The following is a 48,168-nucleotide window of genomic DNA, read 5'->3' on the forward strand; positions in this document are numbered from 1 at the left end:
ACCGCAACCTTGAGCATAAACACCTCATCGTTAACGACCATGGCCGGCAAGGCAGCGGTGTAAACGAGAACCGCTCGCAAGCCAGGGCGTCATCTACCAGGGCGATAGACATCGAGTGGTTGTTCTGAGTCAGACGAAGTAGGACAATTGCCGGCTTCACGTCACCATCAGCGACCTTGAATGGCCTTCCTTGCACTCGGTATTAACCACAAGACTGCTTCAGTAGACGTCCGCGAGCGCGTGGCCTTTACCCCTGAGCAGCTGGTTGAGGCCTTGCAGCAGCTCTGCCGACTCACCGACAGCCGCGAAGCTGCGATCCTCTCCACCTGCAATCGCAGTGAACTCTATATAGAACAGGATCACCTTTCGGCTGACATCGTGCTGCGCTGGCTGGCCGATTATCACCATTTGAGCCTCGACGAACTGCGCGCGAGCAGTTATGTGCACGAAGATGATGCGGCAGTTCGTCACATGATGCGGGTCGCTTCCGGGCTCGACTCGCTGGTACTGGGCGAACCGCAGATCCTCGGCCAGATGAAATCGGCCTACGCGGTGGCGCGTGAAGCCGGCACCATCGGCCCGCTGCTCGGGCGTCTGTTCCAGGCGACGTTCAACGCCGCCAAGCAGGTGCGTACCGACACCGCGATTGGCGAAAACCCGGTGTCCGTGGCGTTTGCCGCGGTCAGCCTGGCGAAACAGATTTTCAGCGACTTGCAGCGCAGCCAGGCCTTGTTGATCGGCGCTGGCGAAACCATCACCCTGGTCGCCCGCCATCTGCACGAGTTGGGCGTGAAACGCATCGTCGTCGCCAACCGCACGCTGGAACGCGCGAGCATGCTCGCCGAGCAGTTCGGTGCCCATGCCGTGTTGCTGTCGGACATCCCCGCCGAACTGGTGCGCAGCGACATCGTCATCAGTTCCACCGCCAGCCAGTTGCCGATCCTCGGCAAGGGCGCGGTGGAAAGTGCCTTGAAGCTGCGCAAGCACAAGCCGATCTTCATGGTGGACATCGCCGTTCCACGGGATATCGAGCCCGAGGTCGGCGAGCTGGACGACGTTTACCTCTACAGCGTCGACGATCTCCACGAAGTGGTCGCCGAGAACCTCAAGAGCCGCCAGGGCGCTGCCCAAGCGGCGGAGGAGATGGTCTCGGTCGGCGCCGAGGACTTCATGGTCCGCCTGCGCGAACTGGCGGCGGTGGATGTGCTCAAGGCCTATCGTCAACAAAGCGAGCGCATGCGTGACGAAGAATTGCAGAAGGCCCAGCGGATGCTGGCCAACGGCAGCAGCGCCGAAGACGTGCTGGCGCAACTGGCGCGCGGCCTGACCAATAAACTCTTGCACGCGCCCAGCGTTCAATTGAAAAAGCTCTCTGCCGAAGGTCGCCTCGACGCACTGGCCATGGCCCAGGAACTCTTTGCCCTCGGTGAGGGCTCATCGGATAGCTTTTCGGATAAAAAACCGCAATGAAAGCGTCACTGCTCAATAAGCTGGACATCCTCCAGGATCGTTTCGAGGAATTGACCGCCTTGCTTGGCGACGGCGAGGTCATTTCCGATCAGAACAAATTCCGCGCCTACTCCAAGGAGTACGCGGAAGTCGAGCCGATCGTCGACACCTATAAACAGTTGCTCAAGGTGCAAAGCGACCTCGAAGGCGCCCAGGCCCTGCTCAAGGACAGCGACCCGGACATGCGCGAAATGGCCGTGGAAGAAGTCCGCGAAGCCAAGGAGCAACTGATCGAAATCGAAGCCAGCCTGCAACGGCTGTTGCTGCCGAAGGACCCGAATGACGGGCGCAACGTGTTTCTGGAAATCCGCGCCGGCACCGGTGGCGACGAGGCGGCGATCTTCTCCGGCGACCTGTTCCGCATGTATTCGCGCTACGCCGAGCGTCGCGGCTGGCGAGTGGAAATCCTCTCGGAGAACATCGGCGAGCACGGCGGCTATAAAGAAGTCATCGCCCGGGTCGAGGGCGACAACGTCTACGGCAAGCTCAAATTCGAATCCGGCGCGCACCGCGTGCAACGGGTTCCGGCCACGGAATCCCAGGGCCGCATCCACACCTCGGCCTGCACCGTGGCGGTATTGCCCGAGCCGGACGAGCAGGAAGCGATCGAGATCAACCCCGCAGATTTGCGCATCGACACCTATCGTTCATCCGGTGCGGGTGGTCAGCACGTCAACAAGACCGACTCGGCAATCCGCATCACGCACTTGCCGTCCGGTATCGTCGTCGAGTGCCAGGAAGAACGCTCGCAGCACAAGAACCGCGCGCGGGCGATGTCCTGGCTGTCGGCCAAGCTCAACGACCAGCAAACCAGTGCTGCGGCCAATGCCATCGCCAGCGAGCGTAAGTTGCTGGTGGGGTCGGGTGATCGCTCCGAGCGCATCCGCACCTACAACTTTGCCCAGGGTCGGGTCACCGATCACCGGGTCAACCTGACCCTGTATTCCCTCGACGAAATCCTCGCCGGCGGTGTCGATGCCGTGATCGAGCCGTTGCTGGCCGAATATCAAGCTGACCAACTGGCGGCCATCGAATGACGATCATTGCCAGTGTTTTGCGCGCCGCTGATTTGCCCGACTCGCCGACGGCGCGCCTGGACGCCGAATTGCTGCTGGCCGCGGCATTGGGCAAGTCCCGCAGTTTCCTGCACACCTGGCCGGAGCGCATTGTCCCGAGCGACGCCGCACTGAAGTTCGGCGAGTACCTGCAACGCCGTCGTGGCGGTGAACCGGTGGCCTATATTCTCGGCCAGCAAGGTTTCTGGAAGCTCGACCTGGAAGTTGCGCCGCACACGCTGATCCCGCGCCCGGACACGGAATTGCTGGTGGAAGCCGCGCTGGAATTATTGCCAGCCACGCCGGCGAAGGTCCTCGATCTCGGCACCGGCAGCGGCGCTATCGCCCTGGCCCTGGCCAGCGAGCGCCCGGCGTGGAACGTGACAGCGGTGGATCGCGTGATCGAAGCCGTGGCCCTGGCCGAGCGCAATCGCCAACGCCTGCACCTGCATAACGCCAGCGTGCTGAACAGCCACTGGTTCAGCGCACTGGAAGGTCAGCGTTTTCAGTTGATCATCAGCAACCCGCCTTACATTGCATCGGCCGATCCGCATCTGGCGGAAGGCGATGTGCGCTTCGAGCCGGTCAGCGCGCTGGTGGCCGGTGTCGATGGGCTTGACGATTTGCGCCTGATCGTCGCCCAGGCCCCGGATCACCTTGAAGCGGGCGGCTGGCTGATGCTGGAACACGGTTACGACCAGGCCGCGGCCGTGCGCGATTTGCTGCAGGCCCGCGGCTTTGATGACGTCCACAGTCGCACCGATCTGGGCGGCCACCAACGGATCAGCCTGGGGCGCCTGCCGTGCTGAGTGATCAGGAATTATTGCGCTACAGTCGGCAGATTCTGTTGCAGCACGTCGACATCGACGGTCAGTTGCGACTCAAAGACAGCCGCGTGCTGATCGTCGGCCTCGGCGGGCTCGGTTCACCGGTTGCGCTGTATCTCGCTGCCGCAGGTGTGGGCGAGTTGCATCTGGCGGACTTCGACACCGTCGACCTGACCAACCTGCAACGTCAGATCGTCCACGACACCGACAGCGTTGGCCTGGGCAAAGTCGATTCGGCGATTCGTCGTCTGAGCGCAATCAATCCTGATATCCAATTGATCGCCCATCGCACCGCGCTGGATGAAGATTCCCTGGCCGCTGCAGTGGCGGCGGTGGACCTGGTCCTCGACTGCTCGGACAATTTCTCCACCCGTGAAGCGGTCAACGCCGCGTGCGTAGCCGCCGTTAAACCGCTGGTCAGCGGCGCGGCGATTCGCCTCGAAGGGCAATTGTCGGTGTTCGACCCGCGTCGCCCGGAAAGCCCCTGTTACCACTGTTTATACGGGCACGGCAGTGAAGCCGAACTGACGTGCAGTGAGGCCGGCGTGATCGGGCCGCTGGTGGGATTGGTCGGCAGCCTTCAGGCACTGGAAGCGATGAAAGTGCTGGTGGGCTTCGGCGAGCCGCTGGTGGGGCGCTTGTTGTTGATCGACGCCCTGGGCTCGCGCTTTCGTGAACTGCGGGTCAAGCGCGATCCGGGTTGCAGCGTGTGTGGGTCGAAACATGCGTGAAGCGCCGATTGGCGTATTCGACTCCGGCGTGGGTGGGCTGTCGGTGCTGGCCGAGATCCAGCGATTGTTGCCCAACGAAACGCTGTTGTACGTCGCCGACTGCGGCCATGTTCCCTACGGCGAGAAAACTCCGGAATTCATTCGGGATCGTTGCAGCGTGATGGCCGGATTTTTCCAGCTGCAGGGCGCCAAGGCACTCGTGCTGGCCTGCAACACGGCGACGGTGGCGGGTGTCGCTGACTTGCGTCGTGATTATCCGCAATGGCCCATCGTTGGCATGGAGCCGGCCGTCAAGCCGGCTGCGGCCGCCACCCGCAGCGGCGTCGTTGGTGTGCTCGCCACCACCGGCACCTTGCAGAGTGCCAGGTTCGCCGCGCTGCTCGATCGTTTCGCCACCGATGTGCGGGTCATCACTCAACCATGCCCCGGGCTGGTGGAGCTGATCGAGAATGGCGATTTGCACAGTCCCGTGCTGCGCGAGTTACTGGCCAGCTACGTCCGGCCGCTGCTCGCCGCCGGTTGCGACACGATAATTCTCGGCTGCACGCATTACCCCTTCCTAAAGCCGTTGCTTAAGCAGATGATCCCGGAGGACATCAGCCTGATCGACACCGGCGCCGCGGTAGCACGACAATTGCAACGTCTGTTGGCCGAGCGCGAATTGCTCGCTGATGGTCCCCCTCGTCCCGCGCGATTCTGGACGAGTGCCGATCCGGATCATTTCAAAAATGTGTTGCCCGTCCTATGGAATTCGACGGGTATTGTGCAAAGCTTCAACTTGTAAAAAAAATGTGAAATTGGGGATTTAACGCTGAACTTCTGAATCAGCGCTGACTTCTATAGCTTTGACGGTTGAGCTTCAAAAAAAACTTAACGAAATGATCGGAAAAGGATGTTTCTAGTGAAGAGACTATTCTGCTTGGCTGCGATTGCGGCCGCACTACTGGGGCACAGTTTTACCGCACAGGCGGCAGGCGTGGAGTTCGGGGTCGGTCAGACCAGCGATTCGACCATGACCTATCGGCTGGGCATGCAATTCGACTGGGACAAGAGCTGGTTGCAAAGTGACGTCGGTCGACTGACCGGTTACTGGAGTGGTGCCTACACCTATTGGGAAGGCGACAAGACCTCCAGCAACAACAGCCTGTCGTTCTCGCCGGTGTTCGTTTATGAGTTTGCCGGTCAGAACATCAAGCCCTATGTCGAAGCGGGGATTGGCGTAGCGTTTTTCTCTAACACTAAACTTGAAGACAACAACATCGGCCAGTCCTTTCAGTTCGAGGACCGTATTGGTTTTGGTCTGCGCTTCGCCGGCGGACATGAAGTCGGCATTCGCGCGACGCACTATTCCAATGCCGGTCTGAGCAGTAACAACGACGGTGTGGAGAGTTACGCGCTGCACTACACGATGCCGTTGTAAGAACGCTGCAAGAACCCTGTGGGAGCGGGCTTGCTCGCGAAGGCGGACGGTCATTCAACATCGGCGTTGAGTGTTCAGCCGCTTTCGCGAGCAAGCCCGCTCCCACATTGGTATTTGGGTAGCCCAAAGATCAGCGATACGCCGTGCTGATCCCCTGGCGCTCTTCAATGCACTCCGGCGCCCCCATCTCGAATTCCCGGCAGATCAGCGGGCGTTGCTCGTAGATCGTGCACAGCATGCTGTTACGATCCAGCGCGGCGCACCAGCCGTCGTCCAGCCGCAGCATGACTTCCCCACCCCAATCATCGGTATCGATAAAGCGTTCGGGCACGCCCGTGTCGGTGATCAGCATGACTTCGAGCTGGCAACAGCAAGCTGCGCAGGTCGAGCAAGTGACCGCCGGCTCGGCGATTTGCGTGTGGGGAATGGTTTTCATGGCGCGCAGTGTAGGCCAGTCGGCGCTTGCCGTGTGAAAGGTCTGACAGACGTTCAGCGGCGAGGGGTGGGCGTCGCCAGTCGCTGGGCCATGAAGTGCAGCGTGGGAAACAGCAGGGTCCAGAGTAAGCCAATCCCAATCAGCGTCGGCCACTGGCCGTAGGGAAATTGCACCCCGGCCAATTGTCCTCCGGCGTAATACGACAAGGGACCGCCGATGGCGCCGAGCAGGCTGCCCAGCCACCAGGGATGGGCGGTCCATTGCAGGCAATGGCGCAACGTCGTCGCCAACAGCGCCCACAACACCATCAGCCACAGTGGAATCAACGGTGCGACATCGTTGAAGTCGAACACCCCCAGCCAGCGCAATGAACTGTCGACCGTGGTGCCCAGCAGCACCACGCTAAGGATCAGTCGGCCTTCATCCGCCCAGCGACTTATCCACAGCAGGTGAATCACCAGTGCGCCCAACGCCACCAGCAGCCACAGACTGTTACCGCCGATGACGCAGGCAAACCAGCCGAGCTGGAACAGTGCGGCGTTGGCCAGGCGTTCAAGCATCGAAACGGCCGAGCAGCGGCGCGGTGATTGCTGCCGGTTTCGCCAGCAGCAACTGCGCGGTGCCGATGGTGCGCTCCAGGAACCCGCCTTCGCAGTAGCACAGGTAAAACTCCCACAGCCGGAGGAAATAGTCGTCGTAGCCCAGTTCACTCAAGCGACCCTGGGCACGACGAAAATTCTCATGCCACAGGCGCAAGGTTCGCGCGTAGTGCAGGCCGAAATCCTCCATGTGCAGCAGGTTCATGTCGGTGTCGCGGCTGACGATTTCCAGCATTTTCTGCACGCAGGGCAGGGCGCCGCCGGGAAAGATGTAGCGCTGGATGAAATCGACGCTGCGCTTGGCCTGCTCGTAACGCTGTTCGCGGATAGTGATGGCCTGCAACAGCATCAGGCCGTTGCTCTTGAGCAACTGCGCGCACTGCTTGAAATAGGTTGGCAGGAAACGATGACCCACGGCTTCGATCATCTCGATCGATACCAGTTTGTCGTACTGGCCGGTGAGGTCGCGGTAATCCTTGAGCAGCAGCGTCACCTGGTCTTGCAGTCCGAGGGCTTCGATCCGTTGCTCGGTGTACGCGTACTGTTCCCTGGAGAGCGTGGTGGTGGTGACTTTGCAGCCATAATGCTGCGCCGCGTAGAGCGCCATGCTGCCCCAGCCCGTGCCGATTTCCAGCAGGTGGTCGCTGGGTTTCAGGTCGAGTTTCTGGCAGATCCGCGCCAGTTTGTTCAACTGCGCCTGCTCGAGACTGTCCTCGGCGCTCAGGAATTGCGCGGCCGAATACATCATGGTCGGGTCGAGGAACTGTTCAAACAGGTCATTGCCCAGGTCGTAGTGGGCGGCGATATTTTTCTGTGAGCCTTTGCGCGTATTGCGGTTGAGCCAGTGTAGGCCCTGAACCAATGGCCGACCGAGTCTGGCCAGGCCACCTTCCAGTGCATCCAGTACGTCGAGGTTGCTGACGAACACCCGGACCACCGCCGTCAGGTCCGGTGAACTCCAGTAGCCGTGGATAAACGCCTCGCCCGCGCCAATCGAACCGTTGCTCGCCACCAATCCCCAGGCGGCGGCGTCGAGGATATGGATTTCCCCCAGCAAATGGTCGCCAACGGTACCGAAAACATGTCGCTCGCCGTCTTCGACGACCACCAATTGGCCGTGTTTGAGGTGCGCGAGTTGGCGCAGCACACCGCGGCGCAGCAGTGACCCGCTCAGGCCGTTGGTGCTGAACAGGGTGGCTTTGGCCGAAACACTAGAGGATTTCATGGCGGCGATCCTTGGGTGGAACGATGGCGGTCTGGAAGCTGCCATCGGCAGCCTGATGAGCAAAGATCGGTACGCGCTTGAGCAGCAGGCGCAGGGCTTGCCAGTAAATCGCCAGGCCCGTTTTCGCGGTCATCCATGGAAAGCGCCGCAAGTAACGATGCAGACTGGTGCGGTCCAGCGCTTCGCGTTTCAGGTTCAGCGTGGCGTCGAACAGCTTCAGCTCGCCCTGCCAGTCGGCCATGTGCACACCGAGCTTGTTTGCGACCGGACTGAAGCTCATCCGATGTTCGAGATCGCGGGGCAGAAACGGCGACACGTGGAACGCCTTGGCCACAGCGAAATGCTGGTGGAAGTCGCGCAGATTCTCCGGCGCCTTGGCCGGTAATACGTAGTGATAGCGCTCACGCCAGGGCGTGTTGGTGACCTCGGCCAGAATCGCCGCCAATTGCCCATCAGCTTCGTAGCAGTAGAAAAAACTCACCGGGTTGAACGCCAGGCCCCAACTGCGAGGCTGGGTCAGCAGGCAGATCGAACCTTGCGGTGCATGGCCAATGGCTTGGCACACCTGTTCGCGCACGGCATCGATCAGGCGCATGCCGGTACTGGTGAAGGTCTTGAGGTAATCGCCTTCGCGGAACGCAAACGGCGAGAAACGGCCATGGCCCGACAGCGGCGACAACCCGAGCACGGCGTCCTGTTCGTCGAGATCGAGATAAAGCAGGCCGATCCGATAACGGAATTCATGCTGCTTGGGGGCGAACCGCCGATGGCTGATCCAGCCACTGTAGAGGGCGCTGTTCACAATGTTTCCCCAAACGATTGAGCCACGCGCAGTGCGCTGACCACGCCATCTTCATGAAAACCGTTGGCCCAGTAGGCGCCGCAATAAAAGGTGTGTTGCGCGCCGTTCAATTCCTCCCAGCGTGCCTGCGCGGCCACCGCCGTCAGGCTGTATTGCGGATGGGCGTAGGTGAATTTGCGCAGCACTTTCGACGGGCTGATGCCGGCGCTCTGGTTGAGGCTGACGCAGAACGTGGTGTCGCTCTGCAGGCCTTGCAGAATGTTCATGTCGTAGGTCACCGCGGCGCGCGTATTGCCGGCGGCGCCGAGGCGGTAATTCCAGCTGGCCCAGGCCAGTGTTCGCGAAGGCAGCAGGCGCGTGTCGGTGTGCAGCACCACTTCGTTGTCGGCGTAGGGCAGGGCGGCGAGGATCGATTGTTCGGCGGCGCTCGGGTCGGCCAGCAGCTTCAGCGCCTGATCGCTGTGGCAGGCAAATATCACTTTGTCGAAGCGTTCACGGCCGGCGGCGCTGTGGATGACCACGCCATCCTTCTCGCGCTCGACCCGCATCACGGGGCAATCAAGGCGGATCCTCTCTTTGAAGCTCGCCGTCAGCGGTGCGATGTAGGCACCGGACCCCCCCTCGATCACGCACCATTGCGGCCGATTGCTCACCGACAACAAACCGTGGTTCTTGAAGAAGCGCACGAAGAACTGCAGCGGGAAACCGAGCATGTCGGCCATGGACATCGACCAGATTGCCGCGCCCATCGGCACGATGTAATGCAGGATGAACCGTTCGCCGTAACCGCCGGCCTTCAAGTAGTCGTCCAGGGTCATGTCGGCGGCAATCCGCCCTTCGGACAGGTCAAGCGGCGCCTCTTTGTTGAAGCGCAGAATGTCCCGCAACATGCCCCAGAACCCCGGTGACAACAGATTGCGGCGCTGGGCGAACAGACTGTTGAGATTGTTGCCGTTGTACTCGACGCCGCTGTCCGGGTCGGTGACCGAGAAGCTCATTTCAGTCGGCTTGAAGCCCACGCCAATCTGGCCCAGCAGGCGAATGAAGTTCGGGTAGGTCCAGTCGTTGAACACAATGAACCCGGTGTCCACGGTGTATCGCCGGCCGTCGACGGTCACGTCCACGGTATGGGTGTGGCCACCGACGCGATCGTCGGCCTCGAACAGGGTGATCTCATGGTGTCGATTCAGCAGGTAAGCGCTGGTCAGCCCCGAGATCCCGCTGCCAATGATGGCGATGTTCACTGTCGATCCTTGATCGGTGGGCTGCTGCGCGACATGCGTTTACCGATGGCGAGCTTCACCCGGTTGGGCATTTTCGACAGCGGCCAGAGTGCGGCCATGAACAGCGCCGGGAACGCGATCTCCAGTGGGCGATCTTTCAATTTGGCAAAGATGTGTCGCGCGGCTTTGCCCACCGGCCAGCTGAGCGGCATCGGGAAATCGTTTTTCGCGGTCAGCGGCGTGTCGACGAATCCGGGGCTGACCACGGTGACCTCGATGCCTTCCGGCGCCAGGTCGATGCGCAGGGATTCGAACAGGTAACGCAGCCCGGCTTTCGAGGCGCCATAGGCTTCGGCGCGAGGCAGCGGTATATAGGTTACCGAACTGGCCACGCCCACCAGATGCGGCGCCAGACCTTTGCGTAACAGCGGCAGGGCGGCTTCGATGCAATAACTGCTGGCCAACAGATTGGTGCGTACCACGTGCTCGACGATCGATGCGTCGAACTGCTGGGCGTCAACGTATTCGCAGGTCCCGGCGTTGAGAATCACCGTGTCCAGCGAGCCCCAGAGGTCCGCGATTTGCTCGCCGATTTCGCGCACGGTCTGGCTGTTGGTCAGGTCGCCGTCCACCACCAGCACTTGCCCGGGATAGCGTTGCGACAAGACTTTCAGCGGTGCCACCGAACGCGCGCTGACGGCCAGATGGGCACCGGTTTTCAATATTTCTTCAGCCAGTGCGGCGCCAATGCCGCTGCTGGCGCCGGTCAACCAATATCGTCGTGGAGGTGTAAAACTCATCCCATTCTCCTTTTCAACCAGGCAATCGCCCGGCCCAACACAGGTAGATGTTCATAAAGCAGTGCCCCGGCATCGAAGTAATCCCGGTGGCGATAAACCTTGTCGCCCCAGCGCAGGTGCGAGCAGCCGTCGACCCGAATCAACCGGCCACCGGCCAGGCGCGGGTGGCGATAGCTCATGACCCAGCGCAGATAACCTTCGCCTTCAGCGATCTGGTCGAAACCATGAAAGTCGAAGCGCAGTTCGCTGACATTGGCGTAGAGCTCTGCGAAGTAACGGCGCAAATGCCCGAGGCCTTGCACGTCGTGAAGCGGATCGGTGAAGTGCACGTCGGTGCTGTACAGCTCGTCCAGGCGCTGGAGGTTGTCTTTGTTGAGGTCGGCAAACTGCCGGGCAAAGCTGCGCAGAAAGTCACTCATAGGCACCCCCGGCGTTTTGACGCGATGGCAGGTTTTTGAACGCGGCCAACGCACGTGCGCGGGATGTACTCAGATTGACGATTGGCGATGGGTAATCCGCAACCCCGAACAGACCGCCAAGGTTTGCCGGGTTGTGCACGTCCTTCTTGTTCAGCCCCGCCAGCTCCGGCAGCCAGTGCTTGATGAACAGGCCTTCGCTGTCGAATTTTTCCGACTGGCTGAGCGGGTTGAAAATGCGAAAGTAGGGTGCCGAATCGGTGCCGGTGGACGAACTCCACTGCCAGCCACCGTTGTTCGCCGCGAGATCGCCGTCGATCAGGTGGCGCATGAAAAACCGTTCGCCTTCGCGCCAGTCGATCAGCAGGTTCTTGGTCAGGAACATCGCCACCACCATGCGCAGGCGGTTGTGCATCCAGCCGGTTTCGAGCAATTGGCGCATCGCCGCGTCGATGATCGGCAAACCGGTGCGGGCTTGCTGCCAAGCGAGCAATTCTTCGGGTGCATCGCGCCAGGCCAGCGCTTCGGTCTCCGGGCGGAAGGCGCGGTGACGCGAGACCCGCGGGTAGCCCACCAGAATGTGTTTGTAGAACTCGCGCCACAGCAGTTCGTTGATCCAGGTGACGGCGCCGACCTTGCCGCTTTCGAACTCGCCCTGATTGCTTTGCAGCGCCGTGTGCAGGCATTGGCGCGGGGAAATCACCCCGGCGGCGATGTAGGCCGAAAGCTGGCTGGTGCCGGGTTTGGCCGGGAAGTCGCGTTCGTTTTTGTAGTAGTCGATCTGGGCGTCGGCGAAGGTCTCGAGGCGACGTCGGGCTTCGGCTTCACCGGCAGGCCAGAGGGCGCGCAGGGTTTCGCTGGGTGTGTCGAAGCCTTCAATGCTTGAGGGTATTTTGTCGCTGGCGATGTGCAGGCGCGATTGCGCGATTGGCGCGTTGACCAGGCTCGGCAAGGAACGGTGCAGACGCTCGTAACAGACCTTGCGGAACTGGCTGAAGACCTGGAAATACGTGCCGGTTTTGGTCAGCACCGTGCCGGGCTTGAACAGCAACTGGTCGAGGTAGCTGTGGAAGGTGATGCCGTTGCTGTCCAGCAGCTCGGCCACCGCAGCATCACGGCGACTTTCGTGAATGCCATATTCCTCGTTGACGTGCACCGCGCTGATCTTCAATTGCAGGCAGAGATCGAGCAGCACCTTCGGCGCCTCATCCCAGTGAGACGCGGTGCGGATCAGCAGGGGGATGTTCAGCTCGCCCAGTGCCTGGCTTAATTCGCCCAGGTTGCGCAGCCAGAAATCCACTTTGCACGGTGCGTCGTCATGCTGCCGCCATTGCTGCGGGCTCAGCAGATACACCACCACGCTCGGGCCACGGGCCGCGGCAGCCGAGAGGGCGGTGTTGTCATGTAGGCGCAGGTCGCTGCGCAGCCAGATCAATTGCATAGTGTTATGTGCGCCCATCATTAAACCAACCCGCGCTGAACCAGGCCCTGATGCGCCGACAAAGGATCTTCGGCCAGGAACAGATCAGCGATCTCTGAAGTTTTTACGGACAACTCGGCGTGGTGGATGCATACCGTTGGTCCGGCGATCATTTTTGGGCAGCGGACGCCATTCAACAGTTTTGGCAGCTGCGAAAGGTTCATGGCCTTGCTGGAATACAGCAGAACGCCACGGGGTTGCAGGTGATCGACCGCCAATGCGAGTTCGCCCGGCGGCAGCGGCCAGTCGAACACTTCCACGGGGCAATCGGCGCTACTGACCAGCCACGCGGTCAGCCACAGATGAGGTTCCAGCGGCAGGTCCGAGTGATTGATCAGCAGCAGCGGTGCGGCGCGCAATTGACGGTTGTTATGGTAGATGCGGGCGCCGAATTTGCTGCGAAGCCAGGAGTGAAAAAACACCCGCTCCATCTGCGCGCCGAATTGGCCTTGCCAGCGTTGTTCCAGTTCAGCCAGTAACGGCATCAGCAGCAGTTCGCACAACGTACGCGGCGGGTACAGCGCGATCGCCTGGTTGACGGTGTCGTCAAGGGCGCGCTCATTAAGCTGCGTGACGGCTTGCAACAAGGTGCTGCGCAACACTTGCCAGTCGTTCTCCACCGATTCTGTGAATGCCTGGGGCGTGTCGAGCAGCTGCTTGACCTGGCTGACGGCCACGCCGCGATTGAGCCAGGTCAGAATCGTCAGGATGCGTTGCACATGTTCGGCGCTGAACAGGCGATGCCCTTTCGGTGTGCGCTGCGGCACGATCAGGCCATAACGTCGTTCCCAGGCACGCAAGGTGACTGCGTTGACGCCGGTCTGCCGAGCGACTTCGCGAATCGGCAGCCAGCCTTCGTCGAGGGCCTTTTTGAAGTCGGCGCCGAGGTCTTCGCCAGCGCTGCTGTCGATGGAGTTCTTCATTAGATCGCGTTTCGCAGGCTGAGGTTTTCCGGGTGCGGTTGCAGGTAAACCTGTTGCGCAATGTATGGGTCCGGGTGTTGGCGAAAGTAGTGTTTGAGCAGCGTCAGCGGCACTACCAACGGCACGATGCCGTGTCGGTACTGGCCGATGACGTGCTGCACTTCCTGTTTGTCTTCAGCGCTGATGACTTGCTTGAGATAGCCACTGAGGTGTTGCAGGACGTTGGTGTGGGTGCGGCGCGTGGCGCACTTTTTCAGCGCCGCCATCAATTCGCTGAAATAGCGTGGGCCGAGCTCTTTCGGATCGCTACGGCCCATGTTGCCCAGCAGATTGCCCAGGGTTTTGTAATGCACCGGGTGGTGGGCCATCAGCAGGTATTTGTAGCGCGAGTGGAAATCGATGAGGCCGCGACGGGTCAGGCCTTCTTGCAGCAATTGCTGCCAGGCGCTGTAGGCAAACACGCGGGTGAGGAAATTTTCCCGCAGCACCGGATCGTTGAGCCGGCCGTCTTCTTCCACCGGCAGGTCCGGATGCCGGGCACAGAAGGCCTGGGCATAGATCCCCCGACCACCACCGTCCACCGGTGATCCGTTGGCGTGGTAGACCTTGACCCGATCCAGACCGCACGACGGTGACTTCTGCATGAAGATGTACCCGCAGATATCGCCCAGCTCGGCAGCCATTTTCTCGCCGTAATCAGCCAGCGGCCGGGTGACATTCAGTTCGGGGTCCACGGTACCGACGGCTTCGGGATGCGCCGCGTCGCCTACCAAGCGGATCGGCTGCCGAGGAATGCCGAGACCGATCGCGACCTCCGGACACACCGGGACGAACTCGAAATATTCAGCAAGGGTGTGGCTGCACAGTCGCGATTCCTTGTGCCCGCCGTTGAAGCGCACCTCGGCACCCATCAGGCAGGCGCTGATGGCGATTTTCGGTTTCACGCTGGCGTGGGGCATCGGAGCACCTCGAATCTGAACCTGTACAGAATATTTATTCTGTACAACATTCTTCCATCATAGATTCAAAGGTGTACAAGTCAAATTGTTTGTATAAGTTTCTCGGGGGCCTTGTAGGGATGAGTTGCTCCGGGCGGCGTTGCGACGATGGTCGCCAACGATAACGCTGGAAGACTGACACCCTGTGGCGCTCTCAGGTTTTTCGCGAGCAAGCTCGCTCCTACAGGGGGTTATTTCCAGCCGAGGATCCAGGCCTCGCTGTTTTTCAGCGTCTGCCAATCGAGCCGCTCGCTGCGCTGGGTCAGCACTGCCTGCAACTCGACATCCACCACCGTGCCTTCCTCATCGCGGAACAATTCGGTCACTAAAAAATGTTTTTCGCGGTTTTGCGGATGGGCTGCTGTCCATTTCGACAGCAGCAATTTGCTCGGATTGATGCGATTCATTGCAGGTGCTGGTGCAGGCGGCGGGCGGCTTCCTGGCCACTGAGCCATGCACCCTCGACGCGACCGGACAAGCACCAGTCGCCACAGGCATAAAGGCCCAGATCAGCGTCGGCCAGCGTGCCCCACTCGTGGCTGCTGGAAGGGCGAGCATAGAGCCAGCGGTGGGCCAGGCTGAAGGTCGGCGCCGGCATGGCGCTGTGCAGCAGCTCGGCGAATGCGCCATGCAATTGCTCGATCACCGCTTCCTTGGACAAGTCGATGTGCTGCCGGCTCCAGGCACTCGTGGCGTGCAGCACCCAGGTGTCCAGGGTGTTGTCACGTCCCGGTTTGCTGCGGTTGCGGGCCAGCCAGTCGAGCGGGCTGTCCTGTACGAAGCAGCCTTCCATGGGGGTATCCAGCGGTGTATCGAATGCCAGCGCGATGGCCCAGGTCGGGTCCATTTTGACCCCGGCAGCGGCACCGGCGAGCTTCGGCGCCGAGGCCAGCAGCGCTGTTGCCTGAGGCGCGGGCGTGGCGATGATCACGTGGCTGAACGGGCCGTGGGTGAAGCCTTCGGCGTCCTGCAGATGCCAGTGTTCTTCACCGCGATAGACCTCGGTAATGCGGCAGGCGAAATGCACTTCCGAATCCCCGAGCAGGCCGCGGGTGATGGCGCTCATGCGCGGCGTACCGACCCAGCGGGTCTGTTCGTCCGGCGACAGATTCAGTTGGCCACCGTGGAACGTGTAGAGCTGCGGCGTCCACTCGGCGACCCAGCCGTTGGCTTGCCAGCGCTGGACCTCGGTGACGAAGCGGCGGTCGCGGGCGGTGAAATATTGCGCGCCCATGTCCAGGGCGCCCGCATCGCTGCGCTTGCTCGACATGCGTCCGCCACTGCCGCGGCTCTTATCGAAAAGTTGAACGACATGCCCGGCCTCTGTAAGGGCCTGGGCGGCTGAGAGTCCGGCGATGCCGGTGCCGATGATTGCGATAGGTACAGTCATAGGGGCCTCGTTTACCTTTCTGTACAGACTACGCCGTGGATTAAACCTGTACAATATTGTTTTTTGGTATAACTTTTAGCGTTCTCGTTCTGACAGCTTGGCCTATTGTTAAACACAGAGCCTGCCCGATACCAAAGATCCCTGCTTATAAAAATAGACTAGTGATCAAGGTAAAACGCCACGCGAGGAAGAAGTCATGCACATATTGCTGACCGGCGGTACTGGTTTGATAGGACGTCAGCTCTGTCGACACTGGTTGAGCCAGGGCCATCGTCTGACCGTCTTGAGCCGCACGCCTGAAAAAGTCGCGAAAATCTGTGGCACCGACGTGCGCGGCGTCGGCCGTCTGGAAGACCTGGGGCAGGAGCCGGTCGACGCGATTATCAACCTCGCCGGTGCGCCGATTGCCGATCGGCCCTGGACGTCGCGGCGCAAGGCCTTGCTCTGGAGCAGCCGTATCACCTTCACCGAAACCCTGCTGGTGTGGCTGGAAAGCCGCGAGCAAAAACCGCAGCTGTTGATCTCCGGCTCCGCGGTGGGCTGGTACGGCGACGGCGGTGAACGGGAACTGACCGAGGACTCTCCACCCGTCATCGACGATTTCGCCAGTCAGTTGTGCATCGCCTGGGAAGAAACCGCGCAACGCGCCGAGACGATGGGCATTCGCGTGATCTTCATTCGCACCGGCCTGGTGCTGTCCGCCGATGGCGGCTTTTTGTCGCGGCTGTTGCTGCCGTTCAAACTGGGGCTGGGCGGGCCTCTGGGCGATGGTCGGCAGTGGATGCCGTGGATCCATATCAACGATCAAATCGCCCTGATTGATTTTCTTCTGCATCAGAAAAGCGCCAGCGGTCCTTATAATGCCTGCGCGCCCAAACCGGTGCGCAATCGCGAATTTGCCAAGACGCTGGGCAGCGTGCTGCACCGCCCGGCGTTCATGCCGATGCCGGCCCTGGCCTTGAAAGTGGGCCTGGGCGAGTTGTCATTGCTGTTGCTGGGCGGCCAGAAGGCCCTGCCGGCTCGCTTGCTGGAGGCGGGTTTCAGCTTCCAGTTCACTGATTTGCGCGCGGCTCTGGACGACTTGTCCGGCCGCCTTTGAAATAGGACGTTGCATGACCGATCACGCGTTGCTTCTGGTCAACCTGGGTTCGCCTGCCTCCACGTCGGTGGCGGATGTGCGCAGTTACCTCAATCAATTTCTGATGGACCCGTATGTGATCGACCTGCCATGGCCGGTGCGGCGCTTGCTGGTGTCGCTGATCCTGATCAAGCGCCCGGAGCAGTCGGCTCACGCCTACGCCTCGATCTGGTGGGAGGAGGGCTCGCCGCTGGTGGTGCTCAGTCGTCGCTTGCAACAAGCGATGGCCATGCGCTGGAGCCACGGGCCGGTGGAGCTGGCGATGCGTTACGGCGAGCCGTCGATTGAAACGAAGCTGGTGCAGCTCGCGTCCCAGGGCCACAAGCGCGTCACCCTCGCGCCGCTGTATCCACAGTTCGCCGACAGCACCGTGACCACGGTGATCGAGGAAGCCAAACGGGTGGTGCGGGAGAAGAAACTCGACCTGCAGTTCTCGATTCTCGAGCCATTCTACGATCAGCCGGAGTATCTCGATGCCTTGGTGGCCAGTGCCAAGCCGCATCTTGAGCAGGATCACGATCACCTGTTGCTGAGCTTCCACGGATTGCCGGAGCGCCACCTGACGAAGGTCGACCCGACGGGCCATCATTGTTTCAAAAACGAAAATTGCTGCCAGAACGCTTCGCCCGACGTATTGGCGACGTGTTACCGCGCGCAATGCCTGCGCACGGCCTCCGAGTTTGCCAAGCGTATGGGGCTGGCGGACGGCAAATGGTCGGTGTCGTTCCAGTCCCGTCTGGGGCGGGCCAAGTGGATCGAACCCTATACCGAGGCGCGTCTGGATGAGTTGGCCGGAATGGGCGTGAAGAAGGTGTTGGTGATGTGCCCGGCGTTCGTGGCCGACTGCATCGAAACCCTGGAAGAGATCGGCGATCGCGGCAAGGAGCAGTTCCGCGAAGCGGGGGGCGAGGAGTTGGTGCTGGTGCCGTGCCTCAACGATGATCCGCAGTGGGCGCGAGCGTTGAATGCGTTGTGCGAAAGGGCGCCGTTGGCGCTGTAAAGCGTCGTCGGATCGCCGCCCGCAGCAAGCCCGTATTCACACATCCAATGTGGGAGCGGGCTTGCTCGCGAAAGCTATCGAACGGGCAACCCTAGCCTCAAGCCATTACAACAACGGCTCATCCGCCTTCTTGTGCTTCCAGCTGTCATTCCCCGGCAGCAACAGGTTCAGACCAATCGCCACCACCGCGCACAGCGCGATGCCTTTGAGGCCGAAATCGTCCGGACCGGTGCCGGTGCCAACCAGCACGCCGCCAATGCCGAACACCAGCGTCACCGACACGATCACCAGGTTGCGTGCTTCGCCCAGGTCGATCTTGTGACGGATCAGCGTGTTCATCCCCACCGCCGCGATCGAACCGAACAGCAGGCACAAAATCCCGCCCATCACCGGCACCGGAATGCTTTGCAGCAGCGCGCCGAACTTGCCGATGAACGCCAGGCTGATGGCGAAGATCGCCGCCCAGGTCATGATTTTCGGGTTGTAGTTCTTGGTCAGCATCACCGCGCCAGTCACTTCGGCGTACGTGGTGTTGGGCGGACCGCCGAACAGACCAGCGGCGGTGGTGGCAATCCCATCACCGAGCAGCGTGCGGTGCAGGCCTGGCTTCTTCAGGTAATCGCGACCGGTCACGCTGCCCACGGCGATCACCCCGCCGATGTGCTCGATGGCCGGGGCCAAGGCTACCGGGACGATGAACAGAATCGCCTGCCAGTTGAACTCCGGCGCGGTGAAGTGCGGGATGGCAAACCATGGAGCGGCGGCGATCTTCGCGGTATCGACGACGCCGAAATAGAACGCCATCGCGAAACCCACCAGCACGCCGGAGATGATCGGCACCAGGCGGAAAATGCCTTTGCCGAACACCGCGACGATCAGCGTGGTCAGCAGCGCCGGCATCGAGATCAGCATTGCGGTCTGATAATGGATCAGCTCACTGCCGTCGCCGGCCTTGCCCATCGCCATGTTGGCGGCGATCGGCGCCATGGCCAGGCCGATCGAAATGATCACCGGGCCAATCACCACCGGGGGCAGCAACCGGTCGATGAAGCCGGTGCCTTTGATCTTCACGGCGAGGCCGAGGAAGGTGTAGACGAAACCCGCCGCCATCACGCCGCCCATGGTCGCCGCGAGGCCGAACTGGCCCTTGGCGAGGATGATCGGGGTAATGAAGGCAAAGCTGGAAGCGAGGAACACCGGCACCTGACGCCCGGTGACGATCTGGAACAGAATCGTCCCCAGACCTGCGGTGAACAGCGCCACGTTCGGGTCGAGGCCGGTAATCAGCGGCATCAATACCAGCGCGCCAAACGCCACGAACAGCATCTGGGCGCCGGACAGCACCGTACGCCAGAGCGGATCGTTGAACTCTTGCTGCATGGTCACGCGTCCTTCTGCTTGGTGCCGAAGATCTTGTCACCGGCATCGCCCAGGCCTGGGATGATGTAACCGTGTTCGTTGAGTTTTTCGTCAATGGAAGCGGTGTAGATGGTCACGTCCGGGTGAGCCTTCTCAACCGCGGCGATGCCTTCGGGGGCGGCCACCAGCACCATGGCGCGGATGTCGCGGCAACCGGCTTTTTTCAGCAGGTCGATGGTGGCAACCATGGAGCTGCCGGTGGCGAGCATCGGGTCGATGATCATCGCCAGGCGTTCGTTGATTTCCGGGACCAGTTTTTCCAGGTAGGTGTGGGCCTGCAGCGTTTCTTCGTTGCGGGCCACGCCGACGGCACTGACCTTGGCGCCCGGGATCAGGCTCAGCACGCCTTCGAGCATGCCGATACCGGCGCGCAGGATCGGCACCACGGTAATTTTCTTGCCGGCGATTTTCTCGACCGACACAGTGCCGGCCCAGCCCTGGATATCATAGGTTTCCAGCGGCAGGTCTTTGGTGGCTTCATAGGTCAGCAGGGCACCGACTTCCTGAGCGAGCTCACGGAAATTCTTGGTGCTGATGTCAGCGCGGCGCATCAGGCCAAGTTTATGACGGATCAGCGGATGGCGGATCTCGAGGATGGGCATGGGAAAGGCTCCGGCGGCGGGCAAAAAAACCGGCCTAGATTAATCTATCCGAGGGTGTTGTCCTATAGACATAGAGTACGTTAGTCCACAAACGCTTGATCTGACCGTGCGGGATGCGTACCTTTGCCCGCTTTTCCTGCATCCGCCACCCCTTGGAGAGCACCATGTCCGCTGATCTCGAGCATATCCGTCAAATCATGCGAGAGGCTGACTGCCTGTACACCGAAGCTGAAGTCGAAGCGGCCATCGCCCGCGTCGGTGCGCACATCAACGAACAGATGGCGGACACTAACCCGGTGGTGTTCTGCGTGATGAACGGCGGCCTGATTTTCGCCGGCAAACTGCTCACCCATCTGCAATTCCCGCTGGAAGCGTCCTACCTGCACGCGACCCGTTATCGCAACGAAACCAGCGGCGGTGACCTGTTCTGGAAGGCCAAGCCGGAAGTCTCTTTCATTGACCGTGACGTCCTGATCATCGACGACATCCTCGATGAGGGTCACACCCTGGGTGCGATCATCGACTTCTGCAAGCACGCCGGCGCACGCAAAGTGCACACCGCCGTGCTGATCGATAAGGACCACGACCGCAAGGCGCGTCCGGACCTGAAAGCCGATTTCGTCGGCCTGCCGTGCATCGACCGCTATATTTTCGGTTACGGCATGGACTACAAAGGCTACTGGCGTAACGCCAACGGGATTTTTGCTGTTAAAGGAATGTAAACCATGAGTACGCCGCGCTTTCTGAATCAAACGCTGTTCACTGAATTGGCCGAGAAAGCCGCGGCCAACCCCCGTGGTCGCCAGCACCACAACTTTCACCAGATGGAAGATGCTTGCCATCGCATGGCGGTGGGGTTGCAGCCGCGCACCTACATTGCGCCGCATCGGCACCTGGAGGACACGAAGGCTGAAACCGTCTTGATTCTTAAGGGACGGCTTGGCCTGCTGATCTTTGACGAGACCGGCGCGGTGGTGCGCAAGCAAATCCTGCAGGCCGGTGGCGAGTGCGTCGGTGTGGACCTGCCGCCTGGCGTGTTCCATGGCATGGTGGTGCTGGAAGCCGACAGCCTGATGTTCGAGTGCAAGGCCGGTCCTTACCGTCCGGTGGGCGAGGGTGAACTGGCGCATTGGGCGCCGCGCGAAGGCGAGCCGGGCGTGGCCGAATATCACGCGTGGATGCGCGCGCAGTTCGACTGATCATTTTCGTCCGCTCACACCCCCGACCCCCGTAGGAGCGAGCCTGCTCCGGGCGGCGTTCCGACGATGGTCGTCAACGATAACGTTGGCGGCCTGACACCCCGCGGCGTGCCGGCAATCATCGCGAGCAGGCTCGCTCCCACAGGGGGAAACGTCCACACCGGAGCCCTCTGATGAAACCGTTGATCCGTTGCTGCGCCGCGCTGTTACTGACCCTCAGCCTGCCGCTGTCCGCCGCTCCCGCGCCGATGCACGCGCAGTTCCTGCCTCCCGATGACCTGTCCCTGCGCGAGGGCGAGCCCGAGCAGCAACAGTTGCTGCAGGTCACCGAGTATTCGGTGGTGGTCGGCAGTCAGCGCCAGTCCACCCAACAACCCATCCCGGTGACGTCGCCGTTGCTGGTCCGCCTCAAGGGCAAATCCCTGAACAAGGGCGCGACCATCAATCAGGTGCTGGTCAACTTCGACGGCGAAAGCAAAAGCCTGAAAAAGCCGATCTACGACGAGAAGAGCAAAACCCTGACGCTGTTTTACCCGGTGGCGCAGTACCGCGTGGTCATCGACTTGCTGCGCAATGACACGGTGTATTGCCAGTTCCTCAGCTACGCCAACGGCCATGTCTGGGCCGACCTGCACACCGGCGCCGTTCGTTCGCGTTGAGCCCTGCGGCCACTGAGGGGTAAACTGCCCGCCCCGTGATATGTCTGCGAGCTGGAGTCGGCAATGCGTAAAGATAAGAAACAAGTGATTGGTGACGAGATCGGCGATGAGCAGATCAAGTTGTTTCTCGATTTCGAGCCGGTCGACGCCACTTCGCCGTCCCTGCACAAGCTGATCAAGGCTTACCGTGGCCTGCGCATCGACGACTTCGAGCGTTTTCTGGTGTTCTTCGTTGAAGCGGGTCTGGATGTGAACGGCAAGGACGAGCACGGCAATGATTTCGTGACCCTGATCAAGGATCAGCGCAACGCGGCCGAGTACATCGAACTGATCGAAAAAGCTCGCGGTTAAATTTCCACAGGCACAAAAAAACGCCCCGCTCCTACAGGAGCGGGGCGTTTTTTATGCGGCCAAATCAAGCGAAGCTTGGGGTCTCGCTGCTTTCTTCAACCAGTTCCAGCGCAATGTTGTTCTGGGTGTTGATCTTGCGATACAGCGCAGCATCGGTTTCCAGAACCTTTTCACGGGCCGGGAAAATTTCCGCCAGCTTGGCCGCCCACTCGCCGGACGCCTTGGCTGCGAAGCATTTCTCGATCAGTTCCAGCATGATCGAAACAGTGACCGACGCGCCAGGCGAAGCGCCGAGCAGTGCCGCGAGGGAGCCGTCCTTGGCAGCCACCAGTTCGGTACCGAACTGCAGGACGCCGCCCTTTTTCGGGTCTTTCTTGATGATCTGCACCCGCTGGCCGGCCACTTCCAGGCGCCAGTCTTCGGCTTTCGCCTCAGGGTAGAAACGACGCAGGGAATCCAGGCGCTGCTCCATCGACTGCATCACTTCGCTGACCAGGTATTTGGTCAGGTCCATGTTGTTTTTCGCCACGGCCAGCATCGGTCCGATATTGCCGGCGCGAACCGACAGCGGCAGGTCCATGAAGGAACCGTGCTTGAGGAACTTGGTGGTGAAACCGGCATACGGTCCGAACAGCAGGGATTTCTTGCCGTCGACCACGCGGGTGTCCAGGTGCGGCACGGACATCGGTGGCGAACCCACGGCGGCCTGGCTGTAGACCTTGGCCTGGTGGTGCTTGACCACTTCCGGGTTGTCGCAACGCAGCCATTGGCCGCTGATCGGGAAGCCGCCGAAGCCTTTGCTTTCTTCGATGCCCGACGCCTGCAGCAACGGCAATGCCGCGCCGCCCGCACCGAGGAAGACGAACCTGGCGTCGACTTCACGGGTGTTTCCGCTGTTGACGTCCTTGATGCTGACGGTCCAGCCGCCGTTGTTGCGCTTCAGGCCGGTCACGCGTTTGCAGTACTTGACCTGGGCATCGGGTGCGCTGGTCAGGTGCTTGAGCAGTTGGTTGGTCAGTGCGCCGAAGTTGACGTCGGTGCCATTGATCACGCGGGTCGCCGCGAGGACTTCATCCGCCGGCCGGCCCGGCATCATCAATGGCATCCACTCGGCCATTTTCGCCTTGTCTTCGGTGTATTCCATGTCGGAAAAGGCGTGGTGCTTGCTCAGCACGTTGAAGCGTTCCTTGAGGAAGGACACTCCGTTGTCACCTTGCACGAAGCTCAGGTGCGGAACCGGGCTGATGAAGGACTTGCACGAACCGAAGGTGCCTTTTTTGGTCAGGTAGGACCAGAACTGCTTCGACACCTCGAACTGGGTGTTGATGTGCACGGCTTTCTTGATGTCGACGGTGCCGTCGGCGGCCTGCGGCGTGTAGTTGAGCTCACACAGCCCGGCGTGACCGGTACCGGCGTTGTTCCACGGGTTCGAACTCTCCGCGGCACCGGAATCCATCAGCTCGACGACTTCCAGCTTGATCGCGGGGTCGAGCTCTTTGAGCAGTACTGCAAGGGTGGCACTCATGATGCCGGCCCCAACCAGTACTACGTCGACTGCTTCATTATGCGCCATTTAACGCGTCTCCAAAATCTGCAGCACCAAATTGTCGGCATGGCTGCCAAGCGTTCCGGGGCGTGTCAGTGATGCCCCAGGTACTCATGGCAGTGTCGCCATGTCCGAATCTTCGCAATTTATCGCAACTTCGACGGACGCTACCGGCCGGGTCAATGAGGTCTATGAACTCACTTCAACGCGCGACTGGCAATTCGACTTATGGTCGAGACATCCGTTTGTGCAACCAAATCCGTAGCGGACAGGCTTCAGGCTCCGGTGTTCGAGGCGTACTCGGTCCTGTGTCGTTGGGCTGTTCCAGACGCTAATGGTGCATATTCAGACGCAAAACTATTCATTTGCTCGCCACACTCTTGTGAAGTTGTGAAAACCCGTTTTTTTCACGCTCTTTTGAAGACGTGAACCTCAAAAAAGGGCTGCCCCAGCCTGGCACCGTGCCCGGATGGATTGCCGCCATGGGATACATGACCGGCAAAACGGGCAAACAGCTCAGTGACCGAGCGTAATGACAGCTCTGCAGATTCGCGAAAAGCGGGGTTTTTGCCAAGGGAACAGCAAGCGCGCCAGCTTCACTCGATCTGTGTGGGCGGCTCTCTGTGGGCGGTGCGGGGTGCCAATACCGAAGCATTGACGATGCTGCGAGGCCCGATCAGGAGACGTCCTTATAATCGGGGGGAGATTGTATCTAAGAAACGCAGGGAAATGGACGTGTTTAATGACTTTTATTAGGCGTCTGGTCAGGTGGCCAGCCACTGCTGCGCCCGGGCGCGCGGTTGGCGCTGGCTGATACGGGCGCTGGCAGGCAGCGGATGGTGCAGCCAGTTGAGGCGGATTTCTTCGATTTCGACCCAGCCATCGCCCATTGGCTGCAGGCTGCACTGCTTGAACGCCTGGCAATGACCATTGCGGTCGAGCAGGACGAAGCAGCGGTGCAATGGGCGGGGCGCGAACAGCGAGATCAGGTAACGCATGACGAAGTACCTTGATAGGGTGACTGTGGTGAAGATTGTCAGGGCGGCGTGACATGCAAGTGTATGGGCGGTGACATCTGTGTGACACGATCCGGATCTGAAAGATGTGTCAGACCTTTCCTTGTTTTGCCTTGATGGTTGCGCTGGTTCGCCGCTGTAGCGCACCGCTATACTGCCGGTCTGTTTGTGCCTGATTCTGGCCTGATTCTGGAGAGATGAGCATGTTGCAACGCCTGTTGTTCGGTTTGATTACTGTGACCAGCTTGACGCTGGTTGGCTGCGCCCACAGCCCGCAACAACTGAACCCGGAACCGAAGCTGACCACTCAGCTGGCACCGGTCGGCCATGGCCAACCCGTGGTGGTGCGTGTGGTGGACGGTCGTCCTTCGCCGACCTTGGGCACCCGTGGCGGCCTGTATCCGGAGACCAGCGCGATCACGGTGCAGGGCGCGCAGATCCTGCCGAAGTTGCAGGCTCAGGCTGAAGCGGCCGTGCGTCTGCTGGGCTTCACCCCAACTACCAATGCGATGAATGCCCCGCAACTGACCGTGACCCTGGCCGAGCTGAAGTATCAGTCGCCGAAGGAAGGCATGTACGTGACCGAGGCGACCATCGGCGCGACCTTCCGCTCCGACGTGCAGAACGCCAACCGCCGCTACAGCGGTCGTTACGGGGCCTCCCTGGACCAGCGCTTCGGCATGGCGCCGAACCAGGAAACCAACACCAAGCTGGTCAGCGATGTGTTGAGCGATGCGCTGACGCGCCTGTTCAAGGACCCGACCGTGGGTCAGATCCTCGGCGAATAACCCGAGCCCCTTGTAGGAGCGAGCCTGCTCGCGATGGACGTGAACGATGACGCGTGCAATTTGAATAAACGCGGCGCCCTTACGTTTTTCGCGAGCAAGCTCGCTCCTACAGGTAGCGGTCGGTCAGGCCGCTTCGGAATAGAAATCCAGCACACTCACCCCCGTCAGCAAATCCGCCTCCGGCAAATCTGCATGCTGATGCCCGCCCAGTGCGCAATACACCAGCCAATGGCGATCCTGAACGTTGAAGGCAAGGCTGCCGACTAAGGCTTGTTGTTCGTCGCTCTGGGCGATGAGGTAGAGGCGGTCCTGGTTTTCGGCGTGCAGCATGACGGTGTCCGTGTCGGTTTTGATGGGCCGAGAGACTGACGGATGCAGATGACGAAGCCGTGACGCAAGACAGGAATCTGCCAAATGGTGGGTTATTTGTCGTAAAACGCGGGCAGCAGGGACGGCTTTCGGTAGAATCCGCGCCGCGGTCGTCGGTCCGGCGCCTGCCACACCTGTTTTGTCCGAGGTTCGTGATGTCGCTGCATTTGATGACGCTGTTTACCGCCCATCCTGCCAAGTTGATCAACCTGCTGGCCTTGCTGTTCGCCTTCCCGGGCGGCTGGTTGCTGCACGCCACGCGTCGCCGCGAACAACGCGCGCAGGCCAGTCTGGCGGAACAGCGTCAGAGTCGTCCCAGCGAAGAACCGGTCCTCGATTGGGCGACCTTGCGCATGAACCGGTTTTTCTACCGTTTCGGCTTTGCCTGCCTTGGGCTGGCGTTGCTGGTGTCGTGGATCAGCACACGCTTCTGAACCCGCACACACACAACCCTCTGTAGGAGCGAGCTTGCTCGCGATTCTCGTCAACGATCACGCAACGCGGTACCTGGACATTTTTCGCGAGCAAGCTCGCTCCTGCAGAATAGGCGCTCAGGCCATTGCTATAGCGGCAGCCCGGCCTTCACCCGGTACTGATTGCGCACTGGCGTAGCGTATTGCAGCACCAGGAACGGCCGATGCTCTTCCGGGCAGGCGTCCAGGCGCCGTTGCCATTCTTCCTTGGCCTTGGCCAGCTCGTCGGCGGCAAACACTTCGGCGGCCGTCGGCACCTGCAACTGCGGGTCAGCATCCTTCCACTGCGCATACGCCAGGTAGTGCACCGGGAACAGGCGATAGCCGCCGAGGATCTGCTTGTCCATTTCGGTTGCCAACTGCTTGGTGTCTTCGAACAGCTCGGTGATCGGTGCGGCAAAGTTCACATGAACGCGGCCCTTGTAGCCGGTGATGCCCTTGGCGATGCTCACATCGTCCTCGCCCGGCACTTTGCTGTAGCTGCCGGTGGTGGCGCGAATGTAGAGCTCACGCGCCTTGGCCTGGTCGCACGGGTCATATTCGTAGCTGATCGACACCGGGGTCACGTTCAGCGAACGAATGACTTCGCCGAACGGCTCGTCCTTGCGGCTCATGTGGAACATCTTGAGGATCGCCGATTCGGTGCGGTCGTCACCGTCCTTGGCCCGGCCTTCGGCCTGGGCGATCCAGATCGAGGCGCAATCATGACGGATCGAGTGATTGATGTAAGCCGACAGCAACTGGTACGCCGCCATTTTTTCCCGGCGACCGGTGATCGAACGGTGCACGATGAAGCTCTTGTTCAGGCGCATCAGGTCGCTGACAAAGGGCTTCTGCAGCAGGTTGTCGCCAATCGCGATGCGCGGTGTCGGCAGGCCGGCGTGATACACGGCATAGTTCACGAAAGCCGGGTCCATCACGATGTCGCGGTGGTTGGCGATGAACAGGTAAGCGCTGCCCGACTTGAACTGCTCGACGCCGGTGTACGTCACACCGTCCGTGGCGCGTTCGATGGTGTGGTCGACGTAGTACTCGACTTTGTCCTGCAGCGTGGCCACCGAATTGATGCCGGCGAATTCACGGCGCAACCGGTGAGCTATAAGAGGTTTGAGCATCCAGCCGAAGGCACCGGCGTAACGCGGGAAGCGGAAATGGATGAGGATATCTAGAAACGCCTTGTCGCCGAGCAGCCGGTGCAGCACCGCTGGGACTTCGCTGTCGTCGTAAGGTCGGATGGCATCGAATTCGCCCATCATGCTCTCTTGTTAGAAACGGCTAGGGTAAGTAAAGGTTTTGATCGAAAACCAACGGGGCACGGTCTGAAAAGGTAGTCAGACAAAATAGCCCTGCAAATAGACCGGCGATTATACGCACAAGTCACCCGGGAGACCGCGATGCTGGAAACCGAGCGCTACGAATGTCCGTATTGTGGGGAAGAGGCTGAGGCCGTGCTGGATTTGTCCGGTGGCGATCAGACCTATATCGAGGATTGTCCGGTGTGTTGCCGCCCTATCACGTTTGTCCTGCAGACTGATGGTCAGGAATGGTTGCTTGACGTTCACAGTGAAAACGAATGAAACGCCGTATTAAAGGGGGCGCGCTTCATGCAGCGAATCTATGAACCGGAAAACCTGATGGAAGGCGAGTTGCTGCAAAGCATGCTGGCCAGCGAGGGCATCGAGGCACATCTGGTCGGGCGCGATTTGCTCGGTGGCAGCGGGGAGCTGCCGATCTTCGGGCTGTTGGGGTTGTCGGTCGATAACGACCAGGCCGCCTACGCCCGGGAGTTGATCACTGCGTACAATGCCGCGCTACCAATGCCCGGCGATGAACCGGACAGCTTCCCCGGCACGCTGGTCTGTTAGGCTGGCGTTCGTTTTATCAAGAGTCGTGTTGCCCCATGTGTGGACGTTATGCCCTGTTTCGCTGGAACCCCGCCTTCGCGGCCCTGCCTGGCTTCCCCGCCGATCAGCAGGCCCAGTGGAATATTTCCCCCAACGATTCGGTGTTGATGCTGCGTGCCGGTGTCGATGGCCGGCGCGAGCTGGCCCGTGCGCGCTGGGGTTTGACGCCGCCGTGGCTGACCGATCTGTCCCGCACCCCGGCCCACGCCCGCGCCGAAACCGTGGCCGAGCAACCGATGTTTCGTCAGGCGCTGCGTGAGCGTCGCTGCCTGCTGCCGGCCAACGGCTTTTACGAGTGGCGCGGCAGCGCCCGCAAACGCCCGTATTGGCTGACGCCGGGGGAGGGCTCGGCGCTGTTTTTTGCGGCGATCTGGGAAGCGTATCCGGTGCAGGAACAGGTGTGGTTGAGCACGGCCGTGATCACGCAACCGGCGGCGAGTCAGCGTCGACCTTTGATTCTCGATGCGGCGCAGCAGGACGCCTGGCTCGATCCCGAGACGCCCTTGCATGTGTTGCAAGGTTTGCTGGCCAGTGAGCCCGCGGTGTTGCGCGAGCGGGTGTTGGCGAATCTGGTGAATGATCCGAAGTTGAATGGGCCGGAGTGTTTGACCCCGGGTTGATGGGGTGGCCTTTTCGCGAGCAAGCCCGCTCCCACCGGGATTTGTGGCGTTCACAAAACCTGTGGGGGCGGGCTCGCTGGCGAAGGGGCCTCGGATCAAACCTTGAACTGATTGATCAGGCGCCGCTGCTGCTCGGCCAGTTTGGTCAAATCCGCACTCGCCGCGCTCGACTCATCCGCGCCGCCCGCAACCTCATTGGCCACTTGCCCGATGTTGATCACGTTGCGGTTGATGTCATCCGCCACCGCGCTCTGTTCCTCGGCTGCACTGGCAATCTGGGTGTTCATGTCATTGATCACCGACACCGCCTGTGTGATCGCATCCAGCGCTTCGGCGGCTTTCGCTGCATGCTGCACACTTTCATCGGTACGGTTCTGGCTGTCCTCCATCACCCGCACCACATCCCGCGTGCCTTGTTGCAATTGCTGGATCATGGTCTGGATTTCTTCGGTCGCCTTCTGGGTTTTCTGCGCCAGGTTGCGCACTTCATCGGCCACCACCGCGAACCCACGGCCCTGTTCACCGGCGCGCGCCGCTTCGATGGCCGCGTTCAGCGCCAGCAGATTGGTTTGTTCGGCGATGCCGCGAATGGCGGTGAGGATCGCGTTGATGTTCTCGCTGTCCTTGGCCAGGGTCTGCACCACGCCCACGGCCTTGCCGATTTCCACGGCCAGCACATGGATCGAATTCGACGTGTCCAGCACGATCTGCTTGCCCTCGGACGCAGCCTGGTCGGCATGGCTGGCCGCTTGCGCCGCCTGGGTCGCGTTGCGCGCCACGTCCTGGGCGGTGGCGGTCATTTCATGCACCGCGGTGGCGACCTGATCGATCTCGGCCATTTGTTTCTGCACGCCGATGTTGGTACGAATCGCGATGTCGGCGGTGTGTTCCGACGAATCGCTGACGCTCTGCACGGAGGTCACGACCTGGGTGATCATCGCCTGTAACTTGGCGAGAAACGTGTTGAAGCCTTTGGCAATCGAGCCCAGCTCATCGGCGCGATCACTGGTCAGGCGGCGCGTCAAATCGCCTTCACCCTTGGCGATGTCATCGAGCATGGCCACCATCTGTTTCAGCGGGCGAGCGATGCCGTGGCCCACCAGCCAGATCACCAGCAAGCCGATGCCGGCGATCAACAGGCCAACCATGGCCATGCCGAAGGTGTCGGATTTGCGCTGGGTGTTGAGGTCGGCCTGAAGTTTTTGCAGGTCGGCCATCACCGCGTCCAGCGGCAGTTGCAGCATCAGCGTCCAGCGGGCGTCGGTCTGGCCAATGCCGAACGGCAGGTACAACTCGATCCGGCCCTGGGCTTTGTCGACGCTGTAGGTCACCTCGCCGCGTTTGAGATTGGCCATGTTGGCAATCTGCTGGCTGTCGAGGATGTCGCTGACCTTCTCGCCGAATTTGCTCGGGTCCTTGGTGTAGGCGACGATCCGGCCGTTGCCACCAATCAGGGCCATGACGCCCGAGCCGTTATAGAGTTTCTGGTTCGCGCCCAGGAGCATTTCCTGGATGAAGTTCACCGACAGGTCGGCGCCGACGATGCCCTGGAAGGTGCCATTGAGCATGATCGGTTCAATGAAGGACGCGAGCATGACGATCTTGTCGCCGACCTTGTAGGGCGCCGGATCGATCACGCAGGATTTGCTGGTCTCTTTCGAGCACAGGTAGTACTCGCTGGCGCGGATGCCGGTGGACAGGGTTTTCTGGTCGTCGACGTCTACCAGTTTGTCCAGGCCCAGCGTGCCGTCTGCGTTGCGGAACCACCATGGCAGGAAGCGGCCGTTCTTGGCGTCGATGCCCACGACCTTGGTGTCGATGTAAGCGGCGTCATTGTGGTCGAGGGCGTTGGGTTCCCAGCCAATGTAAGTGCCAAGGATTTTCGGATTTTTGCTGACGTTTTCCTTGATCAGGCTGATCAGCTGCTCACGGCTCAGGCTCAATTGCGGCTGGCCGTCGGCACCCGGTGTGCCGATCAAGGCGTTGACCCGCACCAGTCCGCCGGCAATCAACAGCGGCGCTTCGAGTTCGCGCTGGATCTGGCTGACCTGGGTTTGCGCCAGGGAGGTCAGGCGCTGCTCGATGACTTGCTCGAATTGTGCCTGGGTCCGCTCCTGCACCATGTCCTGGGTCCGTGCCCCGGAAAACAGCGCGTACAGCACCAGCGCCGCCACGACGCTTAGAACGATGGCGCCGGCCAGGGCCGCCACAGAAAACTGGATCGACTTGAATTTCATGGGTGCTCCGCACGCAAGAGGACATCTGCGGTGCTGTATCGGCAGAGGGCCTGACGGCCATGAGGGCGTCTCGGCGAATTGGCTGTTTTAGAGTGGTTGATGTCGCAAATGGATCATCGCCAGCCATTACTGGACGTGGTGGAAGCGGTTATGTGAATTTTTTCCTACGGAGTCGGGAGTTTTATCCGAATCTGGCGTCTGACTATCGGTTGTATCTGGCGCCGATACACTTCGGCGCCTAGGATACGCGGCATGATTTCAGGGAGTTCTGTTGATGAACAAGCGATGGGTTGTGGGTGCTCTGGGTGCGGGTCTGTTGCTCGCCGGGTGTCAGTCGGTCAACACCACCAGTGGCGGTGCCGTGGGCGTCGAGCGCAAGCAGTACATGTTCAGCATGTTGTCCACGGACGAGGTCAACCAGATGTACGCCCAGTCTTATCAAAAGACCGTTGGCGAGGCGAGTAGCCAGGGCGTGCTGGACAAGACCAGCAGCGAGGCCAAGCGTGTCCAGGCGATTGCCGATCGGCTGATTGCCCAGGCGCCGGTTTTCCGTCCGGATTCGGCGCAGTGGAAATGGGAAGTCAACCTGATCAAGAGCGACGAGCTCAACGCCAATTGCGGGCCTGGCGGCAAGATCATTTTCTACACCGGGCTGATCGACAGCCTGAAACTCACCGACGATGAAATCGCGGCGGTCATGGGCCATGAAATCGCCCACGCCCTGCGCGAGCATGGTCGTGAAGCGATGTCCAAGGCCTACGGTATCGAGATGGCGAAGCAGGGCGCGGGTGCCTTGTTCGGTCTGGGTCAGGACAGCCTGGCCCTGGCAGACACCGTGGCCAACTACGGCATGACGCTGCCCAACAGCCGCGCCAACGAAAACGAAGCGGACCTGATCGGTCTGGAGCTGGCGGCTCGCGCCGGTTACAACCCGAATGCCGCAATCACCTTGTGGAACAAGATGAGCAAGGCCTCGGAAGGTTCGCCACCGGAGTTCATGAGCACGCACCCAGCGTCGACCAGTCGGATTGCCTCGTTGCAGGCGGCGATTCCGAAGGTGATGCCGTTGTACGAGAAAGCGCCTAAATCCTGATGTTGATTCATCGTCGATAAGGGCCTCATCGCTGGCAGGCCAGCTCCCACAGAGGAATGAATTCCAAATGTGTGCTGCTCCCGCAGGTGGAATGCATTCCAACTGTGGGAGCTAGCCTGCTAGCGATGAACGATAACGCGGTCGATCGGCTTACGCTGTCAAACCCACCCGCTGCTTTGCATCGCCTTGTACACCGCAACCACCGCCAGGATGAAGAACGCCGACGCCGCCAAACGACGGATCAACGTCAACGGCAGTTTGTCCGCCGCAAAGTTACCCGCCAGGACCACCGGCACGTTGGCGATCAACATACCGGCGGTGGTGCCGATGATCACCAGCCACAGTTCCGGGTATTGCGCGGCGAGCATCACGGTGGCGATTTGCGTCTTGTCACCGATTTCCGCGAGGAAGAACGCGATCAGCGTGGTCAGGAACGGCCCGAACTTGCGGGCGGTGCTGGCTTCGTCGTCATCCATCTTGTCCGGCACCAAGGTCCACAGCGCCGTCGCGGTGAAGCTCGCGGCGAGAATCCAGTGCAGCATCGTATCGGAGAAGAAACTCCCGACCCAGGCGCCCACCGCACCGGCAGCCGCGTGGTTGGCCAGAGTGGCGGCGACGATGCCGGCGATGATAGGCCACGGCTTGCGGAAGCGGGCTGCGAGAATGAGCGCGAGCAGTTGCGTCTTGTCGCCGATTTCGGCCAAGGCAACGATTGCGGTGGGAACGAGAAGTGAATCCAGCATCAGGGTTTTCCTAAGGGGCGGGTCGACACGGCTATGACACGTACAGCCTTCCCGCCCCGGGTAAGGTGTTCGTGTCATAGGTCTTGTCAAACCCTGCGATCCTTCTGATGAGGACGCTGGGGTCGCATACGCCATGGTCTGAGGACCAAGTATGTTGACGTATGCCGGACGAGCATGGCGCTCGTGGGAGACTACTCCCCTAGGACGGAGCGGATTCTGCCTAGGCAAATCCGATTGGGCAAGCCTCTTTTTTAAAAAAATCTGTCAGCCGCGTTTGGCCCGGTAGATGCGGAAACCCTGACCCTCAGCCTTGATCGCACACACGCCAAGGTGCTCTTCGATCAGTGGCTGATACTTCAGGAAGCTGTTGGCGACCAGCCGCAGTTCGCCGCCGTTTTTTAGATGTTTGGCCGCTTTTCGCAGCAGATTCTCGGTGGCGAAGTAATCGGTGTGCACGCCGACGTGGAACGGCGGATTGCTCAGGATTGCGCTCAAACCCATCGGCGCCGCATCGATTCCGTCGCCGGTAATCACGTCCGCTTCCAGACCATTGGCGGCCAGGGTCAAGCGACTGCTGGCGGCCGCAAAAGCGTCCACGTCGAGGAGGGTGACCTGATTGTGCGGATAACGACGTTTTACCGCTGCGCCCAACACGCCAGCGCCGCAACCGAAGTCGAGCAGATGACCGCTCGGCAATTTGTCCAGATGCTCCAGCAGCAACGCACTGCCGCGATCCAGTCGTCCGTGGCTGAATACCCCCGGCAGGCTGATGACTTTCAGAGGGCCTTCGGCCAGCGGCAGCTCATAAGTCTGGGCCAGGCTTTCCAGGGATCTGGCTTCTGGCGCAATGGCCACGGTGACCTGCCACAGCTGGCAATGCCGGGCGCTGTCGAGCTTGCGCGGTTTGCCGAACGGGTTGAGTTGCTTGGCCGCGCCTTCGATGCCGCTGCGTTTTTCACCCACCAGGTACAACTCACGGCCGGCCAGGCGCGAGGCGAGGGCGTTGAGGATGTAGTCGGTGAGGTCCTTGGATTTCGGCAGAAATACCACCGCCGTATCGAACTCGCGCTCGGGGGCGGTCACGCCGAACAGGCTGCGTCCAGCGAAGCGCGCGTCCAGCGCGGCCTGGTCACCGGCGTGCCAGCACCAGCCGCGGGCGTCAGGCAGGCGCCCGAGCAAATCGTCGGCGGGCAAACCGGCCAGCAACACCGAACCCTGGAATAACTCGGCCTGACGAAGCAGTACTTCACTGCGCGGATCCATGTTCTGCTCCCTGAAAAAAAGTGCCGCAGTTTATCAACTGACGACCCGCAGCGCCTTACCGCTGAAATACCCCTGGGCGTTTTCGGTCAACTGGCCAACGATCCGCTGCCGCGCTTCGCGACTGCCCCAGGCGTTGTGCGGCGTAACGATCAGGCGTGGAATATCGGCGGCAAGCAACGGGTTGCCGGCAGTCGGCGGTTCGACGCTGAGCACGTCCGTGGCTGCACCGCCCAGGTGGCCGTTGCGCAGCGCATCGGCCAGCGCCTGTTCGTCGATCAGACCACCGCGCGCAGTGTTGACCACGAACGCTCCCGGTTTCATCGACGCCAGTTCGCGGGCACCGATGAAGTGGCGGGTGTGTTCGTTGAGCGGGCAGTGCAGGGTCAGCGCGTCGATCTGCGGCAGCAGTTCGTTCAGCGGCAGGCGGTCCGGACGGGCAGGGCGCCCCGGGATTTGCCCGAGCAGCACGCGCATGCCGAACGCTTCAGCCAGCCGGGCGACCGCGCCGCCCAGCTCGCCGTGACCGAGCAGGCCGAGGGTTTTGCCTTGCAGCTCAACGATCGGGTAGTCCAGCAGGCAGAACTGTTTCGCCTGTTGCCAGCGACCTTCGCCAACCGCTTTCTGATAGTCGGCCAGGCGCGTCGCCAGGTTCAGCAGCAACATGATCGTGTGCTGCGCCACTGACGGTGTGCCGTAACCCTGACAGTTGCAGACGGTCACGCCATGGGCGCGGGCGGCGGCGAGGTCGACATTGTTGGTGCCGGTGGCGGTGATCAGGATCAGCTTCAACTCGGGGTGGGCTGCGATGGCGGCGGCGTCGATCAGGATTTTGTTGCTGATGGCGACGGTAGCGCCCTTGAGGCGTTCGATGACCTGATCCGGTGTGGTTTGCGCGAACAGTTGCAAGTCGTCGAAACAATCGCGCAGGGGGCTGAGGTCGAGATCACCCAGGTCCAGCGAGGGATGGTCGAGGAAAACGGCGCGGCGAGAGTTCGTCATCAACTGTACCTTTTGTGCATTGAACTGAAGGCGTAATCTGCCGAGCCTACCAGATGAAACAATTCGTTACTCACCGCCCGGAACAAGCCCGCTCCCACATGGGAATGCGATAACCCGATGAATTTCATTTCAAACTGATTTGCCCCAGAGGAGCCCCCATGTACTGGACAGAGTTCTTGACCGTTGCCCTCATCCATTTGCTGGCCGTGGCCAGCCCCGGCCCGGACTTTGCCGTGGTGGTGCGTGAGAGCGTGACCCACGGTCGTCGCGCCGGCACCTGGACGGCGCTGGGCGTCGGCACTGCGATTTTCCTGCATGTCGGCTATTCCCTGCTCGGCATTGGTTTGATCGTGTCGCAATCGATCGTGCTGTTCAACGCCTTGAAATGGGCCGCCGCCGCGTACCTGCTGTACATCGGCTTCAAGGCCCTGCGGGCGCAACCAGCCAAACCGATGGCGGACGATCTGCACAAGGAGGCGGGTGTGCGCACCGCACGCGGCGCCTTCACTTCGGGGTTCGTGACCAACGGCCTGAATCCGAAAGCCACGCTGTTCTTCCTGTCGTTGTTCACCGTGGTGATCAATCCGCACACACCGCTGGCGATACAGGCGGGATACGGGGTTTACCTCGCGGTGGCGACGGCGGTCTGGTTTTGCCTGGTGGCGATGCTGTTCAGCCAGCAACGCGTTCGCGCCGGGTTCGCCCGCATGGGCCACTGGTTCGACCGGACCATGGGCGTCGTGCTGATCGCCATCGGGGTGAAACTCGCCTTCACCGAAATGCATTGATTTGTAGGCGCCCGCTTGCTGCGGGCAGCTTCTACGAGGGGCTGAGCTCGCTCAGTTTGCTCAGCGCACTCAGGTATTCCCGTGGGTTTTCTCCCAGCAATCGGCGGAACATCGCGCTGAACGCACGGGCGCTGCCGTACCCCAGATCCCCTGCCACGCTCTGCACGCTTTCCCCTGCGAGCAGGCGCGGCAGGGCTTCCATCAGGCGCAATTGCTGGCGCCAGGCGTTGAAATTCATCTGCAGTTGCTGCTGAAACAAGCGCGCCAGCGTTCTGGAACTGGCGCCGACCTGCTGCGCCCAGTCTTCCAGTGTGTTCGGATGATCCGGTGCGCGCAGTAACGCCAGGCAAATACCTTGCAGGCGGCGGTCCTTGGGCATGGGAATGTGCAACGGGAGGTTTTCCAGCGCGGCGATTTCTTCGAGCATCAATTGCTGGATCAGCGGGTTTTCGGCGTGTTGCGGGCCTTGTACCGCGCGCAGGATCAGCTCGCGCAGCAGCGGCGTTACCGCCAGCACGCAGCACTGTTGCAAGTTGGCGGGTGACAACTCGGCGGCGATAAACAGCGAACGCGTGCGTACCTCGCCCGCCATGAACATTTCATGCTCCACCCCGGGCGGGATCCACACCGCGCGGGTCGGGGGAATGACCCAGGCGCCCTGTGTCGTGACCACCCGCATCGTGCCGCAAACGGCGTACAACAACTGCGCTTCGTGGTGCTGATGCAATGCCTGATGGGCGCCATCCGCGTAATCATGCGGATGGGCACTCACCGGGCCGTGGCGGAAATGGCTGATTAACATGTCGGATCCGATGACTTTGTTGTCAGGAATGCGCTTTTTCGCCAACTTAGCATAAGCCGCTCACAACAACGTAAAGCGTGCCGCGATGAACCCGTCCAGAAATGTCATCCGCTACATCAACGCAGCCCATGTGATCGACCACATGTTCATGCTGATTTTCCCCGCCGCCGTGCTTGGCATGACCCAGGCGTTCGCCCTTGATTACGCGGCGCTGATCGGCCTGTCACTGGGCGGCTTCATTGCCTTCGGCGCCTGTTCGCTACCGGCCGGGTGGCTGGGGGACCGCTGGAGTCGTCGGCAGATGATGCTGGTGTTTTTCTTCGGCATCGGTGCGTCGGCGATTTTTACCGGGTTGAGCAGTAGTTCGGCGATGCTGGTGCTCGGGCTGACGCTGATCGGGATCTTCGCCGCGATCTATCACCCGGTGGGCACCGCCATGCTGGTCGCCTACGCCGAGAATCGCGGTCGCGAGATTGGTATCAACGGCATGTGGGGCAACCTCGGTGTGGCGTTTTCGGCCTTGATCACCGGGTTGCTGGTGGCGCAATTCGGCTGGCGTTCGGCGTTTATCGTCCCCGGACTGGTGGCGATCGGGTTGGGAATCGGCTTTGCACTGCACGTGCGTGAAGAGCCGATCCCGCAGCGTCCGCACACGCGCCTGAAGGGCGCAGCCGGTCAGACCATATCCATGGTCATGGTGTTTGGCGTGCTGGCCCTGGCCACGGCGACGGGCGGCGTAGTGTTCAACGCCACGACCATGACCTACCCGAAACTGTTTCAGGAGCGCCTGCACGAGCTGTTTGCCTCGCCGCAGACTCTGGGTGTCGTGGTCAGTCTGGCGTATGCCTTTGGTGCGGTGGCGCAGTTGAGCATCGGTCGGGTGTTGCATCGCTTCAGCCTGAAATGGCCGTTCATCCTGTTGACGCTGTGCCAGGCGCCACTGCTGTTGGCGTTGGCCTATGCCGATGGCTGGTCCGTCATCGTGGCGGGCGCGGCGTTCATGTTCGTGGTGTTCGGCCAGGTAACGGTCAACGACGCGATGGTCGCCAACTTTGTCGCGCCGCAATGGCAGTCGCGGGTGTTTGCGCTGCGTTACTGCCTGTCGTTCGGCGCCAGCGCGACAGCGATTCCGCTGATTTCGTTTGTCGAACCGCGCCAGGGGTTTGTGGGCCTTTATCTGATACTGGCGGGTTTCGCCGCGCTGACCTTTGTGGCCGCACTGGTTTTCCCACGGACGCCGTCCGAATCTGCCGTAGGACAAATGACGTAAGGCAGGCAAATACGTGCAAATGCTGGCGCAAAGCTAGCATTTGTCCGACTCTGCAAATCATTCCTTTGGCTGATTTGGCTGTCATGCAAGCGCACTAAAGTGCTTACTTTCAAGCCACGACCGTGCAGTCAGAAAAGGGATTCTTATGTTGCAGACTCGCGTTATCCCCCCAGCCGAAGGCGCCTACCAGTATCCGTTGCTGATCAAACGGCTGCTGATGTCCGGTGCACGCTATGAGAAAACCCGCGAGATCATTTACCGCGACCTGTTGCGCTACAGCTACCCGACCCTGATCGAACGGGTTGCACGCCTGGCCAACGTATTGACCGAGGCGGGCGTCAAGGCCGGCGACACCGTGGCGGTGATGGACTGGGACAGCCATCGTTACCTGGAATGCATGTTCGCCATCCCGATGATCGGCGCGGTGATCCACACCATCAACGTGCGCCTGTCGCCGGAACAGATTCTCTACACCATGAACCACGCCGAGGACCGCTTTGTCCTGGTCAATAGTGAGTTTGTGGGGCTGTACAACGCCATTGCCGGGCACCTGACGACGGTCGAGAAAACCCTGTTGCTGACCGACCTGCCGGAGAAAACTGCAGACCTGCCGAACCTGGTCGGCGAGTACGAGCAGTTGCTGGCGGCCGCGAGCACCCGGTACGACTTCCAGGATTTCGACGAGAACTCGGTCGCCACCACGTTCTACACCACCGGCACCACCGGCAATCCCAAAGGCGTGTATTTCACCCATCGGCAACTGGTCCTGCACACCATGGGCGTGTCGACCATCATGGGCGCGATCGACAGCGTCCGGCTGCTGGGCACCAATGATGTGTACATGCCGATCACCCCGATGTTCCACGTGCACGCCTGGGGGTTGCCGTACGTGGCGACGATGCTCGGGCTCAAGCAGGTCTATCCCGGGCGCTACGATCCGGAATACCTGGTGGAGCTGTGGCGCAAGGAAAAGGTCACCTTTTCCCACTGCGTGCCGACCATCCTGCAAATGGTCCTCAACGCCAAATCCGCGCAAGGCACGGACTTTGGTGGCTGGAAAATCGTCATCGGCGGCAGTGCCCTGAATCGAGCCCTGTACGAAGCGGCCAAGGCCAAGGGCATCCAACTGACGGCCGCTTACGGCATGTCGGAAACCGGGCCGCTGGTTTCGTGCGCGCACCTTAACGACGAATTGATGGCGGGCACCGAAGACGAACGCACCACTTACCGGATCAAGGCCGGGGTGCCGGGGCCACTGGTGGAGGCGGCGATCGTCGACACCGATGGCCATTTCCTGCCCGCCGATGGCGAAACCCAAGGCGAGCTGGTGTTGCGTGCGCCGTGGCTGACCGAAGGGTATTTCAACGAACCGCAGAAGGGTGCCGAACTCTGGGCCGGCGGCTGGCTGCACACCGGCGACGTGGCGACCCTGGACAGCATGGGCGTGATCGACATCCGCGACCGGATCAAGGACGTGATCAAGACCGGCGGCGAGTGGATTTCCTCCCTGGACCTCGAGGACCTGATCAGTCGCCATGCAGCGGTACGTGAAGTAGCAGTGGTGGGCATCGCCGACCCGCAGTGGGGCGAACGGCCGTTTGCCCTGCTGGTGATCCGCGAAGGCCACGTCATAGGGGCCAAGGAACTCAAGGAACACCTCAAGCCTTTTGTGGAACTGGGGCACCTGAGCAAGTGGGCCATCCCGAGCCAGATCGCCCTTGTTACTGAAATTCCCAAGACCAGTGTCGGCAAGCTCGACAAGAAGCGGATTCGCGTCGACATCACCGAGTGGCAAGCGAACAACAGCACCTTCCTCTCGACGCTTTAAGCGTCTTCCGGCGTGCCCGAAAGGGCGCGCCAGGCCCACCAAGCAAGCGCTTGGCTTGTCAAATCCGAATTTTCAGCCATCCTTGCCCTGCCGACAGGTGTCGGCCTGGCGAAAGGACTGTTCCAGAGTGGCTGGCAGCTGCAAATCACACTTTAGAGGGATCAAGCAGTACTACCTGCTGGCTATAGTCCGCTCAAGGATTTTTAAGAACGGGGCAAACGCACAACACGGGGCGATGCAACTTTGGAATGACTTCGGGAAGCCTTGGCTCCCGGTCAGCCACAGCGTTTTTAAAAGTACTCACTGCCATAACAATAATGCACATGGAGTAGCGTCGATGACATCAGTAAACCAGTTCTGGCGCCGGGCAAAACTGCCTCTGGCGGTCAGTCTTGCTTCTACGCTCGCCGGGCCCGCATTCGGCGTCAGTTTCAACGTTGGTGAAATCGAAGGTCAGTTCGACTCATCCCTGTCGATCGGCGCCAGTTGGTCCACCGAGAACGCGAACAAGAACCTCATCGGCGTCAACAACGGTGGTCGCGGTCTGTCCCAGACCTCCGATGACGGCCACTTGAACTTCAAGAGCGGCGAAACCTTCTCGAAGATCTTCAAGGGTATCCATGACCTTGAATTGAAATACGGCGACACCGGGGTCTTCGTCCGGGGCAAATACTGGTATGACTTCGAACTCCAGGACGAAAGCCGTCCGTTCAAGGACATTAGCAACGACAACCGCAAGGAAGGCGCCAAGTCCTCCGGCGGGCAGATTCTCGACGCCTTCGTCTACCACAACTACACCGTTGCCGATCAGCCGGGTTCCGTGCGCCTGGGCAAACAGGTCGTGAGCTGGGGTGAAAGTACCTTCATCGGCGGCGGCATCAACTCGATCAACCCGATCGACGTTTCCGCGTTCCGTCGTCCAGGTGCCGAGATCAAGGAAGGGTTGATTCCGGTCAACATGTTCTACGTGTCCCAGAGCCTGACCGAGAACCTGTCGACCGAAGCGTTCTATCAGCTCGAATGGGACCAGACCGTTACCGACAACTGCGGCACCTTCTTCTCGCAACCGGACGTGATTTCCGATGGCTGCGACAACAACCTGGCCGTGCTGCGGACCCGTAACGGGCTCAACGGTGGCCTGGCAGCCGCTGGTTTACCGGCCGGTGCGCGTAACGCTGTCCTCAACACGCTGGCTGCCCGTGGCGTGAACTGGGGTAACCCGGATGAAGGTGCCATCGTGCGTCGCGGTCCGGATCGCGATGCACGTGACAGCGGCCAGTTCGGCGTGTCGTTCAAATACATGTTCGAGCCGCTGGACACCGAGTTCGGTGCCTATTTCATGAACTACCACAGCCGTGCGCCGATTTTCAGTGGCAAGGGGGCTCCAGCGAGCGCCTATAACGCGACGGCTCTGGGCGGTGCTCTCGGTGGCGCACTGGTTGGCGCGGGTATTCCGGGCGCCGCCGTGCCTGGCATTGTCGGTGGCGCTAACGGGCTGGCGGCACAGACCCTGCCATTGGTGGTCGCGGGTAACTCCAGCTACTACGTCGAGTACCCGGAAGATATTCGCCTGTATGGCCTGAGCTTCTCCACTACGTTGCCTACCGGCACCGCATGGAGCGGTGAGTTCAGCTATCGCCCGAACGCGCCGGTGCAACTCAACACCACTGACATCCTCTACTCTGGCCTCACCCCGCTGAACCCTAACGTTTCCGTGCTGCAAGGACGTCCTGGCCAGGATCAACAAGGTTATCGCCGCAAGGAAGTCAGCCAGCTGCAAACGACCTTTACGCACTTCTTCGACCAGGTAATGGGCGCAGAACGACTGACCCTGGTGGGCGAGGTTGGCTGGACCCACGTCGGCGGCCTGGAAAGCACTTCGAAAGCGCGTTACGGGCGTGACCCGAGCTACGGCCCGGGCCCATTGCCAGGCGGTCAGTGCCAGACCTTGAACGCATCGACCCTGGCGGGCGGTCCGCAAAACAACGTCAGCCGCTACTGCGAAAACGACGGCTTCACCACCACCGACTCCTGGGGCTACCGTGCTCGTGCGATCTGGGAATACAACGACGTGTTCTCCGGTGTGAACCTCAAGCCGAACATTGCCTGGTCCCATGACGTCGACGGCTACTCGCCTGGCCCTGGCGGCAACTTCGAGGAAGGTCGCAAAGCGGTCAGCCTGGGTGTCGACGCCGAATACCAGAACACCTACACAGCGTCCCTGGCCTACACCAACTTCTTTGACGGCAAGTACACCACCGTGGATGACCGCGACTTCGTTGCGCTCAGCTTCGGCGTGAACTTCTAAGCACTGCATTTTCAGGACGAACACACCTATGAAAACAACAAAGAGTCTGTTCCACGCCGGCGTTCTGGGGCTGACGTTGCTGGCGACCAGCGTGATGGCGGCGGTCCCTGCGGCCGAAGCGGACAAGCTGGGCAAGAGCCTGACCCCGATGGGCGCCGAGATGGCGGGCAATGCCGACGGTTCGATTCCAGCCTGGAAGCCGTTGCCGAAGAACGCCGGTACCGTCGACAGCAAAGGTTTCCTGTCCGACCCGTACGCCAGTGAAAAACCGCTGTTCACCATCACGGCGCAGAACGTCGACCAGTACAAGGACAAGCTCGCTCCGGGCCAGTACGCGATGTTCAAGCGCTACCCGGACACCTTCAAGATGCCGGTCTATCCGTCCCATCGCGGCGCCACCGTGCCGGATGACGTGTTCGCCGCGATCAAGAAGAACGCCACCACGACCAACCTGATCTCGGGCGGCAACGGGCTGGAAAACTTCGAGACGGCCGTGCCGTTCCCGATTCCGAAAACCGGCGTCGAAGTCATCTGGAACCACATCACCCGCTATCGCGGTGGCAGCGTGACCCGTCTGGTGACCCAGGCTACACCGCAGCCCAATGGCTCGTTCAGCCTGGTGTACTTCCAGGACCAGTTCGTGTTCCGCGACAAGATGAAGGACTACGATCCGGCGAACCCGGGCAACATCCTGTTCTACTTCAAGCAGAAAGTGACCGCGCCGGCACGTCTGGCCGGTGGTGTGCTGCTGGTGCACGAAACCCTCGACCAGGTGAAAGAGCCACGTTCGGCGTGGGTCTACAACGCCGGTCAGCGTCGTGTGCGTCGTGCACCACAAGTGTCCTATGACGGGCCAGGTACCGCGGCGGATGGCCTGCGTACTTCCGATAACCTGGACATGTACAACGGTGCACCGGATCGTTACGACTGGAAACTCGAAGGCAAGAAAGAGATGTACATCGCCTCCGACAGCTACAAGCTCGACGATCCGAAGCTGAAGTACACCGACATCATCAAGGCCGGTCACATCAACCAGGATCTGGCTCGTTACGAGCTGCGCCGGGTCTGGCATGTGGTCGCGACCCTGAAGGAAGGTCAGCGGCACATCTACGCCAAACGTGACTTCTATATCGACGAAGACACCTGGCAAGCCGCGGTGATCGATCACTACGACGGTCGTAACCAGTTGTGGCGTGTGGCGGAAGCTCACTCCCAGAACTACTACAACGTGCAAGTGCCTTGGTACACCCTGGAAACCTTGTACGACCTGCAATCGGGCCGTTACCTGGCGCTGGGCATGAAGAACGAAGAGAAGTCGGCGTATGACTTCGGCTTTACGGCCACCACCAGCGACTTTACGCCGGCGGCATTGCGTCAGGATGGCGTTCGCTAACGGTTCCTGAAGAGGCCGCATCCTCGAAAAACGCCCCGACTGGTTCGGGGCGTTTTTTTTAGGTTTTGCGTATCGGCTACGCGCTGCTAGGGTGAGATGTTGTGCTTGGTTTGCTGACGACGCTGTTCGTAGACTTTTTGTAGCCATTTGTAGCAATAATCTTCATTACCGCTTCGTTTACCGCTAGTCTGCGGACATCTGCAACGCCGCCAACAGCATTTCAAACAAGAGCCGGCCATGACTGATCTGTCCCCACTCCCGGGCCCTGCAAGCGTTGCCGTCGCGACACTGGATGGACGTTTTTTTCGTCCGCCGTTGCCGGACGGTCATGTGCTGCGGCCGCGTTTATGCGAGCGTCTGAGCGCCGGGCTGGGTGGCAGGTTGTTGCTGGTCAGTGCGCCGGCGGGGTTTGGCAAGAGTTCGCTGGCGGTGGAGTTTTGCCAGGGGTTGCCCGGTCACTGGCAAAGCCTGTGGCTGGGGTTGAGCCCGCGGGACAACGATCCGGGCCGTTTCCTGGAACGATTGCTCGAAGGCCTGCAGGATTTTTTTCCGCAGTTGGGCCGTCAGTCCCTGGGCCTGCTGAAAATGCGTCAGCGCCATCAACCGTTCGCCTTCGAAGAATGGCTGGACGGTTTGCTCGACGAGCTGGCCGTGCATCTGTTGCCGACAGCGCCGCTGCTGCTGGTGCTCGATGACTACCATCTGGCCCAAGGCCCGGTGCTAGATCGCTGTCTGCAGTTTTTCCTCAATCATCTTCCCGACGGCTTGCTGGTCATGGTCACCAGTCGTCAGCGGCCGGACTGGCATCTGGCGCGTCTGCGGCTGTCCCGGCAACTGCTTGAGTTGCATGAACAAGACTTGCGCCTGACCTACGATGAAGCCCTGAGCCTGCTTGACCGGCACAGCTCCTCCCTGCGCGGCGAAGCGCTGGAGAACCTGATCCAGCGCAGCGAAGGCTGGGTTGCCGGCCTGCGCTTCTGGTTGCTGGCGGCTTCCGAAGCCGGCTCCGAAGGCGCGTTGCCCCAGTCCCTGAATGGCGGGGAAGGGTTGATCCGCGATTACCTGCTCGAAGAAGTCATCGATTGCCTGCCCGCCGACGTGCAGGCATTTCTGTATGACACGGCGCCGCAGGAGCGCTTTTGCAGTGAGCTGTGCGACGCCGTTCGCGAGGCCCATGACAGCGCCGAGATCCTGCGTTTTCTGCTCGCCCACCAAGTGTTCCTGGTGCCGCTGGACGAGCACGGTCACTGGTATCGCTATCACCATTTGTTCTCCGACCTGCTACGCACCCGACCGACCCGCCAGGCGATGGTGCCGGCGGCCAGCCTGCACCTGCGCGCCTGTCGCTGGTTCAACGCCCAGGGCCTGCTCGACGAAGCGGTGGAGCAGGCGTTGCGCGCCGGCCACCTGGACGTGGCGGCGAACCTGGTGCAGAACCTCTCCGAAGAACAACTGCTGGCCGAACAGAACGTCGGCATGTTGCTGCGCTGGAAAATGGATTTGCCCGACAGCCTGCTGATCAGCACGCCACGGCTGATCGTGCTTTACAGCTGGGCGCTGGGGCTGGCCTGTCAACTGGATGCAGCGGAGGAACTGGCCAGCCACCTCAGTCGTTTCCTGCCGGCGCCGTCGGCCACCGCGCAAAAATCCATGCTCGCGCAATGGCTGGCCTTGAGCGGGATCATCGCCCGTGGCCGCGGCAATCGTGCGTTGACGCTGCTCTATTGCAGCGAAGCGCTGGAGAGCCTGCCGTCCAAGCGTTACGGCCAGCGGTTGATGTGCCTGTCGACCCTGTCCAACCTGGCGATTGCCGACGGTGACTTGTGGCGCGCGCGCGGCCTGAACCGTGATTCGCTGGAGCTGGCACAACGAGTCGGCAATCCATTGTTCGAGGCGCTGGCCCATTACGACCGCGCCCGCGTATTGCAGGCGCGCGGGGAAATCCTGCGTGCGCTGGATGAAGTCCGCCAGGGCCTGCAACGCCTTCAAGGGCTGTCGCCGCAACGGCTCTACGCCGTCCGCGCCCGGCTGACCTTGTACGAGGGATTTCTGCTGGCGCTGCGCCTGCAACCACACACCGCGCGACTGCGATTGCAGGCAGGGTTGAGCGAAGCCCGCGCGTGTCGTGACATCAGTGTCTTGATCGGTCACTGCGTGATCGCCAGGCTCGAAGGCAGCAGCGGTGAATTCGCCAAGGCCTTCGCCGAACTGGCTGAAGCCGAACGGCTGATGCACATCTGGGACGTCCCGCCGATCTACTACCTGGCGATGATCACCCTGGTCAAATGCGAACTCTGGCTGGCCCAGGGCCGTACCGATCTGGCGGAAGCCTGGCTCGCGCGTCTGGGCCAGACCTATAACGGCGAACAACCGGCGGCGCCGCCGGAATTCCATCCGCAGTTGCCGTTGCACATCGAATTGCAGCAGGCGCTGCTGGAAGTCATTCAAGGGCAGCCGATGCTCGCCGAAGGACGCTTGAATGCGTTGCTCGAACATGGGCAGCAAAGCGGTCGTCAACTGCTCAGCGTGATGGTTCTGACACAGAAAACCGAATTGCTGCTTGCCCATGATCGCGAGCCGGAAGCGCGACTGGCGTTCGCCCAGTCCCTCGACGCGGCCAGTGGTGGCGCCCTGCAGCCTTTCGACGGTTTATTGAGCAAACACCCCGACTGGCTGCGCGAACAATTGCAAAACGCTACGAAAGCGGCGATTTGCCAGAGCCTGATGGAGCGATTGCCCGCCGCGCCAGTAAGGGTTGTCGCTGAGCCGTCATCCGCCTGCGAACAGCTCAGCTCTCGTGAACTGGCGGTGCTCAAACTCATCGCCCAAGGCTGTTCGAACCAGGAGATCAGCGACCAGCTGTTTATTTCCCTGCACACCGTGAAAACCCACGCCAGTCACATCAACAGCAAGCTCGGGGTGGAACGGCGAACACAGGCCGTAGCGCGGGCGAAGGCATTGGGCGTGTTGGGCTGACGTCGCTGGTCGGTTCACCTGGCGTTCAAGGACGGGACGCCAATGTGTGCGAAAATCCGCCGTCCCTGTTTATCGAGCATGCCTTGATGTCCCAGAAACCGACCCTCATACGCGAAACCTTCCCCGTCGGTCCGTTGCAGTGCAACTGCACGATCATCGGCGATCCGGTCACGAAAAAGGCCATCGTGGTCGATCCGGGCGGCAATCACGAATTGATCCTCTCGCGGCTCGACGTCCTGGGCCTGAAAGTGGTCAGCATCATCCACACCCACGCGCACCTCGATCACTTCCTGGCCTCCGGTCAGTTGAAAGAGAAAACCGGCGCCACCCTGCACCTGCACAAGGAAGATCAATTCCTCTGGGATAACCTGGAGATGCAATGCCAGATGTTCGGTGTGCCTTACACGCCGGTTCCTGCCCCTGATCGCTGGCTGGCCGATGATGAAGAGCTGGCCTGCGGCTGCGGCGTAGCGTTGCACACGCCGGGTCATACACCGGGTTCCATGAGCTTTTGGTTTTCAGAAGCTAAGCTGCTGATTGCCGGTGACACGTTGTTTCGTCGCGGGGTCGGGCGCACGGATTTGTGGGGCGGTGATCAGGCGACCATCGTGCGCTCGATCAAGCAGCGCCTGTATACCCTCGACGAAGACGCTACCGTGGTCACCGGTCATGGTCCGGACACGCGTCTGGGCGATGAAATGCGCGACAACCCTTTTGTGCGGGCTTGATGGTCGGCCACGGAATTTTCGTCATCCAAGATGATCCAACACCCGCAAGGGCCGATGCCTGGGTCCGTTGCACCACAGAATGCAAAAGTAGGAGCTCTTCATGTTCACCAAGCAGCGTTTGATTATTGTCGCTACCGCTGTGGCCTTGCTGTCTGGCTGCGCCTCGCCTAACCCGTACGACAACCAGGGCCAGGCTGACGGTGGTTCGGGCGTGAGCAAAACCGCGAAATACGGTGGTCTTGGCGCCCTGGCCGGTGCACTCGCCGGCGCCGCCATCGACCACAACAACCGCGGCAAGGGTGCGCTGATCGGCGCCGCCGTGGTGGGGGCTTCCGCTGCCGGCTACGGTTATTACGCCGACCAGCAAGAGAAAAAACTGCGCGCCAGCATGGCCAATACCGGCGTCGAAGTGCAGCGCCAGGGTGATCAGATCAAGCTGATCATGCCGGGCAACATCACCTTCGCCACTGATTCGGCGAACATCGCTTCCAGCTTCTATCAGCCACTGAACAACCTGGCCGGCTCGCTCAAGGAGTTCAGCCAGAACCAGATCGAGATCGTCGGCTACACCGACAGCACCGGCAGCCGCCAGCACAACATGGACCTGTCCCAGCGTCGCGCCCAGAGCGTGGCGACTTACCTGACGTCCCAGGGTGTCAGCGGCGCCAACCTGTCGGCACGTGGCGCCGGCCCGGACAACCCGATCGCCAGCAACGCCGACGTCAACGGCCGGGCGCAGAACCGCCGCGTCGAGGTCAACCTCAAGGCGATTCCGGGCCAGCAGTATGGCGGCCAGCAGCAACCGGGCACCGTTCAACAATA

At 60.9% G+C, this 48,168-nt stretch carries 49 protein-coding genes, 2 pseudogenes and 1 riboswitch; of the genes and pseudogenes, 27 read left to right on the top strand and 24 right to left on the bottom strand.

Annotated features, from left to right (window positions below):
• The first annotated feature begins 180 nt into the window (after window positions 1-180).
• The 6 genes from hemA to NTD84_RS16670 all read left to right on the top strand — a co-directional run bounded on the left by hemA (window position 181) and on the right by NTD84_RS16670 (window position 5,542).
• On the top strand, window positions 181-1,470 hold the full coding sequence (hemA, locus tag NTD84_RS16645; protein ID WP_262167480.1) for a glutamyl-tRNA reductase: 1,290 nt from the start codon (window positions 181-183) through the stop codon (window positions 1,468-1,470).
• Entirely contained in the window at window positions 1,467-2,546 is a 1,080-nt protein-coding gene (gene prfA / locus NTD84_RS16650; RefSeq protein ID WP_262167481.1) for a peptide chain release factor 1, read from the top strand. Before hemA ends, prfA begins: the two co-directional genes overlap by 4 nt.
• The gene (gene prmC, locus NTD84_RS16655; RefSeq protein ID WP_262167482.1) at window positions 2,543-3,373 is read left to right on the top strand and encodes a peptide chain release factor N(5)-glutamine methyltransferase; all 831 of its coding nucleotides are present in this window, start codon (window positions 2,543-2,545) and stop codon (window positions 3,371-3,373) included. Before prfA ends, prmC begins: the two co-directional genes overlap by 4 nt.
• Complete coding sequence (locus NTD84_RS16660) at window positions 3,367-4,122, top strand: molybdopterin-synthase adenylyltransferase MoeB (RefSeq protein ID WP_262167483.1); 756 nt, start codon at window positions 3,367-3,369, stop codon at window positions 4,120-4,122. The genes prmC and NTD84_RS16660 overlap by 7 nt, the downstream gene beginning before the upstream one ends.
• Window positions 4,115-4,906, top strand: a complete 792-nt coding sequence (gene murI / locus NTD84_RS16665) for a glutamate racemase (protein WP_262167484.1) — start codon at window positions 4,115-4,117, stop codon at window positions 4,904-4,906. The genes NTD84_RS16660 and murI overlap by 8 nt, the downstream gene beginning before the upstream one ends.
• A 117-nt stretch (window positions 4,907-5,023) precedes the next feature.
• On the top strand, window positions 5,024-5,542 hold the full coding sequence (locus NTD84_RS16670) for an acyloxyacyl hydrolase (protein WP_262167486.1): 519 nt from the start codon (window positions 5,024-5,026) through the stop codon (window positions 5,540-5,542).
• A gap of 130 nt (window positions 5,543-5,672) precedes the next feature.
• Here the strand turns inward: NTD84_RS16670 and NTD84_RS16675 are convergent, their stop codons facing one another.
• Genes NTD84_RS16675 through NTD84_RS16720 form a run of 10 tightly spaced genes read right to left on the bottom strand, consistent with a single transcriptional unit; the run spans window position 5,673 to window position 14,405 of the window.
• Entirely contained in the window at window positions 5,673-5,978 is a 306-nt protein-coding gene (locus NTD84_RS16675) for a YkgJ family cysteine cluster protein (RefSeq protein WP_262167487.1), read from the bottom strand.
• Window positions 5,979-6,031: 53 nt separating this feature from the next.
• A complete protein-coding gene (locus NTD84_RS16680) occupies window positions 6,032-6,538 on the bottom strand; it encodes a DUF2878 domain-containing protein (RefSeq protein WP_262167489.1) in 507 nt (168 codons plus the stop codon).
• The gene (locus NTD84_RS16685) at window positions 6,531-7,802 is read right to left on the bottom strand and encodes an SAM-dependent methyltransferase (protein WP_262167490.1); all 1,272 of its coding nucleotides are present in this window, start codon (window positions 7,800-7,802) and stop codon (window positions 6,531-6,533) included. Before NTD84_RS16685 ends, NTD84_RS16680 begins: the two co-directional genes overlap by 8 nt.
• Entirely contained in the window at window positions 7,789-8,604 is an 816-nt protein-coding gene (locus NTD84_RS16690; RefSeq protein WP_262167492.1) for a DUF1365 domain-containing protein, read from the bottom strand. Before NTD84_RS16690 ends, NTD84_RS16685 begins: the two co-directional genes overlap by 14 nt.
• On the bottom strand, window positions 8,601-9,848 hold the full coding sequence (locus NTD84_RS16695; RefSeq protein ID WP_262167493.1) for an NAD(P)/FAD-dependent oxidoreductase: 1,248 nt from the start codon (window positions 9,846-9,848) through the stop codon (window positions 8,601-8,603). Before NTD84_RS16695 ends, NTD84_RS16690 begins: the two co-directional genes overlap by 4 nt.
• Window positions 9,845-10,627: an SDR family NAD(P)-dependent oxidoreductase gene (locus tag NTD84_RS16700; RefSeq protein WP_262167494.1), complete on the bottom strand. Its 783-nt coding sequence runs from the start codon at window positions 10,625-10,627 to the stop codon at window positions 9,845-9,847. Before NTD84_RS16700 ends, NTD84_RS16695 begins: the two co-directional genes overlap by 4 nt.
• Window positions 10,624-11,046 carry a nuclear transport factor 2 family protein gene (locus NTD84_RS16705; protein ID WP_262167495.1) on the bottom strand — a complete coding sequence of 141 codons (423 nt, stop codon included), beginning with the start codon at window positions 11,044-11,046 and terminating at the stop codon, window positions 10,624-10,626. The genes NTD84_RS16700 and NTD84_RS16705 overlap by 4 nt, the downstream gene beginning before the upstream one ends.
• On the bottom strand, window positions 11,039-12,484 hold the full coding sequence (gene phrB / locus NTD84_RS16710; RefSeq protein ID WP_262167496.1) for a deoxyribodipyrimidine photo-lyase: 1,446 nt from the start codon (window positions 12,482-12,484) through the stop codon (window positions 11,039-11,041). The genes NTD84_RS16705 and phrB overlap by 8 nt, the downstream gene beginning before the upstream one ends.
• 20 nt (window positions 12,485-12,504) lie before the next feature.
• Window positions 12,505-13,446, bottom strand: coding sequence for a MerR family transcriptional regulator (locus NTD84_RS16715; RefSeq protein ID WP_262167498.1), 942 nt, complete (start codon window positions 13,444-13,446; stop codon window positions 12,505-12,507).
• Window positions 13,446-14,405: a YbgA family protein gene (locus tag NTD84_RS16720; RefSeq protein ID WP_262167500.1), complete on the bottom strand. Its 960-nt coding sequence runs from the start codon at window positions 14,403-14,405 to the stop codon at window positions 13,446-13,448. The genes NTD84_RS16715 and NTD84_RS16720 overlap by 1 nt, the downstream gene beginning before the upstream one ends.
• Window positions 14,406-14,552: 147 nt before the next feature.
• On the opposite strand from NTD84_RS16720, the pseudogene NTD84_RS16725 reads away from it, so the two are divergent.
• Window positions 14,553-14,630 (top strand): annotated as a pseudogene (locus NTD84_RS16725) (outer membrane lipoprotein carrier protein LolA); the annotation flags it as partial.
• Between the two features lie 5 nt (window positions 14,631-14,635).
• Here the strand turns inward: NTD84_RS16725 and NTD84_RS16730 are convergent.
• On the bottom strand, window positions 14,636-14,851 hold the full coding sequence (locus NTD84_RS16730) for a TIGR02450 family Trp-rich protein (protein WP_262167502.1): 216 nt from the start codon (window positions 14,849-14,851) through the stop codon (window positions 14,636-14,638).
• On the bottom strand, window positions 14,848-15,834 hold the full coding sequence (locus tag NTD84_RS16735; protein WP_262167505.1) for an NAD(P)/FAD-dependent oxidoreductase: 987 nt from the start codon (window positions 15,832-15,834) through the stop codon (window positions 14,848-14,850). The genes NTD84_RS16730 and NTD84_RS16735 overlap by 4 nt, the downstream gene beginning before the upstream one ends.
• Window positions 15,835-16,030: 196 nt before the next feature.
• Here NTD84_RS16735 and NTD84_RS16740 point away from each other — a divergent pair, with 196 nt between their 5' ends.
• Both NTD84_RS16740 and hemH read left to right on the top strand, forming a co-directional pair.
• Window positions 16,031-16,933, top strand: coding sequence for a TIGR01777 family oxidoreductase (locus NTD84_RS16740; protein ID WP_262167508.1), 903 nt, complete (start codon window positions 16,031-16,033; stop codon window positions 16,931-16,933).
• 13 nt (window positions 16,934-16,946) lie between these two features.
• The gene (gene hemH / locus NTD84_RS16745; RefSeq protein WP_262167511.1) at window positions 16,947-17,972 is read left to right on the top strand and encodes a ferrochelatase; all 1,026 of its coding nucleotides are present in this window, start codon (window positions 16,947-16,949) and stop codon (window positions 17,970-17,972) included.
• Between the two features lie 105 nt (window positions 17,973-18,077).
• Here the strand turns inward: hemH and NTD84_RS16750 are convergent, their stop codons facing one another.
• Entirely contained in the window at window positions 18,078-19,352 is a 1,275-nt protein-coding gene (locus tag NTD84_RS16750; protein ID WP_262167514.1) for a uracil-xanthine permease family protein, read from the bottom strand.
• A gap of 2 nt (window positions 19,353-19,354) precedes the next feature.
• Window positions 19,355-19,993, bottom strand: coding sequence for a uracil phosphoribosyltransferase (upp, locus tag NTD84_RS16755; RefSeq protein ID WP_262167516.1), 639 nt, complete (start codon window positions 19,991-19,993; stop codon window positions 19,355-19,357).
• A 164-nt stretch (window positions 19,994-20,157) separates the two neighbouring features.
• Between upp and NTD84_RS16760 the strand changes: the two genes are divergently transcribed.
• The 4 genes from NTD84_RS16760 (at window position 20,158) to NTD84_RS16775 (ending at window position 22,202) form a co-directional block, all read left to right on the top strand.
• Window positions 20,158-20,715 carry a hypoxanthine-guanine phosphoribosyltransferase gene (locus NTD84_RS16760; RefSeq protein ID WP_008025895.1) on the top strand — a complete coding sequence of 186 codons (558 nt, stop codon included), beginning with the start codon at window positions 20,158-20,160 and terminating at the stop codon, window positions 20,713-20,715.
• A 3-nt stretch (window positions 20,716-20,718) separates the two neighbouring features.
• Entirely contained in the window at window positions 20,719-21,192 is a 474-nt protein-coding gene (locus tag NTD84_RS16765; protein WP_262167520.1) for a WbuC family cupin fold metalloprotein, read from the top strand.
• A gap of 173 nt (window positions 21,193-21,365) precedes the next feature.
• Complete coding sequence (locus NTD84_RS16770) at window positions 21,366-21,851, top strand: hypothetical protein (protein ID WP_262167523.1); 486 nt, start codon at window positions 21,366-21,368, stop codon at window positions 21,849-21,851.
• A 63-nt stretch (window positions 21,852-21,914) separates the two neighbouring features.
• The gene (locus tag NTD84_RS16775; RefSeq protein ID WP_262167524.1) at window positions 21,915-22,202 is read left to right on the top strand and encodes a PA4642 family protein; all 288 of its coding nucleotides are present in this window, start codon (window positions 21,915-21,917) and stop codon (window positions 22,200-22,202) included.
• 64 nt (window positions 22,203-22,266) lie between these two features.
• On the opposite strand, the gene mqo is transcribed toward NTD84_RS16775, so the two are convergent.
• Window positions 22,267-23,775 carry a malate dehydrogenase (quinone) gene (gene mqo / locus NTD84_RS16780; RefSeq protein WP_262167526.1) on the bottom strand — a complete coding sequence of 503 codons (1,509 nt, stop codon included), beginning with the start codon at window positions 23,773-23,775 and terminating at the stop codon, window positions 22,267-22,269.
• 737 nt (window positions 23,776-24,512) lie between these two features.
• Complete coding sequence (locus NTD84_RS16785; RefSeq protein WP_262167527.1) at window positions 24,513-24,746, bottom strand: hypothetical protein; 234 nt, start codon at window positions 24,744-24,746, stop codon at window positions 24,513-24,515.
• A gap of 221 nt (window positions 24,747-24,967) precedes the next feature.
• Between NTD84_RS16785 and NTD84_RS16790 the strand changes: the two genes are divergently transcribed.
• Window positions 24,968-25,552: a YajG family lipoprotein gene (locus tag NTD84_RS16790; RefSeq protein WP_262167529.1), complete on the top strand. Its 585-nt coding sequence runs from the start codon at window positions 24,968-24,970 to the stop codon at window positions 25,550-25,552.
• 123 nt (window positions 25,553-25,675) lie between these two features.
• Here the strand turns inward: NTD84_RS16790 and NTD84_RS16795 are convergent, their stop codons facing one another.
• Window positions 25,676-25,882: a hypothetical protein gene (locus NTD84_RS16795; RefSeq protein WP_262167532.1), complete on the bottom strand. Its 207-nt coding sequence runs from the start codon at window positions 25,880-25,882 to the stop codon at window positions 25,676-25,678.
• Window positions 25,883-26,076: 194 nt separating this feature from the next.
• Between NTD84_RS16795 and NTD84_RS16800 the strand changes: the two genes are divergently transcribed.
• Window positions 26,077-26,355 (top strand): hypothetical protein, encoded by a 279-nt coding sequence (locus tag NTD84_RS16800; protein ID WP_262167534.1) that lies wholly within the window; start codon window positions 26,077-26,079, stop codon window positions 26,353-26,355.
• Window positions 26,356-26,483: 128 nt separating this feature from the next.
• On the opposite strand, the gene NTD84_RS16805 is transcribed toward NTD84_RS16800, so the two are convergent.
• The gene (locus tag NTD84_RS16805) at window positions 26,484-27,650 is read right to left on the bottom strand and encodes a 1-acyl-sn-glycerol-3-phosphate acyltransferase (RefSeq protein WP_262167536.1); all 1,167 of its coding nucleotides are present in this window, start codon (window positions 27,648-27,650) and stop codon (window positions 26,484-26,486) included.
• A 138-nt stretch (window positions 27,651-27,788) separates the two neighbouring features.
• Here NTD84_RS16805 and NTD84_RS16810 point away from each other — a divergent pair, with 138 nt between their 5' ends.
• Genes NTD84_RS16810 through NTD84_RS16820 form a run of 3 tightly spaced genes read left to right on the top strand, consistent with a single transcriptional unit; the run spans window position 27,789 to window position 28,918 of the window.
• The gene (locus NTD84_RS16810; protein ID WP_262167539.1) at window positions 27,789-27,971 is read left to right on the top strand and encodes a CPXCG motif-containing cysteine-rich protein; all 183 of its coding nucleotides are present in this window, start codon (window positions 27,789-27,791) and stop codon (window positions 27,969-27,971) included.
• A 27-nt stretch (window positions 27,972-27,998) separates the two neighbouring features.
• A complete protein-coding gene (locus NTD84_RS16815; protein ID WP_262167542.1) occupies window positions 27,999-28,259 on the top strand; it encodes a DUF2007 domain-containing protein in 261 nt (86 codons plus the stop codon).
• Window positions 28,260-28,294: 35 nt separating this feature from the next.
• The gene (locus tag NTD84_RS16820) at window positions 28,295-28,918 is read left to right on the top strand and encodes an SOS response-associated peptidase (RefSeq protein ID WP_262167544.1); all 624 of its coding nucleotides are present in this window, start codon (window positions 28,295-28,297) and stop codon (window positions 28,916-28,918) included.
• 95 nt (window positions 28,919-29,013) lie between these two features.
• Here the strand turns inward: NTD84_RS16820 and NTD84_RS30100 are convergent, their stop codons facing one another.
• The gene (locus tag NTD84_RS30100; protein ID WP_410017364.1) at window positions 29,014-29,856 is read right to left on the bottom strand and encodes a methyl-accepting chemotaxis protein; all 843 of its coding nucleotides are present in this window, start codon (window positions 29,854-29,856) and stop codon (window positions 29,014-29,016) included.
• A gap of 12 nt (window positions 29,857-29,868) precedes the next feature.
• Window positions 29,869-31,155, bottom strand: a pseudogene (locus tag NTD84_RS30105) (HAMP domain-containing protein); the annotation flags it as partial.
• A 274-nt stretch (window positions 31,156-31,429) separates the two neighbouring features.
• On the opposite strand from NTD84_RS30105, the gene NTD84_RS16830 reads away from it, so the two are divergent.
• On the top strand, window positions 31,430-32,248 hold the full coding sequence (locus tag NTD84_RS16830; RefSeq protein WP_262167548.1) for a M48 family metallopeptidase: 819 nt from the start codon (window positions 31,430-31,432) through the stop codon (window positions 32,246-32,248).
• 158 nt (window positions 32,249-32,406) lie between these two features.
• Here NTD84_RS16830 and NTD84_RS16835 read toward each other — a convergent pair whose 3' ends face one another.
• The 3 genes from NTD84_RS16835 to NTD84_RS16845 all read right to left on the bottom strand — a co-directional run bounded on the left by NTD84_RS16835 (window position 32,407) and on the right by NTD84_RS16845 (window position 35,253).
• A complete protein-coding gene (locus NTD84_RS16835) occupies window positions 32,407-32,991 on the bottom strand; it encodes a TMEM165/GDT1 family protein (protein ID WP_262167549.1) in 585 nt (194 codons plus the stop codon).
• A gap of 89 nt (window positions 32,992-33,080) precedes the next feature.
• A riboswitch (yybP-ykoY riboswitch) is annotated at window positions 33,081-33,203 on the bottom strand.
• A gap of 52 nt (window positions 33,204-33,255) precedes the next feature.
• Window positions 33,256-34,254 (bottom strand): class I SAM-dependent methyltransferase, encoded by a 999-nt coding sequence (locus NTD84_RS16840; protein WP_262167552.1) that lies wholly within the window; start codon window positions 34,252-34,254, stop codon window positions 33,256-33,258.
• A 33-nt stretch (window positions 34,255-34,287) separates the two neighbouring features.
• Window positions 34,288-35,253 (bottom strand): 2-hydroxyacid dehydrogenase, encoded by a 966-nt coding sequence (locus NTD84_RS16845; protein WP_262167554.1) that lies wholly within the window; start codon window positions 35,251-35,253, stop codon window positions 34,288-34,290.
• A 158-nt stretch (window positions 35,254-35,411) separates the two neighbouring features.
• Between NTD84_RS16845 and NTD84_RS16850 the strand changes: the two genes are divergently transcribed.
• Window positions 35,412-36,041 (top strand): LysE family translocator, encoded by a 630-nt coding sequence (locus NTD84_RS16850; protein WP_262167556.1) that lies wholly within the window; start codon window positions 35,412-35,414, stop codon window positions 36,039-36,041.
• A gap of 31 nt (window positions 36,042-36,072) precedes the next feature.
• Here NTD84_RS16850 and NTD84_RS16855 read toward each other — a convergent pair whose 3' ends face one another.
• Complete coding sequence (locus NTD84_RS16855) at window positions 36,073-36,843, bottom strand: AraC family transcriptional regulator (protein WP_262167558.1); 771 nt, start codon at window positions 36,841-36,843, stop codon at window positions 36,073-36,075.
• A gap of 85 nt (window positions 36,844-36,928) precedes the next feature.
• Between NTD84_RS16855 and NTD84_RS16860 the strand changes: the two genes are divergently transcribed.
• From NTD84_RS16860 to NTD84_RS16890, 7 genes are all read left to right on the top strand, one after another.
• Window positions 36,929-38,113, top strand: coding sequence for an MFS transporter (locus NTD84_RS16860; RefSeq protein WP_262167560.1), 1,185 nt, complete (start codon window positions 36,929-36,931; stop codon window positions 38,111-38,113).
• 145 nt (window positions 38,114-38,258) lie between these two features.
• Window positions 38,259-39,941 carry a fatty acid--CoA ligase gene (locus tag NTD84_RS16865; RefSeq protein WP_262167561.1) on the top strand — a complete coding sequence of 561 codons (1,683 nt, stop codon included), beginning with the start codon at window positions 38,259-38,261 and terminating at the stop codon, window positions 39,939-39,941.
• Between the two features lie 337 nt (window positions 39,942-40,278).
• On the top strand, window positions 40,279-42,249 hold the full coding sequence (locus NTD84_RS16870; protein WP_262167563.1) for a DUF1302 domain-containing protein: 1,971 nt from the start codon (window positions 40,279-40,281) through the stop codon (window positions 42,247-42,249).
• A 28-nt stretch (window positions 42,250-42,277) separates the two neighbouring features.
• Window positions 42,278-43,642: a DUF1329 domain-containing protein gene (locus NTD84_RS16875; protein ID WP_262167565.1), complete on the top strand. Its 1,365-nt coding sequence runs from the start codon at window positions 42,278-42,280 to the stop codon at window positions 43,640-43,642.
• Between the two features lie 237 nt (window positions 43,643-43,879).
• On the top strand, window positions 43,880-46,618 hold the full coding sequence (locus NTD84_RS16880) for a LuxR C-terminal-related transcriptional regulator (RefSeq protein WP_262167567.1): 2,739 nt from the start codon (window positions 43,880-43,882) through the stop codon (window positions 46,616-46,618).
• A gap of 86 nt (window positions 46,619-46,704) precedes the next feature.
• A complete protein-coding gene (locus NTD84_RS16885; protein WP_262167569.1) occupies window positions 46,705-47,346 on the top strand; it encodes an MBL fold metallo-hydrolase in 642 nt (213 codons plus the stop codon).
• Between the two features lie 100 nt (window positions 47,347-47,446).
• The coding region (locus NTD84_RS16890; RefSeq protein ID WP_262167571.1) for an OmpA family protein at window positions 47,447-48,168 on the top strand (722 nt) is incomplete at its 3' end.

The sequence above is a fragment of the Pseudomonas sp. 14P_8.1_Bac3 genome (genome assembly GCF_025466085.1).
Lineage (GTDB): Bacteria > Pseudomonadota > Gammaproteobacteria > Pseudomonadales > Pseudomonadaceae > Aquipseudomonas.

Bases quoted from the DNA above. Each gene is read 5' to 3' on its own strand.
- NTD84_RS16865 (WP_262167561.1), top strand. From the start codon at position 38,259: ATGTTGCAGACTCGCGTTATCCCCCCAGCCGAAGGCGCCTACCAGTAT.
- phrB (WP_262167496.1), bottom strand. From the start codon at position 12,484: ATGCAATTGATCTGGCTGCGCAGCGACCTGCGCCTACATGACAACACC.
- NTD84_RS16800 (WP_262167534.1), top strand. From the start codon at position 26,077: ATGTCGCTGCATTTGATGACGCTGTTTACCGCCCATCCTGCCAAGTTG.
- NTD84_RS16765 (WP_262167520.1), top strand. From the start codon at position 20,719: ATGAGTACGCCGCGCTTTCTGAATCAAACGCTGTTCACTGAATTGGCC.
- NTD84_RS16790 (WP_262167529.1), top strand. From the start codon at position 24,968: ATGTTGCAACGCCTGTTGTTCGGTTTGATTACTGTGACCAGCTTGACG.
- NTD84_RS16805 (WP_262167536.1), bottom strand. From the start codon at position 27,650: ATGATGGGCGAATTCGATGCCATCCGACCTTACGACGACAGCGAAGTC.
- mqo (WP_262167526.1), bottom strand. From the start codon at position 23,775: ATGGCGCATAATGAAGCAGTCGACGTAGTACTGGTTGGGGCCGGCATC.
- NTD84_RS16680 (WP_262167489.1), bottom strand. From the start codon at position 6,538: ATGCTTGAACGCCTGGCCAACGCCGCACTGTTCCAGCTCGGCTGGTTT.
- NTD84_RS16760 (WP_008025895.1), top strand. From the start codon at position 20,158: ATGTCCGCTGATCTCGAGCATATCCGTCAAATCATGCGAGAGGCTGAC.
- murI (WP_262167484.1), top strand. From the start codon at position 4,115: ATGCGTGAAGCGCCGATTGGCGTATTCGACTCCGGCGTGGGTGGGCTG.
- NTD84_RS16860 (WP_262167560.1), top strand. From the start codon at position 36,929: ATGAACCCGTCCAGAAATGTCATCCGCTACATCAACGCAGCCCATGTG.
- NTD84_RS16675 (WP_262167487.1), bottom strand. From the start codon at position 5,978: ATGAAAACCATTCCCCACACGCAAATCGCCGAGCCGGCGGTCACTTGC.
- NTD84_RS16720 (WP_262167500.1), bottom strand. From the start codon at position 14,405: ATGCCCCACGCCAGCGTGAAACCGAAAATCGCCATCAGCGCCTGCCTG.
- NTD84_RS16885 (WP_262167569.1), top strand. From the start codon at position 46,705: ATGTCCCAGAAACCGACCCTCATACGCGAAACCTTCCCCGTCGGTCCG.
- NTD84_RS16785 (WP_262167527.1), bottom strand. From the start codon at position 24,746: ATGCGTTACCTGATCTCGCTGTTCGCGCCCCGCCCATTGCACCGCTGC.
- NTD84_RS16795 (WP_262167532.1), bottom strand. From the start codon at position 25,882: ATGCTGCACGCCGAAAACCAGGACCGCCTCTACCTCATCGCCCAGAGC.
- NTD84_RS16685 (WP_262167490.1), bottom strand. From the start codon at position 7,802: ATGAAATCCTCTAGTGTTTCGGCCAAAGCCACCCTGTTCAGCACCAAC.
- NTD84_RS16700 (WP_262167494.1), bottom strand. From the start codon at position 10,627: ATGAGTTTTACACCTCCACGACGATATTGGTTGACCGGCGCCAGCAGC.
- upp (WP_262167516.1), bottom strand. From the start codon at position 19,993: ATGCCCATCCTCGAGATCCGCCATCCGCTGATCCGTCATAAACTTGGC.
- NTD84_RS16705 (WP_262167495.1), bottom strand. From the start codon at position 11,046: ATGAGTGACTTTCTGCGCAGCTTTGCCCGGCAGTTTGCCGACCTCAAC.
- NTD84_RS16770 (WP_262167523.1), top strand. From the start codon at position 21,366: ATGAAACCGTTGATCCGTTGCTGCGCCGCGCTGTTACTGACCCTCAGC.
- NTD84_RS16830 (WP_262167548.1), top strand. From the start codon at position 31,430: ATGAACAAGCGATGGGTTGTGGGTGCTCTGGGTGCGGGTCTGTTGCTC.
- prfA (WP_262167481.1), top strand. From the start codon at position 1,467: ATGAAAGCGTCACTGCTCAATAAGCTGGACATCCTCCAGGATCGTTTC.
- NTD84_RS16820 (WP_262167544.1), top strand. From the start codon at position 28,295: ATGTGTGGACGTTATGCCCTGTTTCGCTGGAACCCCGCCTTCGCGGCC.
- prmC (WP_262167482.1), top strand. From the start codon at position 2,543: ATGACGATCATTGCCAGTGTTTTGCGCGCCGCTGATTTGCCCGACTCG.
- NTD84_RS30100 (WP_410017364.1), bottom strand. From the start codon at position 29,856: ATGATCACCCAGGTCGTGACCTCCGTGCAGAGCGTCAGCGATTCGTCG.
- NTD84_RS16740 (WP_262167508.1), top strand. From the start codon at position 16,031: ATGCACATATTGCTGACCGGCGGTACTGGTTTGATAGGACGTCAGCTC.
- NTD84_RS16850 (WP_262167556.1), top strand. From the start codon at position 35,412: ATGTACTGGACAGAGTTCTTGACCGTTGCCCTCATCCATTTGCTGGCC.
- NTD84_RS16810 (WP_262167539.1), top strand. From the start codon at position 27,789: ATGCTGGAAACCGAGCGCTACGAATGTCCGTATTGTGGGGAAGAGGCT.
- hemH (WP_262167511.1), top strand. From the start codon at position 16,947: ATGACCGATCACGCGTTGCTTCTGGTCAACCTGGGTTCGCCTGCCTCC.
- NTD84_RS16870 (WP_262167563.1), top strand. From the start codon at position 40,279: ATGACATCAGTAAACCAGTTCTGGCGCCGGGCAAAACTGCCTCTGGCG.
- NTD84_RS16880 (WP_262167567.1), top strand. From the start codon at position 43,880: ATGACTGATCTGTCCCCACTCCCGGGCCCTGCAAGCGTTGCCGTCGCG.
- hemA (WP_262167480.1), top strand. From the start codon at position 181: ATGGCCTTCCTTGCACTCGGTATTAACCACAAGACTGCTTCAGTAGAC.
- NTD84_RS16840 (WP_262167552.1), bottom strand. From the start codon at position 34,254: ATGGATCCGCGCAGTGAAGTACTGCTTCGTCAGGCCGAGTTATTCCAG.
- NTD84_RS16855 (WP_262167558.1), bottom strand. From the start codon at position 36,843: ATGTTAATCAGCCATTTCCGCCACGGCCCGGTGAGTGCCCATCCGCAT.
- NTD84_RS16775 (WP_262167524.1), top strand. From the start codon at position 21,915: ATGCGTAAAGATAAGAAACAAGTGATTGGTGACGAGATCGGCGATGAG.
- NTD84_RS16735 (WP_262167505.1), bottom strand. From the start codon at position 15,834: ATGACTGTACCTATCGCAATCATCGGCACCGGCATCGCCGGACTCTCA.
- NTD84_RS16730 (WP_262167502.1), bottom strand. From the start codon at position 14,851: ATGAATCGCATCAATCCGAGCAAATTGCTGCTGTCGAAATGGACAGCA.
- NTD84_RS16715 (WP_262167498.1), bottom strand. From the start codon at position 13,446: ATGAAGAACTCCATCGACAGCAGCGCTGGCGAAGACCTCGGCGCCGAC.
- NTD84_RS16750 (WP_262167514.1), bottom strand. From the start codon at position 19,352: ATGCAGCAAGAGTTCAACGATCCGCTCTGGCGTACGGTGCTGTCCGGC.
- NTD84_RS16815 (WP_262167542.1), top strand. From the start codon at position 27,999: ATGCAGCGAATCTATGAACCGGAAAACCTGATGGAAGGCGAGTTGCTG.
- NTD84_RS16845 (WP_262167554.1), bottom strand. From the start codon at position 35,253: ATGACGAACTCTCGCCGCGCCGTTTTCCTCGACCATCCCTCGCTGGAC.
- NTD84_RS16875 (WP_262167565.1), top strand. From the start codon at position 42,278: ATGAAAACAACAAAGAGTCTGTTCCACGCCGGCGTTCTGGGGCTGACG.
- NTD84_RS16835 (WP_262167549.1), bottom strand. From the start codon at position 32,991: ATGCTGGATTCACTTCTCGTTCCCACCGCAATCGTTGCCTTGGCCGAA.